The sequence below is a fragment of the Sphingomonas baiyangensis genome, from assembly GCF_005144715.1.
Lineage (GTDB): Bacteria > Pseudomonadota > Alphaproteobacteria > Sphingomonadales > Sphingomonadaceae > Sphingomonas > Sphingomonas baiyangensis.
The window spans coordinates 1,832,358-1,888,853 of the sequence record NZ_SWKR01000002.1; the positions used below are offsets into that span (position 1 = coordinate 1,832,358).

Consider the following 56,496-nt stretch of genomic DNA (forward strand, 5'->3'; position numbering starts at 1 on the left):
CCGTTCCCCACGTCTTGCGCCCGTGCGAGGGGCGGAGGAACATCGCGCGTAATGAACAAGGGCAAACGGAGTACCAGCATGAACACCGACCTGGATCAGGCGCTCGCGCGCTTGGCGGACATCGACGAACATCCCGGCCTCGCGACTATCGACGCCTCCGTGTTTAACGGCATCCGTGCCAACCGCACCAGCGTCGGCACGGGCCTCGGCGCGACCGCGCTGGCCGCGGTGGGCGCGATTGCGCTGGGGGCGGCATCCGCCGGGCCGCTGTCGACCCCGGCGGCGGCCGCTCCGCTGGACCCGTTCGGTATCGCCAATCCGTTGGCGCCTTCTACGCTCCTGCTGGCCGACCGGTGACGCGCGCGCGCTGGACCACGCTGGTCGCCTTCATCGCCTTCCTGGCCGCCATCGCCGGGGTGTTCGTCGGGCGCGTCCTCATCCCGTCACACGCGCCGCAGCAATCCGAACTGCACGCCCTTCTCCATCACGAGCTGAACCTGGACAACGGACAGGAAGCGCGTCTGGAACAGCTCGAGCAGCAGTTCGCCGGGCGGCGGCGAGCGCTCGAAGCGGAACTTCGCGCGGACAACGCCCGCCTCGCCGAGGCGATCGAGGCGGAGCACGGGAATGGACCGCGCGTCGCCGCGGCGGTTGACGCCTCGCACCGCGCGATGGGCGAGTTGCAGAAGGAGACGCTCGCCCACGTCTTCGCGATGCGGCAGATCCTTCGGCCCGAGCAGCGGGCGGCCTTCGACCGCGCGGTGACGAAGTCGCTTACCGCCGACGCGCGGTGAAGCCGGACCTAAGTCTGCTTAGCGACGGCGACCTTGCCGGCCGATCGGTCGCGGGGGACGACGACGCGTTCGCGGAAATCATGCGCCGACATCGCCAGCGGCTCTACCGGCTGATCCGCGCCAGCGTGTCCGATGCAGACGAGGCGCTCGACCTCGTGCAGGAGACCTTCATCTCGGCGCATGCGGCGCTCAAGCGCTTCGATCGCGACCGACCCATGGCCGCCTGGCTGGCTCGCATCGCGATCAACAAGTGCCGCGACTGGGGACGCCGGCGCGCCGTGAGGCGGCTGTTCGGGCTGCTCACGCCCGTCGAGGACATCGCCGACATTCATGCCGACGATCGCCCACTGCAGGATGCCGAGGTGGCCGACCGGGCCGAACTGACCCGCCTTAGTCGGGCAATTGCCGCGCTGCCCGCATCGCAGCGCGAGCCGCTGCTTCTCTGCTCGATCGACGGCCTCAGTCAGGCCGAAGCGGCGGGCATTCTCTCGATCAGCGAGAAGGCGGTCGAGACGCGCATCCGCCGTGCCCGCATCCGACTTGCCGAACTTCTTGGCTGAACGAACGGCGCGACTGCCGCTCGTTCGAAATTACATCCGCCCAGGGCTTGACCCTGACACGGTGTCAAACCCCATCTGTTCTCGGGCGGCGAGGGGTACCCCGCGTCGCGGCGTATAACCGGGGACAAGTTCCTCCAATCTGGAAGACGAATACACATGACCGCTCCCATCGACCGCCGCAGGCTTCTGCGCGGCGCAGCGCTCACCGGCGGCGGCCTCGCGATCACCGCGTGGATGCCCGCCTGGGCGCAGCGGACATCGGCCGGCACCGTGAAGCCGCTGCCGAGCGTGTCGGGTGAGGACATCACCCTGCGCATCGCGCATCAGATGATGTCCATCGATGGGCGGGAGAGCCACGCCATCGGCATCAACGGTACCGTCCCCGCACCGCTAATCCGTCTGCGTGAGGGCCAGAACGTCCGCCTGCATGTCGAGAACGCCCTCGACGAGGACAGCTCGATCCACTGGCACGGACTGATCCTGCCGTTCCACATGGACGGCGTGCCCGGCATCAGCTTCCCCGGCATCAAGCCGCGCACCACGTTCACCTACGAGTTCCCGATCGTGCAGTCCGGCACCTATTGGTATCACAGCCATTCGGGGCTGCAGGAGCAGCTCGGACACTACGGCCCGATCGTCATCGACCCGAAGGGCGTCGATCCGATCCAATCCGACCGCGAGCATGTGATCGTGCTGTCCGACCACAGTCAGATGCACCCCCACATCATCTTCAAGAAACTCAAGCAGCAGGGCGGCTACTTCAACTACCAGAAGCAGACGCTGGCCGGCCTGCTCGCCGGTAAGGACCAGTCCGCCAAGCAGCGGCTGGAATGGGGCGCCATGCGGATGGACCCCACCGACGTTTCCGACGTGACCGGCAGCACCTACACCTACCTCGTCAACGGCCATGGCCCGCGTGACAACTGGACCGGGCTGTTCCGCCCGGGCGAGCGCCTGCGCCTGCGGATCATCAATGCCTCGGCCATGACGACGTTCAACTTCCGCATCCCCGGCCTAAAGATGACCGTCGTCCAAGCGGATGGCCTCCCGGTTCGGCCGGTCGCCATCGACGAGATGCAGATCGCGGTCGCCGAGACATACGACGTGATCGTCCAGCCTTCAGACGAGCGCGCCTACACGATCGTAGGCGAGAGCGTCGACAGGTCGGGCATGGCGCGCGCGACCCTCGCGCCGCGCGAGGGGATGGCGGCCGCCATCCCGCCGCTTCGCCGTCGTCCGCTCGCCGACATGAAGGACATGGGCATGGGCGGCATGGATCACGGTTCCGGCGGGTCGATGGCGGGCATGGACCACGCCGCCATGGGCGATGCCAAGCCGGCTGCGTCGGCACCGGCCGCCTGTCCACCAGAACACGCCGCCATGGGTCACTGCACGCCGGCTGCCAGCGATGGCGCAGCCGGCGGCCAGCAGGCGGGCATGGACCACGGGTCGGGCGGCATGAACCATTCCATGCGGGACTTCTCGGTGGCGCCCGAAGTCAAGAAGACGCCCACCGTGCAGACGATCTCGCCGATGCCCCTCGACCGGATGGGCGAACCCGGCCAAGGCCTTGATGACGTCGGCCACAAGGTGCTGGTCTACACCGATCTCATGGCGGTCGACCGCAATCCCGACGTGCGTGCACCGGATCGCGCGATGCGCATCCATCTCACCGGCAACATGGAACGCTACATGTGGGCGTTCGATGGCGAGAAGCTAAGCGAAGTGAACAAGCCCATCCCGTTCCTCAAGGACGAGCGGGTGCGCATCACCCTGGTCAACGACACCATGATGGGTCACCCGATCCACCTGCACGGGCATTTCTTCGAGCTCGTCACGGGCCATGGCGAGTTCGCACCGCGCAAGCACACGATCCAGGTGCAACCCGGGGGGACCGCGACGTTCGATGTCACCACCGACGCGGTCGGTGACTGGGCGTTTCACTGCCACATGCTCTACCACATGCACGCGGGAATGATGCAGGTCGTGTCGGTCCGGCCGCGCGAGGGAGACACGAAATGAGCCTCGTCCTCGGCGCCATCCTCCTCGCTTCCTCCAGCCAGTGCACACCGGAGCACGCGGCGATGGGCCACTGCACGATGCCCGCAGCCGCCAAGCCGAAGGCGGCGATGCTCAAGGCAGCGCCGAAGCCGAAGGCGGCAAAGCCCAGGCCTGCGGCCAAGCCGAAGCGCAAGCCTGCGGCAAAGACGCCGACGCGTTCGGCACCCGCGCCAAGCCCGACTGCGGCACCGGTAGCCGCACCCGCCGACCCGTCGTGCCCGCCCGAACATGCGGCTATGGGGCACTGCGCGCCCAAGACCCCGGCTCCCGCCGCGCAATCCGTCGTGCCCCCGCCGGCTGCTACATCCGCAGCGGCAGCCGTGAACGATCCGGACTGTCCACCCGAGCATGCCGCCATGGGTCACTGCACGCCGAAGGCATCCCCGCCGGCCGGCACCCCGGCGTCGATGGGCACGGGGGGTACAGCGCTGCCGGCCGGGAACGCACCTGCGCCTGCGGCGCCCGAGGCGAATTACGCAGACCGGGTCTGGGGTCGCGAGGCCATGGCCCCCGCGCGCACGGCCATGCATCGGGAGCATGGCGGCATGTCCTTCTCCCAGCTCATGCTGAACCTCGCGGAGGTGCAGTTCCGAAACGGGCGGGACGGCTACAGGTGGGACGGCGAGTTCTGGTACGGCGGCGACATCAACCGGCTGACCATCAAGAGCGAGGGCGAGGGCACGTTCCGCGAGGATGCGGAAGGCGAGGTCCAGGCGCTCTATAGCCGCGCCATCGGACCCTATTTCAACCTGCAGGCCGGTGTACGCCAGGACTTCGCGCCCGGCCCGGACCGCACCTATGCCACGATCGGGTTCGAAGGCCTCGCGCCATATTGGTTCGACGTCGAGGGTGCGCTGTTCCTGTCCGACAAGGGCGACGTGTTCGGGCGGCTCGAAGGCTATTACGATCAGCGCATCACCCAGCGGCTGGTGCTGCAGCCGCGCGTCGAGTTCAACCTGTCGGCGCAGAACGTGCCGCTCAGCGGGTTGGGCTCGGGACTGACCGACGCCGAGGCCGGGCTTCGCCTGCGCTACGAGATCAAGCGCGAGTTCGCGCCCTATGTGGGCGTATCATGGGAACGCCAGTTCGGCGACACGGCGCGGTTCAGCCGGGCACGTGGCGAGGGCACCGGCGGGTTCAGCTTCGTGGCGGGCGTCAGGACCTGGTTCTGACGACGGCCGCGAGGGATGGCGGCAATGACTGCGTATCAAGACCGTGGCGGGGGCGATCACCAAGGAGCTTGACCATGAAAAAGGTTTTCACCGCCGCCGTCGCCATTGGCGTCATGGCGACCGCCGCAACGGCCCAGCAGCAGGACCATTCGGCCCACGCGAAGATGATGAAGCCTACGGCTGCCAACCCATACGGGCCTGCCGAGATGAAAATGCATGAGCGCATGATGGGCGCGGCGGGTGCGGATGCGACCGAGACCTGGGTACGCAAGATGATCGAGCACCACCGTGGCGGCGTCGAGACGTCCCAGATCGTCCTTCGAGAATCTCGCGATCCCAAGGTGCGCCAGATGGCGACGAAGACCGTCACCGACCAGAACCGCGAGATCGGCGAGCTTCAGGCGTGGCTGCGCAGCCACGGCAAGCGCGCCCAGTGACCCTCAATGCCTCTCCGTCCGGCTTTGGGGGCGGAGGGGCGAACCGTCAGGACATGCCCATGAACCGTCTTCGCTTGATCGCCGCCGCCTTCGCTTTCGCCATGCCCGCTGCGGCGATCGCTGCCGACCCGGTGCTGATGCACCGCGATCCAGGCTGCCCGTGCTGCGAGAAATGGGCGCAGCAGGTGAAGGCGCAGTTCGGCCGAGCGGTGCGCATCGTCGATGATGCGAAGCGCCAGGCATTCATGAAGCAGCGCGGCGTGCCTGCGGATCTCGCCTCCTGTCATACCGCGATCATCGACGGCATGACCTTCGAGGGACATGTGCCGATCGCGGACATGAAACGCGCCCTGGCAACCCGGCCGAAAGGCGTGAGCGGCCTCGCGGTCGCAGGGATGCCGATGGGTTCGCCGGGGATGGAGGTGCCCGGGATAAAGGCCGACCATTTCGAAGTGGTGGCGTTCGGGCCTGGTGGTCGGCGCGTCTTCGCGCGTCACTGAAACAAGAAGGGGAGCGCCTCGCGCTCCCCTTCCCTGCTTACTTCTTCGGCGCGCCCGACATGTCGTGGCCGGTGTGATCGCCGCCCTTCTTCATATCGTCGCAGCAGCAGGACTTCTTCCCGTCCTTCTCCTTGCAGCAGTCCTTCCCTTCCTTGCAGCATTCCGCGCCGGCCTTGCAGCAGTCGGCCGCAGCGAACGCGGATGTGGAGAGGGTGAGCGCGAACGCCGCGGCAATGAACTTGAACGTCTTCATGTGATTGGGTCCTCTTGATTGAGCTTGGTCGATTCAGGCGACCAGCTCTCGAGGCGGAGGCGGTGCCGGGCGCCCCCCCCAACCAACGAGCCGCTTGGCTCTGGCCTCGTGCGTGCTTTCTCGATCAGGCGCGCGGGATGCGCATGGCGTGGCCGCTGACGGCACTACGACGCAGCCGGTGGCGCAGACGACCTGATGATTCTGATGCGGTGCCCTGTCATCTGCCGGCCTTGCTGGCGGCGCGTCATGGCAGTCCATCGAAGCTGCAGCTTGCACACCTTGCATCGGCATCGGGGCGGGGGCGGCGGCAACACCGCATGCCGACATGATCTGAACCAAGGCGAACAAGCCGACCAGAAGCGGCATCAATGCTGGCTTAGAACGGAGGAGCGGCATTGCCGCTGCGATACGCCACAGATGGCGGATAAACAATGGAGCCTATCGAGCCCGGGCTATGATCGCGGCGAGGGCGCGGCTCTCACCAAGGCAGTTCCTCGATAAACAGGATCATCTCCTGGAAGCCGCCGGGCTCGAATATCACCCCGTCATCGCTCTCGCTGAGGGGAAAGCGCGACGCCGCCTCGATCACGGATTCTGCATCGGACTGGCGGGTGTGGATCGTGGGCGGCCGTCCACCTGACGAGCGCCACGATACGGGCATGCAGCGCAGCCGCGGCGTCATTCTCGGCGGACGCCTCCTCTGCGGCGAACGCCTGAAGCGCCAGCGCCTGGGCTACCGGCTTGTCACGGAGATCACCGCGGAGCAACGCCAAGCGCTCCAGCGCGCCTTGAAGCTGCGCAGCACTGACCGTCACGGCGTTGAGGCGCTCCATCGGACCAGCGATCAGCGTGACCGTAGCGATCTGCGATTGAAACGGAATCATGCCGGATCCTTCAGAATGCCAGCTCTGCCTGCCGGAGCTCAGGTTGACGCGGGGGGATCTCCTCGATCGCGAAGCTGCGCGGGGGCAGCGCCACGAGCAGTTCGTCCTGCGGTACGCTAAGGTCGAGCCACGCCATGTTCTGGCGGCGCAGCAGCACCGCGCCCTGACGCTCCTGGTAGAAGAACACGTCGGGATTGGCCTCGATCGTGATGACGGCGAAGCTCGTCGGCCGGCCATCGATGGGCGGTTGCCACACGCCGGCGAGATAGAAGAAGTTGCCGTCCTCGAGCGTGACGCGGAACCGCCGGTCGCCATTCTTGACCTGGAACTCGCTCGCTGGGACGAGGCAACGATGGGTCCGGAATTGCTTCCCCTCCGAGCGGAGGAACTTGAAGGGCTTTGCGCCGTCCTCACCGAGATGCATGCCCCACGCCGCCTCGATCATCTCGATCTCTTGCACGTTGTCCGGGTTTCGCCGGATGATGGCGCGACGGCTGCCGAGAGGCGCTTCCGACTCGAAGGGACTCGCTTTCATGGTGAGAACATAATGCGAACGAACCCGCGGCGCAAATCGGAGTATATCGATGTGCAATGACTACCGGCTCGAGGTCGACATTGCCTGGATCATGGAGGACTTCGACGACCTCAAGATCAAGATCGACCTGCCCGAGGGTACACCGAACGTGGCTGCCCGCGAGGACATCAAGATCACCGATGTGGCGCCGATCGTGCGCAGCGGCGCCAATGGTGGCGAACTCGTCAACCGACGCTGGAGCTGGCCCGGCCCGGGCGGCAAGCCGGTCTACAATTTCCGTGCCGAGGGCCGGCAGTTCGGTTCGAATCGCTGCCTGATCCTCGCCGACGGCTTCTACGAGTTCACCAAGCCCGAGGATCCCAAGCAGAAGCGCCAGGACAAATGGCTGTTCACCCTCGCCGGCCATCGCTGGTTCTGCATTGCCGGCATCTGGAGGGAGAGCCCGGTCGGCGAGGCCTTCACCATGCTGACGATCGAACCCGGCGAGGATGTAGCGCCTTACCACTCCCGCCAGATCGTGCCGCTTCCCCGCGATCGCTGGGCGGCGTGGCTCGACCCCCAGGTTCCCGCCGACAACGTGCTGGTTGCCCTGCCAAAGGGAAGCCTGGACGTGGTGCGCGTCTTTCCGCCGGCGCCCGCGCAGGCCGCGCTGCTGTGACCTTAGCCGACGATCTGTCGCTCGAGCGCTTCGTCGAAGCCCAGGAGCCGATCTATGCGACCGCGCTCGCCGAGATCCGCCGCGGCGCCAAGCGCTCGCACTGGATGTGGTTCATTTTCCCCCAGCTCGCCGGGCTCGGGCGCAGCGAAACGGCACGCTTCTTCGGCATCCGCTCACTGGCGGAGGCACAGGCCTATCTGGATCACCCCGTGCTCGGCCGCCGGTACATCGAGTGTGTCGGAGGACTTCAGGACCTCGGCATCAGCAATCCTGTCGCGGTCTTCGGAGCGGTCGATGCGATGAAATTGCGCTCGTCGCTGACATTGTTCGAGGCGGCGGGGCCAACGCCGCTGTTCGCGGCCGCGCTTGATCGCTGGTTTGGTGGCGAGCGCGATCCTTCAACATTGCAGCTAATTGCTCGACCGTAATTCGAAAGACTGGGCTTCGCCCGATTGCGGCGGCGCGTCTCCGCGCTCGGACTGAGCGTGCCTCAAAGGTCGTAGATCACCCCAATGACCGGTCGCGCGAATAGCATAACTGGCAGATCCGGACCCTCATCGACGGCCTCAGTAGCAATGACTGCAGAATCCCCGAGTCCGCCAATTGTCTCGAACTGTCGAAGGTGGGCTAGCCTACCGGATAGTCGCCGACCCACACGCTTGAAAATGCTGGTTCCATCATCCAGCGTCACTGCGATCAGCTCGCCTTCACGACCGTCGAGTTCCGCAGCCGTCAATCTAGCGCCACCCAAAATCGTCTGCCTGGGCAGCGCCAACGGCACCGCGCTGTCTTCCCGTACCCGGTAGGCGACCTCAATGCGGGCCAAAGCAGGGACGCTCTCGATAAGTGTCGCCTCATCGCGGCCCTCAGGCGGCGGCAGGTTCACGAAAAGCGCGCCGACGACGCGGTGAATTTTCATCGCGTGGCCATCGAACGTCAAGGTCGCCCGGCTTTGCTGGGGATCGGGCGCTTCCGCTGCGAGTGACAGGCCATCCCCGTTCGCCGGTCGCAGAAGTCGGCGCGCATAGGTTTGCTTTCCGCGACGCGCGACCACCAAATTATGATCCCTGCCCGGAGCAGGTTCGGACTCAACTATTGCAACGGCACCGGCGGGGATCGCGAATCCCATCGTGTTGTGCCGGACATAATAGAAGGTTTTGTCGGCAAACCAGGTGCTCGAGAACAGCTCACAAGCATCGTCTTGGCTGCCGCCGCTGGGCACCTGGCCGGTAAAGGCTGCGATATCCTGGCAAACTTCTATCTCGAACGCCGGGACGGCGGCGGGGCGCAGCGCTACGACGTTGCTAGGCTGCGCCTCCGTCAGTTTCTCGCGCAGCCGAAAACGTCGAAACTCCTCATGAACTTCCTCGACGCCGGTGCGAAGTCTCTTCAGGTCGGCATCGACGCGCTGGACATCCGCATAGCTGATGCTCGCCTTGTTGTGGTGCGATTCGTTGAGCACTCGGCGAGGTTCTGCCCCTGACGCCAACGCCGCATCCGCGCAAAACCGGGCGAGAACGGGACTCTGAAAAAGCTCGTTTGCCTTACCGTTCACTAGGCCCTTCAGGCGGTCGAACAGAGGGTTCAGCGTTGGCGCCTTGGTCGTGGTCGTATAAGCAGGATAGGTCGGGTCGTCGAACAGGTCGCCGAGCCGAGTCTCGAGATAGATTCGCGCCTCGTTCGCGTAATCCTGCGCATGCGGCGCACTATCGACATTCTTGGTGAACCCCTCGCGCTTCTTATCGAGTTCCTCCTTGGCGAGCGATGTTTCCATGGTCCGGCGCGACGCATGCACGGGATGGATCGCACGATGTTCGATCAGATCCTTGCCGCGGGCTTCCGCGACCAAGGTGCGGGCGAACGCGCGATCGTGTGTTGTCGCGATGACTTGGGCGTCCTTCTGCGCGAGCTTCGTCACTGCACCGGCCAGCCGCTGCCGGTTTTCCGCATCGAGCAGTTCCTGAGGGTCGTCCAGGACAAGCAGACTAAGACCACCACTGGTTTTAAGAACGTGCTCGCGGAACGCGAGAAAGAAGCCGAACAAGCCCGCGCGGAGGGCCGATGCGTTGGAGATATGCTGCGCTGGCGCCTGCACACCCTCGCGACCCACGTGAATATCGATCACACCCTTCGCGTCCATACTCGTCTGCTGCGGCGCGGGCGCGAAGGTGGTCGCGTTGCGATAGACCTGATCCCGCCAATAGTCTGCGCGATCGTGGAGAAGCTCGCGCAGTCCGTCGACCTGCGCCTGTGCGAGCGCTCCGATCGGGACGATCTCCGCAAGGGCGGCTGCCGTATCGGCGCCCGCCTTGATCCGGTCGGCCTTCCGCCGATGGCTGACCAAGCTTTTTGCCAATCGACCGGTTAGATCGATCGCCGCCGTCATCGGGGCGACGCCCTTGACGATGAATGCGAGCTTCTCGAGCTTGGCGCCGATTGCTTCACCGGCCCCGGCTTCATCGGAGGCACCGGCTCGCACGGAATTGAGGACCGCGAGGAGCGCTTCGCGGTGTGTCTCCATCCAGTCGATAAAAGCGAAAGCGCGGCCAATGCGCCCGAGCTTCACTTTCAGCGCGCTGGTACTATCCTCGAGGATCGCGGGAAGCGGCTGGACGGCGGGTTCTTCGAAAGCTGGCAGTGCGTCGATCGACGCGCTCACCAAAGATTCCGCGGCCGGTCGGAGCGCGCCGAGCGTTCCGGTGAACGCGTCAGTGGCGAACAGGTCATCGATCAGCCCGCTACGCAGCAGTTCGGCTGGGGTTTCGGGAAGATCTCGTTCGAGCTCGTTGCGCAGCACCGCTGGAAGATCGCGGGCCAACAGCCCGGTCCAATGCTCAACCCACTGCCGGATGGTCTTCGAGACTAGGGCGCTGTCCTTGCGAACCTGTTCGAGGTGATCGGAAACGCCGATGCCCGTGTCCGGATCGGTCACGCCGGCGAGTGACCCGCGACATACGGCACAGCTGTCGTCGCAATCGTCAGCGTGTTCCGTCTTCCATGCGGACACGCGCGCATACAATTGCGTCCGTCGCGCAAGCGTCGGGTTGTTCGCCAGTTCCGCCAGCTTTTCCGACTCCGTTCCCAGGTCCGCAAGCAGTTTGCGAGCGGCCTCACGGTCGCCGGAATCGAGCTTCAACCTTGCAAGGCGCTCGATACTGGGAAGCTGAGTGATCTTCTTGAGCTGCTCGATCGCCGGAGCGATGCCGTTTTCGAGGTCGGCGCGCTGCCCGGCATCTTCCGCGTCGAAACCGTCACCGAGGACGTCCTTGGCGGCGGCAAGCCCTTCCGCCTTGAGCGTTTCGAAGTGCCGGGTCAGCGCGTCGATCGCTTCGGCCGCTTTCTCGTTGGTGAGAAGCGGCAACGCGCCGTCGGGCGCCATCTCCGGAAAGGCGGCGATACGCTCCGCGAGGTCTTTGCGCTCCTGCAGGAACTGGGCCTCGATCCGCGTGAGCTCTTCATTGCGCTCGTTCGTGATCGGTCCACCGATGCGCACCGATGCCTTGCTTGCATGCTTGGCGAGATCGACCAGATCAGCGAGTCCGGTCAACTTGGCTACGGCTTGGCCTAGTTCGGATGCGCTGCCGACTTGAAGGAAGGGAAGCATCCCAGGCATCGTTGTGCCCATTCGAAACGCAATCGGATCGACGCCGAGTTCAGCGGGCAAAGGGGCGGTTTCGAGCAGCTTGCCGTTTTGCTTGCGTGACTGAGTTCGCCGTATCGACGGCAGGGCGTTTCCGTCTTCATCGACAAAAGTAAGTTCAACCCAGGTGTCGGCAGGAACCACCTTCACATCGGCATCTGGCGTCCACACGCCTCCGTCCGGCAGCGGCGTCACGGGCGTGAGCAGGTGCGCGGTAGCATCCGCGTCCCCGCGGTCGATCGTGCAATTGAACTCTTGGCCACCATCTTCCGGAAGTCGCTGCGCGCGCAGAATCTTCCCCGTGAGGCACCATATGATCGCGTTCGCGATCGAGGTTTTGCCCGAGCCGTTCCAGCCCTCGAACAGCGTGATCGGACGGTCCGGCATGAACACGAAATCTTCCGGCGGGTCCGCAACCTCCCCATAGGCGTGAAGTCCTCCGAAGCGATGGGCTACGACCTTGGCGAGGCGCAGTACCTTGCCGGTTCCGGCGCTCGATGCGGGTGGCGCAGGCATTGTCGGCGGAGACGCCGCGATGCTGTCGATCATCGCCTCGCAATCGGGTAGGCTGAGATTGCTCGCCCATTTAGCTCGACTGTTACGATACCAGTTGAGGACAGAACGCGCATGATCGGTCGATAATAGAAACGACTGCTGCGTCTCGGTCACGATTTGACGACCCGAAATCAAGTCAGCCAGCAGGATGTCGGTCGTCAAGAGGTGCAGTGGGCGCGTTACCTGTGGAATCGGCTCGACGGCGTCTGCCCCCAGATCTTCACCCACCTCTCATCCCCCTACTTCGAATATTGTCTTTCCGGCAGTGTGCGCTGGGACGCGTCGATTCGTCCAGCGAAGGCGGCCACTAAAAATCCGGATAAGACCCGACGGAAGATCTGAAGCTCACGGTTGCCTGATGGCAGCGTGGTGGAAGTTGCAGCCAATCCACGGGTGGAAGGGCGTCGCCGCTAACGAAAATTGGGCGACCGCAACGATCCTAGCCGATTCTAGGTGCTTGACGGCCACGTGGATTCTGGCGGAACATAATGGGAACGAACGAGTCGTTATTCCCTTATGTCAACCGAAGCTGCCTTTGCCGAGACCGATCGCGCGCGCCTGCTTGCTGAGCTGAAGGCGCGCATAGCCGCGCCTGAGGCGAGTGATGCGCGGCTGCTGCCGTTCGGGATCGAGGCGCTCGACTCGAGGCTTGCCCTTGGCGGGATCGATGGCGGCGGATTGCATGAGATCGCCGCGGCATCACCGACGCTTGGGGACGATGCGGCGGCGACCTTGTTCGTCGCGGGCATCGCGGCGCGCTTCGCCGATTCGCCGGCGGCGTCGATCGCCTGGGCGCTGACCCGGTTCGACCTGTATGCGCCCGGGCTTGAGCAGGCCGGCATCCCGCCTTCAAAGCTCCTCTATCTGGAGGCGCGAGACGAGACGATGGCGCTCGCGCTTGCCGAAGACTGTCTGCGCCTTGGCAGCTTCGCTGCGGTTGTCGCCGAGGTGAAAGCCGCCGACCAGACCGCAACGCGCCGCCTCCAGCTTGCTGCCGCCGACGGCCACACCCCGATGCTGCTGTTGCGCCGCTGGGCGCGGGCAGCGCGCGACCCGAACGAAAAACCCTCAGCCGCCTGCACGCGCTGGCGCATCGGCTGCGCGCCCTCGGCCAGACTCGCTTATCCCGGCGTCAGCCGGGGCCGCTGGTCGGTCGAACTCGTCCGCCAGCGTGGCGGCAATCCCTTCTCTCTCATTCTCGAGGCATGCGATGACACGGGTCGCCTCGCTCTACCTGCCGCAGCTCGCGATCGAGCGGCTGCGCCGGTTGCGGCGACCAGCCGCGCCGCCTGAGCGCGCCTGGTCCCCGGCGCCGATCCTGCCGCCTGTCGACGATGACCCGGGTGCCTGTTCGGTGCCGCGCGGCGGCGGCTGGCGTCCCGGCGCACGCTGGGCGCGCGACGGGGCGGCCAAAGGCGCCGATATCGAAGAGCAGATCGCACGCCTTCCCGAGCACCAGCGACCGCCCATGCGCGTGCTCGGCCGGCGATCGGAGCCCGCCGATCCGCCGTTTCGTGCGATGCGGCCGGACGAAGGAGGCCCGGCCGGTGCTGCACGCGCGCCAGTCGCGATGCCTTTATGGGGCCGCCCGACGGTGCTGATCGAGCGGGTCGGACAGCGCGAGATGGTGACCGCCGCCTGCCCGGTCGCGCTGGGGCTGGGCCTCGCGCCCGGCATGGCGGCCGCCCACGCGCGCGCATTGGTCGGCGATCTCGATGTCCAGGATGCCGACCCCGCGGCCGACTGCGCCTGGCTCGATCGTCTCGCGCTCCATGCCGTCACGCACTGGACCCCCACCGCCAGCGTGTCCGGCAGTGACGGCATCTGGCTCGACATGACCGGCGCCAGCCATTTGTTCGGAGGCGAGCCACGCTTCTGTCGTCACGTGCTGCGCTTTCTCGCGCGGCTCGGCTTCTCGGGCGCGATCGCCATCGCCGGCACGCCGGGCGCTGCCCATGCCCTCGCCCGCTATGGCGGTGCGCCGATCACGATCCTGCCGCCATCCACCGAAGCTTCGGCGCTGGCGGGCCTGTCGATCGCCGCGCTTCGCCTCCAGCCCGATGCGCTCGCTGCCGCGGCGCGGTTCGGGCTCGAACGTGTCGGCGATCTCTATCCGATGCCGCGCGGCCCGCTGGCGCGCCGCCTCGGCCTTGCCGCCGTCGAGCGGCTCGACCAGGCGCTGGGACGCGCGGCCGAGCCGATCGTCGCGCTGATCCCGTTCGAGGCGCCCGAAGTCACGCGCCGGCTGCTCGAGCCGATCGGAACCGCCGAAGCGATCGCGCAGGTCATCGCCGATCTGGTCGACGACCTGGTGCTGGTCCTCCAGCAGCGGGGACTCGGGGTTCGCAGCGTCGTGCTGACCGCCGTCCGCGTCGACGGCGCCGACCGGCGGATCGCGATCGGCGCATCGCGCACCACCCGCGACGCCAAGCATCTCGTGCGCATGTTCGGCCTGAAGCTCGATCGCATCGATCCGGGGCTCGGCATCGAGGCGATGCATCTCACCGTCCCGCACAGCGAACCGCTCGGTGCGCGTCTTGGCGACACGCTGCTGCCGGAAAGCGGCGATGCGCCGGATCTCGCCCCCGCGATCGACCAGCTTGCCGGGCGCGCCGGGGAGCAGGCGGTGTTCCGCCTCACCCTCGAGCAAAGCGATGTGCCCGAGCGCGCCGTGCGGCGCGCCGGCCCGCTTGCCGCCGCCTCGGGCTGGCCGGCCTGGAAGCGCCCGGTCCGGCTGCTCCGGCGCCCCGAACAACTCAGCCATGTCGTGGCCCTGCTTCCCGACCATCCGCCGCGCCGCTTCACCTGGCGGGGCAAGCCTTATGCGGTCACTGCCGGCGACGGGCCCGAGCGCATCCATGGCGAATGGTGGCGGACCGATCGCGAGCTCTGGGCGGTGCGTGACTATTTCCGCGTCGAGGTCGAAGGCGGGCAGCGTTTCTGGGTGTTCCGCCGCGGCGACGGCGTCGTGCCGGAGACCGGCGACCTCAGCTGGTATCTGCACGGGTTCTTCGGCTGATGACGACCTATGTCGAACTGCAGGTGACCAGCCATTTCTCTTTTCTGCGGGGCGCCTCCTCGCCCGAGGAATTGTTCGCCGCCGCGCAGTTGCAGGGCCATCGTGCGCTCGGGCTATGCGACTGGGGCAGCGTCGCCGGCGTCGTGCGCGGGTGGGACGGCCAGAAGACGACCGGCGTGCGGATGATCCCCGGCGCGCGCGTCGATCTGACCGACGGGCGCGCGCTCTTGCTCTATCCGACGGATCGCAAGGCCTGGTCGCGGCTCACCCGATTGCTGTCGCGCGGCAAGGCGCGCGGCGGCAAGGGCTTTTGCATCCTCGACTGGAGCGACGTTGCCGATCATGCCGAGGGGCTGGTCGCGATCCTGCTGCCGGACCTCGCCGACGCCGTCACCCGCGGCCATTTGCTCGATCTGGCCGCCTTGTTCGGCGCGCGCGCTCATTGCGCGCTGTCGCTGCGCCGTCGGCCCGACGAGTTCGAGCGGCTCCATGCCCTCGATGCGCTCGCCCGCGAGACGGGCGTGCGCGCGGTCGCGACCGGCGACGTGCTCTATCACACTCCTGAGGCGCGTCCGCTGCAGGACGTGGTGACCGCGATTCGCGAGCGCACCACCGTCGATGCGCTCGGCTTCCGGCGCGAGCGGTTCATGGACCGGCACCTGAAGTCGCCCGCCGAGATGGAACGCCGCTTTGCCGCCGTCCCCGATGCGATTGCGGCGAGCGCCGACATCGCGGCGATGTGCACCTTCGATCTTGGCGAGATCCGCTACCAATATCCCTATGAGCAGGTGATGGCAGGCAAGTCCGCACAGGAGGCGCTGACGATCCTGACCCATGAGGCCGCGGCGGCGAAGTTCCCCGACGGCGTGCCTTCGGCCTATGCCGACCAGATCGCCCACGAGCTCAAATTGATCGGCGAGCTCGGCTACGCGCCTTACTTCCTCACCGTCCGCTCGATCGTCGACGAGAGCCGCCGTCGCGGCATCCTCTGCCAGGGACGCGGCTCGGCCGCGAACAGCTGCGTCTGCTTTCTGCTCAGCATCACGTCGATCGACCCGATCCAGCACGAATTGCTGTTCGAGCGCTTCGTCTCGGGCGAGCGCAAGGAGCCGCCCGATATCGACGTCGATTTCGAGCATGAGCGCCGCGAAGAGATCATCCAGTGGATCTACGAGACCTATGGCCGTCATCGCTCCGCGCTGACCGCGGTGGTGACGCGCTACCGCACCCGCGGCGCGGTTGCCGAGGTCGGCAAGGCATTGGGGCTGCCGCGCGACCTGACCAAGATGCTGAACGGGCTGGTCTGGGGCTGGTCGATGGACGGCATCTCCGACGAGCAGATCGCGAGCCTCAACCTCAATTCGAACGACCATCGCCTCAAGTTGACCTTGCGCCTCGCGCGCCAGCTGATCGGCACCCCGCGCCACCTCTCCCAGCATCCCGGCGGCTTCGTGCTCACCCAAGACCGCTTGGACGATCTCGTGCCGATCGAGCCCGCGCGGATGGAGGACCGCCAGATCATCGAATGGGACAAGGACGATATCGACGCGCTCCGCTTCATGAAGGTCGATGTGCTGGGCCTCGGCATGCTCGGCTGCATGAACCGCGCCTTCAACCTGCTCAAGGCGCATAAGGGCGTGAAAGTCGGCATGGCCGATCTTCAAGACGACGATCCCGACGTCTACAAGATGATCCAGAAGGCGGACACGCTCGGCGTCTTCCAGATCGAGAGCCGCGCGCAGATGTCGATGCTGCCGCGGATGAAGCCGACCAAATTCTACGACCTCGTCATCGAGGTTGCGATCGTCCGGCCCGGCCCCATCCAGGGCGACATGGTCCACCCGTATCTCCGCCGCCGCGAAGGCAAGGAGAAGCCGGAATATCCCAGGCCCGAGCTACGCGCCGTGCTCGAGAAGACGCTTGGCGTGCCGCTGTTTCAGGAGCAGGCGATGAAGGTCGCGATCGTCGGCGCGGGCTTTACCGCCGCCGAGGCCGATCAGCTGCGCCGCGCCATGGCGACCTTCAAGCTGACCGGCGGGGTCAGCCATTTCTACGACAAGCTGGTCGGGGGCATGGTCGCGCGCGGCTATCCCAAGGATTTCGCCGAGCGCACCTTCAAGCAGATCGAGGGATTCGGCAGCTATGGCTTTCCCGAGAGCCACGCCGCTTCCTTCGCCAAGATCGCTTATGCCTCGTGCTGGATGAAGCATCATCATCCCGACGTGTTCTGCGCGGCCTTGCTCAACGCCCAGCCGATGGGCTTCTATGCGCCCGCCCAGATCGTCCGCGATGCGCAGCTGCACGGCGTCGAGGTGCGGCCGGTCTCGATCAACCACAGCCATTGGGACTGCACGCTCGAGGCGCCGACGCCGGGCGGGCGCCATCTCGCCGTGCGGCTCGGCTTTCGTCAGGTGCGCGGGCTCGCCAATGTCCATGCCGCGGCGATCGCGGTGGCGCGGGGCGATGCGGCTTATGAAAGCGTCGAGGAGGTCTGGCGGCGCGCCGGCGTGCCGCGCGCCGCGATCGAACGGCTCGCCGAGGCCGACGCCTTCCATTGCATCGCCGAGGATCGCCGCCAGGGTCTGTGGAAGGTCAAGGGCCTCGGCGAAGCGCCGCTACCGCTGTTCGCCGCGGCCGATGCCCGCGAAGGCGGCTTCTCGCCCGAGGGCCTCGAGCCGCGTGTCACGCTCCAGCCGCTCACCGACGGCCGCGAGGTGGTCGAGGATTATCGCTCGCTGCAGCTGTCGCTGCGCGCGCATCCTTTGTCCTTCCTGCGAGAGCAGCTCGCCGCCGAAAAGATCGTGCGCTGCGGCGATCTCGCCTCGATCCGCGACGGGCGCCAAGTCGAGGTCGCGGGCGTGATCCTCGTCCGCCAGCGTCCCGGGTCGGCACGCGGCGTGCTGTTCATCACCATCGAGGACGAAACCGGCGTCGCCAACGGCATCCTCTGGCCCGACCGGTTCGAGAAGCAGCGCCGCGCGGTGATGTCGGCATCCATGGTGTCACTGCGCGGGCGGCTCCAGAAGGAAGGCCAGGTCATCCATGTCATCGTCGATCGCGTGGTCCCGCGCGACGAGATGCTGCGCTCGATCGGAAGGATGGATATGCCCGTGCCCTTCGGCCGCGGCGATGGCGCGACCCATGCCGGCAGCCCCGACCGCGGCGATCCGGGCTGGAAGCCGCGCGACCTCTATTCGCCGCCTTTCCCGAACGGCGCCGATCCCGAGGATCTGATCAAGGTGCGCAGCCATGACTTCCACTAGTGACACACCTGCCGGGCGGGCCCTTGCCGTGCGAGCGCGTCAGCGTTCACTGTCAAGCTTGCGCATGAGCGCACGGAGCCCTTCGTCGTTGTGCACCACCCGGAACCACCCCTCGTCTGCCGCTCCGAAGCGCTCGAGGCATGCCGCCCCGATCGATCTGCGCGGCCTGCCGTCCTGATAAAGCTCGGCACGGATCTCGCCGCTGTCCGCCGCGACCAGCTCGAGGAGCTTCAGGCTGGTCGTGCGTGCCGTGAGCCCCTCGCCCGATTTGTCGAACTCGACGATGGGCAAGACGCAGTGATCGGCAACGCCCTGGATCACCAGCTGCCAGCCCGCCGCCATGTTCTTCCGCGCTGGGGGCGGGCGCCCCATCTCGCCGAGCTCGACATGCGTCTCGACCGAGCGGAGCTGGGGTTCCTCGTTGAGAATCTGCCGCGCGAAGTCGAAATCGTCGATCGCTGCGTAGAGATAGCGGGCGCTCCGAGCGACCTGCCGGTGATTCCAGCCATCGAGCTCCGCGGCTTCGATCTCGATCGCCTCGCCCGTCCTGAAGCCCTGTCGATAGGCTTCCATGCGCGCGCGTTGGCCGGCTTCCATCTCGGCCTGGTCGATCGCCTCATAACGGCTGACGATGGTCGGGCAGACCAGCGCAACCGCGAGATCGGGAGCGATCGGCAGGCATGCGATAATCCCATGCGCCTGGAGCCCGATATCGCCATAAGGGAAGGCGTTCGCCATCGCGACGGGATCGTCGGACAAGATGAAGTGCTGCCCGGCGGGCGCGGCGAACAGCGTTGGGACGAGCCGCACCATCGATATCGCTATCCGGTCCCGTTGCAGAAACGACCGTACGGCGCCGAGCCGCAGCGCGGCATCGCTCGGCATCGCCATCGCGGGATCCGCGTCGGGGTCGAAGCCCAGACCGCGTACCAGGTCGCGCATCCGGGCTCCGAGGTGGCGCGGCGTAGTGCGGGCGAAGTGCGTGCGCAGAATCTGGGTAGCGAAAAGATCGATCAGTGCGACCCGGTCGCCGGGTTTGAACCAGCCCACCGAGCGCCGATCGACAATCTGTGATACGAGGCGGGCAGAGCGGCTATCGACGTCTTGGAACAGGTCCTCGAAATTCCATTTGCCTGCGTCTAGCTGAACGCTGTTGAAGTCGTTCTCCGAGCCGGCATTTAGGATCGAGCTGACCCATGCTCTGCCGCTGCTCTTGTCGAAAACCCAGATCGATTTTCGCGTGGCATCGCGCGCGAAGTGACGCAGTTGCGCTTGCGGCACGAAGTGATGCTTCTTGGAAGGCCTGGGCGGATTGCTCACCGCCCTAAGATAGGCGCGCGCTCAAACGCGCCAAGGGACGCGTGAGCGCGCCGCCGAATGCGATTAGCCAGCGACGCCAAGCAGCACCTCGAAGTCGGCGCCCTTAGCGATCTCACCGATGAGTCCGTCGAGGCGGCTATCCTTCTGCCGCGCCTGCCGGAAATCTTCCGCTGTGCGTTTGTCGACATAAAGGACATCGCAATAGGCCGCGAGCACCGCAAGATGTGCGTCATTGACATCGCTGGCAGGCAATTTCTCGCGCGGCTGGCCATGCATTCGAAGCGCCTCGCCAATGACACGACTGGGCAGCTCGTCCATCGGCACCTGCTTGAGCGTCTCGAACGGCTGGCCGGTCAGCGACGCGACGGCCTTGAGCTGGCTGCGAAACATCCCCAGCCGGCTGAGGTCGGCGAGCACGCAGTCGTCACGTATCTCTGCCACGTCAACACCTTGGCCGGTGAGCGTCACAACCAGCAGCTCGCGTACGCTGGTTCCAGGTGGGGGCATCATCGCCAGAACCCGCTGCATGAACGCGTCGGCCATCGCTTCAGCCCTGGCCCGGTCTCCGTCCGTCCCCCGCAGCGCCTGCTCAACCGCTGCGGCACGGATCGCGCCGAATTGAACACGCATTCGTTCGGGCGAGGCGATGCTGCCTTTGGCGAGTTCCCCGATTGTCTTGCTCTCGTCGAAGCTTCTAAGCGGCCCGAGCGCCGCCACCATGGCCGAGCTGTCCCGGCGCGCGCGCAACACCGGCCGAATCGCGTCCCAGACCCAGCCATGCTCTCCGACCGCCTGCCTCCCGGTGCCGGTGCGGAGGAGCAGGGTGCGGGCACGATCCCGGATCGCAAACAGTCCGCAATTGCCTTCGCTCGCTGCGATGGCCTCGGCCGCCAGAACCTGGGCGATGGAGCCGAGGCCGGCTTCCTCGCCCGGCAGGCGTAGCCAGCCGATCATGGGCAACTGCTGCAGGGCACTCATTCTAGCGCGAGCGCGTTCAGGATCTTCATGACCGAGCAGCTCTTCGAGGTGATGCCAGCTGAGCAGCGGGATGCGCCCCTGTTCGACGAGCCGCGCGTGCAGGCTGGCCGCGCGGCTTCGACGATCGAGATCCGGCGAACGGGTCGCATCCAGCCAGTTCGCCCAATGCGAGCTGTCGGGAGCAATCAGTCTAGGCGCGAGCAGCGTCATGGGCAGGCGAGCATCTGGCGCGTCAATCGAGCAGGCCGAATTTGAGATCGACCAACAGGTTGTCGAGGGTCGCATCAACCTCCTCGACGAACGCCTTCAGCTGCGACCAGCGGAGATCGATACCGGGCGCCAGGATCGCGAGATGGCAATCCTGCCAGTCGGTGTCGAGCGAGCCAAGCTGATGGCGCGCCAGCGTGTTCCCAAGCTTGTCGATCTTGTAGTCCGACAGACGCGCGCGATTGATGCGAATGGTCTTGAGATCGTCGGTATGGACAGAAATCCCATACTCGTTCTCGCGGCGCCCTCCCAATGCGAGCGCCTTTTCGATGATCGCAACCATTAACTGGCGATCGTCTGAGCGCAGGTGACGCAGCCTTTCCACAAACTCCGCAATCTCCCCGGGCGTATCGCTGTCTATGAACGGCTCTTCGTCCCTGGTTTCCAGGAAGGCGATGTAGCGTGCCAAGGTCGTAGGCAATGTCGAGCCGACCGTCTCGGCGTCGTCGGAGATTTCGTTAAGGTAGGATTTCTGAAGCAGATCGCCGACGGCTTCAAACCGCGCCTCGCGGTCCCGCTTCCATTTGCGCAGCATCGACTTTTTGTACTTTTGCGCATCCTTGTCGACCAGCGTGTGGCAGGTCGGACAGAGCAGCAGCAGATTGTCAAAGGCGCGCCGCGCTTCCGGGCCGAGTTTGGCATCGAAGCGCGGGCCGCCTGGACTCTCGGCGGCGATGTGCGCGACCTCTACGACCAGCTTGCCATCAGCGGACATTAACGTCGTGCCGCAGCCTGGCTTCGCGCATTGATTGCCGGAAAGCGCGAACAAGCGCTTGAGCGTGTCGAGTGCGGGCGCCTTTCGCGCGGCCTTAGGTTGTTTCGCCATCCGTCCTTCACCTCGCCGCGCGCGCTATTGCGCTGTCGCCAGACGCCCGCCGCCCCTATCATTCGTGCGCAATGACCCGTGCCACCCCCATCGATGTCTGGGACATCGCCAGCTATGATCGCGAGTTGCGCGAAGACCTAGATGTGCATGCCGAGGATATTCGCAACTTCATGGACACTTCGCGTCGGCACTGGCTCGAGCGTGAGGCCTCGGACCACACCATGCCTTATTCCGAGAACCCCTATTCCGGAATCTTCATGGCGATCTCCGATCATGTTGGACGGCTCATGGGGGAGCGCACCATCCGGGCGTGGCACTATACGCGGATGACGGACGCTGAGGTCGCCGCCCTGCGCAGGGACGGCGTCCATTTGTCGACCATGGACAGCTTGCGCGCGCGCCTGGCCGCGCAGGTGGCGGCAGGCACATTCGATGCGGCGACCGCGGAGCGGTTGCTGGCGGGCAGCCCCTTCCACCATGACATATTGGGCTCGCGCGCCAACAAGTTCTGGATGGTTTCGCACCCCCATGAGTCCGACGACAGCGGGGTCGAACTTCTCCTCGAAAGCTGGGGCGGCGAAGCGGTCTATTTCTGGCAGCGCGACCCCGAACTCCAGGCGTTGCTGCGCACGATCGGGCGGCCGCGGGTCCTCGAGTTCGCAGTCCCGATGATAAAGACCTGGAGCAGTTCGGCTGCGGGAGCCGCCGTGATCGCCGCCTACGGCCGGTCGCTCGGCTGCCGCTATGACAGCAAGATGTTCGATCTGTATGCCCACCAGCCGCTCGGCGCCGAATGCCGGCTTGCCGTGCATAGCGACGGCGATACGAATTTTGCCGGGCTTGGTCGGACCTACCCAGCAAGCTATCGCTGCAATTATGGCGACAGCTGAATCATGAACGCGCTGCTCGACAACGCGGTGGCCAGCATCCGCATCGGGGTTCAGGACTACCGCTCGCCCGACGATCACCGTCACCTGAGTGCTGTCCGCAACTATTATGCCGGCATCCTGCTCCTCGCCAAGGCTGTGCTGGTCCGCCGCTTCCCCAACGAGGACCCCGACCTGCTCCTCGCGGCGAAGCTGCGACCGCAGGCCGGACCGAACGGGACGGTCGAGATCGTACCCGAAGGCCAGACCACGATCGACTTCCAGACGATCGGGCGCCGCTTTCGCGATCTTGGCATCGCCTTCGATCCCGCGTTGCTCGCCGGTCTCAACAAGATCCGCAACGATATCGAGCACCGATTCTCGCCGCTCGGGCGCGCCGCGATCGTTGAGGCGATCGCCAAGGGCTTCCCTGCCGCCGGGCAGCTGTTTCGGCTGCTCGACGAGGACCCCGCGATTTTGCTGGGCGAGGAGTGGAACGACATGCTCCAGAGCCGCGAGCTGTTCGCTGCGGAGCTGGCAGCTTGCCAGCGGACGCTGGAGGCGATTGACTGGCGGTCGGGCACGATATCGGATGCGAAGCTGGTCTGCTCGGAATGCGAGTCCAACCTCGTCCAGCAAGCCGATCCCGAGAACACGGTCCAGGACGATGCCGAACTGTCGTGCCGGGCGTGCGGCGCGGGGCTCGATGTCGGCGACGTGATCGAGAGGAGCATCGACGACGCGCTCGGCGCCGAAGCCTATCTGCGCGCCAAGGACGCTGGCGAGGACGGGCCCTATTACCCCTGTCCCGATTGCGGGAAGGACACCTTCATCGACTTCGAGGCGTTGTGCGCCAATTGCGGATTCACATATGCCTCAGAAGGCCGGTGTGCGATCTGTCATACTACTATTCCGGTCGCGGACATGCTGGACGACCCGGATCGAACGCTGTGCGCCTATCATCAGCATCTGATGGAAAAGGACGACTGAACTGCCTGCCGGTCAGCGCCTCAAATAGGCCTCCACGGCAGCAGCGCTGTTGCCGGCCGCATCGACGGCTTCCTGCAACCGTTCGCGGCTCACCCCGAACTTGTTCGTCCAGTAGCGCACTTCATAATCCTCGCCCATCGCAATGCGGGAAGCATCCTGGGGCGCACGCAGGCTAGTGTCGTCGCTCATAACTTCTCTCCTCCTGGTGATGAATCGACGAGATTCGCGTCGGTTCCCACCCTGCGCCGGTCAGGAGGGGAAGGCTTTCCCCTGACGGCAAGCCAGGGTCTTGCCGTACCCCTTCTGCGGGGCCGCGCCCCGCAACGCCCCGCCTGAAGAGGGAGAGAGGGGCCGTGCCGGCCGTGACGGGTCAGGGCCGAGAGAGAGTCTCCGGCGCCCGTCGCGGAGAAACCCCATGGCAACCATCATCGATCACCACCCCGCTCCCGCCGCCCGTGCCGCTTCGGGTGCGTACAAGGTCGATATCTCGCGCGGGCAACGCATCGGCCGCGTCTCCTCCGAATGGTTCTCGCGGCCCGACGACGAGCGTTTCCTGTCGCTCACCGAGCTTCATGCGGCGGTCGAGGCGCGGGCCCGGCGCGCCTCGACCAGGACGGTCGAGACCCGCGAAGTTCGGGTGGAGGCGAGCCGCGACGATCCCGAGCGGCTGGCGCTTCTGCTCCCCGGCCGTGACGATGCCGTGGCGCCGACCCACTGGTCGTTTGGTCAGCTCTGCGGCCTGGTCGGCGCGCCGTCCGGCTATCTGCGCCAGCTGCCTGCACCGCTCTCGGGCATCAACTTGCAGCACGGCCTGCTCACCCATCGCGGCGAGCTCATCAAGACGCTCGAGACTGAGGACGGGCGCACCGAGCTGCGCGCCGTGACCGGTCCAGATTATGGCCGGATCTGGGATCACGAGCTGGTCGCGGCGGTGATGCGGATCGCGGGCAACGGCACCGGCGACACGCGTTGGAAGGTACCGGGCACGCTCGACTGGTCGACCATGACCCATAACCCGTTCGTCGAAGTGACGAAGGACACGACCACGCTCTATGCGAGCGACCGCGACGTCTTCCTGTTCCTCGTCGACGATATGCATCCGATCGAAGCCGGCAAGCTGCCTAACGGCGACCCCGACCTCTATTTCCGCGGCTTCTATTGCTGGAACAGCGAGGTCGGCTCGAAGACGCTCGGCATGGCGAGCTTCTATCTGCGCGCGGTCTGCATGAACCGCAACATCTGGGGCGCCGAGGGCTTCGAGGAGATCAGCATCCGCCACTCGAAGTTTGCCGCCAACCGCTTCGCGCATGAGGCGGCACCTGCGCTCGAGACTTTCGCCGACTCCTCGCCTGCGCCCTTCATGTCGGGCATCATGGCCGCGCGCCAGCGGGTGGTCGCGCGCAGCGACGAGGACCGGCAGGACTTCCTGCGCAAGCGCGGCTTCTCCAAAGCGGAGACCGGCAGGATCATCGCCACGGTGCTCGACGAGGAGGGCCATCCGCCCGCGTCCATCTTCGACTTCGTCCAGGGCATCACCGCGGTCGCACGCGACAAGCCCCATCAGGACGCCCGGCTCGAGCTCGAGGGCAAGGCGGCGAAGCTGCTCGCGGGTGCCGCCTGACATCCGCAACCCCTGCCCGCGGGTCCGGCGCGGTCCTCCCCAAAGGGAGAGGGCTGCGCCGTCGCCATGACGGGTTGAGGGTCGAGAGAGAGGCTCCCGGCCGCCCGTCATGGAGAAGACCCATGACCAAGCCGACCAAAATCGCGCTCAGTGCCTCGCGCGACATTCCCTTCAACCAGCTGGTGCTCAGCCAGTCCAATGTCCGGCGCGTGAAGGCGGGCGTCTCGATCGACGCGCTCGCCACCGACATCGCCCGGCGCGGGCTACTCCAGAGTCTGACGGTACGCGCGCAGCGCGACGAGTCCGGCGCCGAGACCGGCAAGTTCGAGGTGCCGGCGGGCGGCCGCCGCTTCCGGGCGCTGCAGCAACTCGTCAAGGCCAAGCGCCTGTCGCGCACGGCGCCGGTGCCGTGCATCGTGCGCGAGGATGACGAGATCTCGGCCGAGGAGGATTCGCTCGCCGAGAACACCCACCGCGAAGCGCTCCACCCGCTCGACCAGTTTCGCGCGATGCAGCAGCTCGCCGGCCAGGGCAGCGATGTCGAGACGATCGCCGCGACCTTCATGACCACGCCCGCGGTGGTCAGGCAGCGTCTCCGCCTCGCCTCGGTCTCGCCCCGGCTGCACGACATCTATGCCGAGGACGGCATGACGCTCGAGCAGCTCATGGCCTTCTCGGTGTCCGAGGACCATGCGCGGCAGGAGCAGGTCTGGGAACTGCTCCAGTCGAGCCACAACAAGCAGCCCTGGATGATCCGGCACAAGCTCACCGAGGAAACGGTGCGCGCATCGGACAAGCGCGTCCGCTTCATCGGTCTCGACGCCTATCAGGCGGCCGGCGGCTACGTGCTGCGCGACCTGTTCGAGGCCGATGACGGCGGCTGGGTCCAGGACGTCGCCCTGCTCGACACCCTTGTCGACGAAAAGCTCAAGGCCGAGGCGGACCGCATCGCCGGTGAGGGGTGGAAGTGGATCGCCGTCGCGGTCGAGTTTCCCTACGACGCCGATGCCGGCATGCGCATGCTCGAAGGCGAGCAGCCGCCGCTCACCGACGAACAGGAAGCCCGGCTCGAGGCGCTGCGCCGCGAAGCCGAGCAGCTTGAGAACGACTGGTCGGGCAAGCCCGAGATCCCCGACGAGATCGACGCGCGTGTGACCGCCATCGACGAGGAGATCGCCGCGATCGTCGAACGCCCCCTGGCCTATGATCCCGAGGGAGTGGCGCGCGCGGGCGTGTTCGTCAGCATCGACCGGATGGGCGGCCTCGACATCGACCGCGGCTATGTCCGCCCCGAGGACGAGCCCGGCGTCGAGATCGTCGACGACGAGGTGCCGGACCCGGATGCCTTGGCCGAGCGCGCCGACGCCGATGAGGAGGCGATGGGCGGTGGCGGTGAGCTGACGGCTCCGGACGCGGGCGAGGACGAGGAAGAACAGGAGGACCCGGGCAAGCCGCTTCCCGACCGGCTGGTGACCGAACTCACGACCTGGCGCACGCTGGCGCTGCGCAACGCCGTCGCGCTCAGCCCCGGGGTGGCGTTCGCCGCCGTGCTCCACGCGCTCGTGCTCGATGGCTTCTACCGCTATGCCGGCACCGAAAGCTGCGTCGAGATTGCGGTGCGCGGCGGGAGCCTCGGCATCCATGCGCCCGGACTCGGCGACAGCCTGTCGGCGCAGGCCATTGAGCAGCGCCACGAGGCTTGGGGTCAGCGCCTGCCCGACGACCCCGAACAGCTTTGGGACACGCTCGCCGCGCACGGTCGCCGGGCGCATCGCCCATTCGCATGTCCTGGCGCGAGCATCCGGGCTCGACCCGGTGGAGGCCGGCTGGACGGCGACGGTCGACAATTATCTCGGCCGGGTGACCAAGGCGCGCATCCTCTCGGCGGTCGAGGAGGCCAAGGGTGCCGAGGTCTCGGCGCGTCTCGCAGGGCTCAAAAAGCCGGACATGGCGCGCGAGGCCGAGACCATGCTCGACGGCAGCGGCTGGCTCGCCGAGCCGCTGCGGACGCCGGCACCGCTCGAACCCGATGCGCCGGATGCACCGGCCATGGCGAATGAGGATGCGACCTTGTTCGCAGCCGATCCGGCCGAACCGGACGCGGATTCGCCGTTCGCCATCGCTGCCGAATGAAGCACGCCCACCTTGGGACCCGCCACCGCGTGGGTCCCATTTTCTTTTCCTGGAGGCCAGTGATGTCGGCAGCGTCGGATCTCTCGCGCCGGCTCGCGCGCAATGCCGAAGCCGTGTGCCGCCACTACCTCCCTGCCGGTCGTCGCGAGGGCCGCTACTGGATCGTGGGCGACGCGCTGGGCTCGGCCGGGCGCAGCCTTTATGTGCGCCTGAAGGGTCCCGACCATGGTCGCGGCGCCGCCGGCAAATGGACCGATGCCGCGACCGGCGGGCACGGCGACCTGCTCGATCTGCTGGCGCTCAACTGCGGGCATTGCCGTCTCGCCGACACGCTCGACGAGGCGCAGCGCTTTCTCGCATTGCCCGGGAGCGAGGTTCCCGAGATGATCGACGACGCGCCCGCGCCTGTCGGTTCGCCGCACGCGGCCCGCAGGCTGTTCGCGGCATCGCGGCCGATCGGGGCGACGCTTGCCGAACGCTACCTGTTCTCCCGAGGCATCACCGGCGTTCGAACCGAGCGGTGGCTGCGCTTTCATGCCGCGTGCTGGTACCGCCCCGACCGCGACGATGTCGCATCCACGCCTGCCGCCATGCCTGCCCTCATCGCCGCCGTTACGGACCTCGACGGCGCGATCATGGGCGTACATCGCACCTGGCTCGACTGCAGCGGCTGCGGCAAGGCGCCGGTGGCGGTTCCGCGCCGCGCCATGGGCAAGTTACTCGGGCATGGTGTCCGCTTTGGTGCCGCGGGCCCGGTCATGGTCGCCGGCGAAGGCATCGAGACCGTCCTGTCGCTGCGCATGGCGATGCCGCGCTTGCCTATGATCGCCGCCCTGTCGGCCGCGCACCTCGCCGCGATCCGCTTTCCCCCGCCTTTGCGCCGTCTCTATGTCGCACGCGAGGAGGATGGCGCCGGCCGCGCTGCCTTTGGCACGCTCGTGACGCGGGCCACTGCGGCAGGCATCGAGCTCCTGCCGCTGGAGTCAGTGCTCGACGACTTCAACGCCGACCTGTGCGCATCCGGAACCGGGAAGCTCGCAGAACGGCTGCGTCCCCAGTTGCGGACCGAGGATTATGCCGCGTTCCTTTGACGGCGCAGTCGTCTCGACCTCACCGCCAAGGCCAGCCTTCGCAGCCGGAGTCCGCGCATTGGCCTTCCGAGAGGGCGACGGGTCGGCAAGCGGCGCGGGCGCGCAACGGCTGCGCTCGGCTATTTTCCGCCGCGGGCTTGAGCGCCCGCTTTGCATCGCGAGCCAAAATAGCCGGGCTTCGCCGTCCTCCGCTACGCTCCGGCCCCCCGGCGCTGCGGCGCCGGACGCTTCGCTGGAGGTGCGCGCCCGCGCCGCCCGCCGCCTCGTGTCGCCGTGAAGGCCGCGAGTGCGCGGTCGACAAGCGGAGACGACCCATGACCCTCGATCGAACCAACGACGCGCCCGAGCAATCGCCGCTGGCAGACATGCTCCAGGAGCTCGAACTCTATGGACGCACGCCCTTTGACGACGAGCTCGATCCGCGGCCTTTGCCCGAAGGACGCCTCGTCGAGGCCGCCGCTGCCGACAGCTTCGACGCGATGGTTGCCTGCCTCGCCGACACCAGGCTCGAGCCCGACATGGAAGACCTGCTCTGGGGGTTCACCAACGTCTTCCACCGCGCGGGCGAGCGGATCGAGCGCGAGCTCGACGCCAACGAGCACGCGCAGCGCCGCCTCCAGCGCGAGCAAGACGGCAGCGAGGTCAAGTCGGTCGAGCTCGAGACGTTGATCGCCGAAGGGCGCACCATGATCGAACGACGCGATGCCATGGAAGCATTCCGCGAAGCCTTTGCCGAGCAGTTCCGCCACTATCTCCGCAAGGCCTGGCTGCCGCGCTCGGGCTCGATGCTCAACCGCCGTGCGATGACCGCCGCAGTGATCGAGAGCCGCGAATTCGTGAACGGCCGCCGCTGGACCGACAGTCAGTTGCTCCTTCCGCCGGGCGAGCGGATCTATGTCAGCGGCGGTGCCGACTACAACGACCATCACGAGATCTGGCGTATCCTCGACGAGGTCCACGCCCGCAATCCGCAGATGGTGCTGCTGCACGGCGCGTCGCGTACCGGTGCCGAACGCATCGCGGCCCTCTGGGCGGCGCAGCGCGATGTCCCGCAAGTCCCCTTCGCTCCGGACTTCACCAAGCACAGCCGGGCTGCCGCGCCGTTCAAGCGCAACGACAAGGTGCTGTCGATCATGCCGCGCGGCATCATCATCTTCCCCGGTGGCGGCATCCAGGACAATCTGTTCGACAAGGCGCGCGCAGCGGGCATCGCCGTCATCGACCGGCGACGGCGCTGATCGCTGCCGCCGATCCCGGCGCGTGAGCGGGCGGGCCAGCCTTTGGACCCGCGCCGCCGGACCGCAACGCGGCATGCTGCCGCGTCCTTCACTTCGTTCCGGCCCGCCGGTGCGGTCCGCCTCGTGGCGCGGGTCCGGCTTGGTCCCTGCCGCCCGCTTCCGGCCGGCAAGAGACGGAGATCGATCATGACATCTGAGCTGATCCGCCTGCGCCGCGCCCTCGACTGCATGCCCGAGGCGGACCGCCGCGTGTTCGAACTCGCCAGGTTCGACGCACTCGATTACCGCCAGATCGCCGACAGGCTCTGCCTGACCGTGCAACAGGTCGAGGACCGCATGGCAAGCGCGATCCGGCATTTGGCCGATTATGATCAGGCGCGTTGAGCATGGCCGCGCCGCCCGCTAGGCTTTGACCATGCGTGTCGACCTCGACCATCTCCCCGAAGCCCAGCAGGCCGAACTGGCGCGCGTGCGCCAGACGCTGATGGACGAGTTCGCCAACGCGATCTCGACCTCCACGCAGCCGTGGAAGAAGAACGGCAAGATCCTCAAGATCATTCTGTTCGGCAGCTATGCGCGCGACGACTGGGTCGACGAGCCCGAGAACGGCTATCAGTCGGACTTCGACCTGCTCGTGATCGTCAGCCACGAGGACCTGACTGACGTCGCTGGCTATTGGTACATCGCCGAGGACAAGATCCAGCACGACCCCGCCGTGCAGAGGCCCGTCAATATCATCGTCCACACGCTCGACGAGGTGAACAAAGCGCTCCAGCGGGGTGAGTATTTCTGGGTCGATATCGTGCGGGATGGGGTGGTGCTGTACGAGCTCCCCAACCACGCGCTTGCAACGCCTAAGCCTCTTACCGCCTTGGACGCCTATTCAATGGCGTCTCGATACTACAACGAACAACTTACGTCGGTCGATGAGTGGATCGAATTGGCTTCCGTCGCGATCGCTAAAGGCGATGTGGGTAGTTGGCGTAAGAAGGCAGCCTTCAATCTTCATCAAGCAACTGAAACCAGCTACGCGTGCTTTCTATTGGTTTGGACGCTGTACTTCCCGCGTTCTCATAATATCAAATTTCTTCGATCCCTCGCCGAGGACAAGGAATCGAGACTTATCGATCCGTGGCCGCGGGAGACCCGCGCTGATCGTCGGCGATTTGAGCTCCTCAAGCGCGCCTATGTCGAAGCCCGCTACTCGCCAAGCTACGAAATTGGTGTGGACGACTTGGATGCGCTTTCATCAGCAGTGACGCGGCTTCGAAATGTCGTTGAGCACCTTTGTATTGAGCGGCTCGAAGGGCTGAAGTTCGATGTGCATCCTCACTGACGTTGCCTCTACCAGTGCGAACCGTGGCAGCTATGCGCCTTAAACCCAGTCATTCCGCAGCCAAATGAGGATGGCCAGAACCTGCCATTTTTCCGGTCACAACAGAATGGCTTCCACAAAAGGGAATGCGGTACTTGAGCTCCGGCCAGCGCGGTGAGAGCGGGAAGTCGTCAGTCTCGCGATTGAGCGGGAAACGCCCGGCGTGGCATCAAGAGCCAAGTACGCTCCGGCAATCCTGCTGGATTTAGTGGACGAGGCCCGCCGTCTTCAGAGCATCGATGGCGATCACGATGATGCGGTCGTCGAACAGCTTCAGCTTCCGCTCGGCCGATGCTTGGCCCCCTGGCCAGCTCGCCAGCGCAGCCCGGATCGGTTCGACATTCGCCTCGACACCCATCTGGCAGAGCCAGTCGACAGTCGCGAGCAACTCCATACCTAGTGGAGACTCGAACCCGTCGATAAGGTCGGAGGTCGCTTGCACAGCCGACCAATGGGTTTTCCCCTCCGTCTTCATGTACAAGGTGACAGCCTCACGGCGCGCTTCGTCGAACCGGATCGCTTCAAACGGACCCGCATCCGCCAGCCGCTTGTCGCTGTGCAGGTAACTTCCGTCCAGCCCGTTCAACATATGACGCATCTTCTCGGAGTAGGGGCCGTAGCGATTGGCCCCAAACTCGAATTCGAAGGGTGGCAGACCAAGCTTGCCGCTGAACCGCTCAAGGAAATATCCGAGCTTCTGTACTTCGAGCAGCGAGCATTCGATGCCCAAGATGGCGTATCGCCGCACCAGCTCCGCGATCGCCGCGCGCGCCGGCGTCAATTTCTCGACGCCGCTTCGCTTTGCGACATTTTGATATTGCCGGGTCGGCTCGTAGATCAGCACCGACACGGCATCGAGCTTGCCGAGCTTCTCGGCCATCAACGCGCGTACCTCATTCCAGTCGAGCCCACCATTGCCGGCACCGAGCGGCGGCAGTGCGATCGAGCGGACCTTATTCTCGGAAATGAACTGGAGAAGGTCTTCCAGCCCTTGCTCAATCCATTCGATCCGTGACGGATATCGCCAATGAGCCTTGGTGGGGAAGTTCACGATCCACTTCGGGCCGATAAAAGCGTCGCGGCGAGTTACGAACATTTTGCCGACATGCAGGCTCTTGGCGCGCGCGGCAGCCTCATACTCCTTGAAGTTCTCCGGGTATGCCTCTTTGAACATAAGCGCGACGCCCTTGCCCATCACGCCAACTGTGTTGACGGTGTTGACCAGCGCCTCAGCCTCGGCATCGAGGAGGTTTCCTTGCGTGAAGGTGATTGTCATAGGTACCAACTGTTCCGAGCGCGGACTTTGACATCGGCATGACGAGCGGCTGCGAGTTCCTCGACCCAGTCGCGCATGGCGGCATCATAGCAGACTATGCCAACAAGGGCATGCACGGGCACGTGCTTGTAGACCAGTGCCTCGGCCTGATATTTCTCGAATTTGTCGATGTCGTCTTTCCTGAAATCTCGTGCCTGCAACACAGGCCAGATAATCCAGTCCAGATCACCGAGGTCGTCGGAAAATTGCGCCGTCTTCAGATATGCGTGTCGATCGCTGAACACGAAATCGACGCTCTGCTTCCGCAGCGTCCTCAGAGATGAAACGAGGATGACGATGTCTCGCAGCGGCTTTTGAGGGACACCGTATCCCGTCTTGATGTTGTACAACATCGGCGAATAAGGCGTGAAGTAGAACGGTACGTAGTCGGCGAGCGTGCCGCCCGGGCCGCAAGGGACCTTCCGCGTCGTTCGCTTGTGAATTAGTTCCTGATTGCCGATTTCAACGTAGCGGGCTCCATCGGTCGTGCTTCGGCAATGACAGCCGTCGCTCAGCACCTTGCCGATATTATCTTTGTGAACGATCCGGAAGATGAGTGCCTTTTCGGGATTGAGTAGGTCGCTTGACATGCAGCACCGCTTAGCGCTGGCCCACCCGCGCCGCAACTGACGTGGCCGCCGCCACGCTGCGGCGGCATGAAGCGGCGCGTGTAGAGAAGAAGTCGGCATTGTGGTCATGACAGCCAGAGATGCCAGATCGCGATTGGGCCGGGGCCAGTGGTGCTACCGAAATAGGCGAAGTTCCGGGTGTGACGAGATCTGGCAAGGTCCGCACCATTTGAGCCGATCGGCTGCGGCATGTCTTCGATCGCGTATTTCGGCTTTTTCAGGCTCTTCGCCTTGGTCAGGAACGGGCTCAACACTCCGGTTGTCGTCGCTCCATCCCGAACGTACGCAAGCATGAACGCTTCGCCACAGCCCCAAGCGTATTCGCCGTCAATGAAGCGTTGGAGGCCCTTGGAACAATAGAGACCAATGGTCTTTTTGGCCGGTGCATCAATGATCTTTGCTTCTACGACTAGCGGGAAATTACGGTTCCGGTTCGTAAGCCAGAGCGAGAGATCGGGACGCTTTTCGATTCTCCCTCCCGAATAGCTCGGTGTCTCGGCTCCACGCGCCGCGCACAGCACCAGCTGCCCCCATAGAGGGTCGTCATCGATCATCGCGTTGAGTCTCGCTTGAAGGAGCGCCGTGACCTCCCCCTCGCTGCCGGACGTCAGTGTCTTCGGCGCCTGAGTCGCCACCGCCGCGAAGGCAATACGCAGGCGTTCGGCGATAATCTCGAGATGTACGCTTTGCAGCGCGGCGAGCGGCAAGGTGACGCCTCTCGTCAGCGCGTCGATCTGATCGGGCCGTGCGTGCAACGCCTGGCTCATCCCTCGACTCTGCCCTGCAGCAGGTCGAGATGGGACCAACCGATCCGCTGGGCGAGCAGTCTGGCCTGGGTTACGCTCCAATAGCGGCGCTGCGCAAGGCGCCCGATGCGCAGCCCCGAGGTTTGCCTCAAGAGTATCTCCGTCGCCGCTGCGTGATCGGCGACCTGCAACAGACCCTCCCAGCCGATGCTGGACTCTTCGTGATCATCGCCGACACTGATTTCCAATGCCTGCCATGGGGATGTCGCCGGCTGCGACACGGCGCGGACTTGGACCGACGTACCGAACCGGTCGGTCCAAGGACGTAATTCGCCGAGCAGGATGTCGCAAAAGAGTGACTGTTCATCGGTCGATGGCGGCCGCTCGGCCTCGCGCCGGTTCGTCGAAAATGGTAAGTTGAACTCGAGCGTGTCGGAGATCACCTGGAGGTCACGCTCGCTCAGCCCGTAAAGCTCGGCGACCCAGTCATCGACCGCGTCCCAGCTGCACAGCCCCGCGCTCAGGTCCGTGTAGAGAGCGCGGACTTCTTCTCGCTGCGTGGACGTAAGGTCACGATATTCAGGCAGTGGCACGTGATCGACGATGACCTTCTCGACGACCTCTCGCTCAAAGCCGAATTCGCCGCTCGTCACTAGCGCGAACCAGGTCACCAACCGGCTACCGAGCACTAGCGCCAGATAGTGGGTGAGCTCCGTCGCATCGGCGCAATCAGGCGGGCTATAGCCGTAGAAGGTCTCGTTGAAGATCGCGTCAGTCGTCGAGATGGCAACGCCTATCCTCCCCGAGCTGACCGGCGGAGACTTGTGGACGACAACCAGTGGGCCGTTGAACAGCTCGCGCGCGCGCAGCCGGTGGACCCGCTGATGCGAGAACGGCTTGAGCTGCTGCGCGTCGATCATAATCGGCGTGAACGTGCCCGCTGTTATTTCCGGCAGCCCGTGAAGCGATGAGGCGTCGTAACCAGGCAGTCCGTCGCCGCCGCGGACCGGCCTACTGCTCGGGCGTAGCCGCTGGTATCCATTGCCACTTCCTCGCAGATTTCGACCATCTACGAGGCCGAAAGTCTCGCGCCAGAATGTCTCCAGCGTCCTGTGACCCTGGCTGCGGATGCGCCGCAGAATACCGAGGTCGGCCTTGCTGCCGCGGAACAGGATTTTCAGCACCTCGGGTGTCTCGGCGAGCTCGTGGACGGAGACGATTTCCGCATTAATGGCGTCGACCCTCATCACGCCGCTGGCGTTAAGCGACCGTTCCACCCTCGGGCTGATGAGGCGGAAGCCCCCGCTCGACGATGGTAGGCGGTTGGTCGCGATCAGGAGGCAGAAAGGCGCCGCGATCTCTGGCCAGACCTTCGTCTGGCGCAAATCGGTACCATTAATGATCGAAGTGACATCAAGTGCTTGAAACAGCGCCAGCCGCGCCTCATCCATCCCATCACCCTGCTGAAAGAGCAGGCGGGCGTGAAGCGCGAAAGAAATCTGCCCACCGGGCTTCGCCCATTCCATCGCCCGCCAGACGAACGGGAGATCGAGGACTTCGTTGGGGACAGGGGCCGACCCGATGACCTCTCGCGATTTTGCGATCTGCGAGACGGTCGTGGTAACGAGGTTCCAATCGCGGAGGCCGGTGCCGCTCGACCAAGGGGGGTTACCCACGACGAGATCGTAGGCGCTGTTATGTTCGTTGCCGACGAGGGGGCCTAAACTGCCCAAGTCTCCGCCGATCCCCTCATGCGTGTTGAGCAGCCGCAGCACGGTTCCGCGCAACTCCTTAAACCGGAGTTTCTCTGCAGGGCGGGGATCGGGATCGAGTTCAATCGAGATCAGATACAGTCCGAGTTCCGCGAACCGCAGCGCGGCCTCGTCAATGTCGAACCCGCATACTTGATGATAAAGGATATTGCGCAGCGTCGCGGTATCCGGGCGCACGCCGGTCATTCGCCAATGCGCTGCGACCAGCTCTCGGAAAGCCGTCAGCAGGAAGACTCCAGCACCGGCCGCCGGGTCGAGGATTCGGGACGCACGCACCGGCTCCTGCCGGTTCAGCGCGCGAAACGAGGCGCGCACGAGCAGGTCGGCGATTGGACGCGGCGTATAGAAGCCGCCTTGACGGCGCTGCCGTGCCGGAGCGTGATTGCGCAGATAAAGCTCATAAGCTTGGCTGAGCACGCCGACGGGAATGTGCGCGAAATCAAGATTGTCCCAGCGCTCTTCCCAGCCGAGGAACAACTGATCGCCATTTGCTCGCCGCAGCACGTTACCAAGCACATGGCAGCTTGCCCTGTCCAAGCGTGCGAATAGACCTTCGCTGAGCGGAAGTAGGTCGCCGTTGAACGTGTCGTCGAGCCAAGTCGATGTAGCTTTGGCGCGGTCGGCATCATCGAAAAGGGAGGCGGCTGCGCTTGCCATCCTCGAGGGCAACAGACCTCGATCCGCCATGAAGCGCGTGAACAGGGCCCGTCCCACCAACGAAATCGCATCTTCATCCGCGATGCGGTGCTTCGAAATCAGGGTGTCTATCGAGCCCGTCAGAAGATTAAGGACGACGTCAGAGATCCAATCGGTCTTCTTCCGCTCGGCGTCGGGACGCTTATTGGCCAATTGCGCGAAGGTGGTGCCGCGGGCCTGCGTGGACGGGTCGAGTTCGACACGCGCTTGTTCCGGCGCCTTGCTGTCGAGTGCCAGATGATACACGAGCAGTTGGCCCGGTCCGACGAGGCCCACATAGGGCGCATCGCCGCGCATGGCGAGGAGGCGCCGGATGCGATGCAATTGCTCGTCATTTGCCACGTCGTCGGCATCGATGAGGAAGATCAGTGGGGCGTCCTGCCACTCGTAAACAGCCGCGATATTCGCCAGCACGTCATCACCTGCCGCGCGCGCCGAGAGCAACGTCGCATAAGGTAGCAAGCCAGGTCCATCGGCGTCGAACAAGCGCAGATCGTCGGCCTGCGCGCCGAACGGCAGGAGATTGTCGACAAGCGCGGGCCGGCCACCGGGGGAGCTCACTGGCGCAAGTCCATGCTGGTCTGGCGATCGCCCCCGAAATGCCCCCGGCGCGCACCGCCCCGTGGCTTCTTCATCGTCAGCGCCACCTTCGAAAGCACCTGCCGAAAGTCTCCGCCGAGCTCGCTCACACCGACCATCAGCACAACGATAAGTGCCAGATGCGAGGGCAGTTCGCCCGTGCGCGCATAGTTGGAGATCGAATTGGGATTCATCCCGATCAGCTCGGCGAACGCTCGCACGCTCAAGCCGATTTTCGACAGCTCTGCCATAAATTCTGCGTACGGCATGCTCGTCTGCTCACAGGATTTTATGTGCCATATCACATAGATTTATGTAGGTAAATGATAACGCGTAGGTCGCCTTCAACGCGAAGGCGCTGGTCCTGTGTCGCGCGGCATTGGTTAAGCGCTTCATCGGGCACACCAGCGTTCGGCTTCGACGGAGCCTCTCAATTCGAGCGGCTGCGTCGACGAACCTCCGATGTCGCTAATAGCGGCCAGTCCGAAAGTAGCCCATCGGCCCTAGCTGATCCTTCGGGCCGTCCTGCGCGAGATCCACCCACGCTCTTTGAGGCACTTCCTTGGTCCGGCCCGCGGCCTGACGCCATCAACCCGTAAAGGGTCCGCTTACGCTTCGCGTGCGGCCGCTTGGCTGCACCTGCGCGGTGATTGCGGCCGTGCGCCGAACACTTCGGGCGCCTGTCGAGCGGGGGCGGTCCCCGCTCCCGGACAGGAGCATCGAAATGCCGCTCATCCTCGCTCAGAAGAACGCCTGGAACCTCGCGCATACGCTCATGAAGATCGTCGTGGTATTCCGCACCGAAGGTCGCGATTTCGGCGTCGCCGAGGCAGAGGAATATGATGGCGATCCTGCATCGATCGTCCGCGAATATGATCCGTTCGCGCGCTGATCGCGCGCGGAGCAGCTTCGCCGCCGTGCGCCTCCGCGAGGGTCCGCCTTCTTGGATGATGAAGTGACCGGGCGGCGCGGATGTGACCAATATAGGCCCGGGTAGCACGGGTTCTCAGCTCAGATCGGGCATCACGCGGCGCAGCGCACTTGGCAATCTCACAGGCGACCTCGGCTAAACGTTGATGATGAAGCGGAACGCGGGGATCATTGGAGCGCACACTGGCGGCGCCTGCGGAGCCGCCAGAGGTCGCGCGCCTTGGTTTGCCGCGTCGCACACTCGCACGGCCGGGGGTCAGGTCGGCGGCTGGCCCACAGGCCCGCGCGCACGCCGCCCTGCCGGCCGGCCGTCGGCGAGAGTGCCTATTTGTTGGGCGCTGCACGGCGGCTGCCCGCCTGCGACGGTGAACATCGCCGATCGGACGCGCCCGGCGCTCCGCGATCGGCGGCGCACCGGGTTCGGGTCGGGATTCTGCCGGATGCATGCGCGTTCAAGCTGCGGCCGGTTCCCGCTTCCCGTTAGGGCGGCGGTGCCGGGAAGCGGATGCTGAGGGATCGGCAGACGCGAAGTTGACGCTGCTTTCGGCGGTTGTAGCCCGCGTCCCGGGTCCGGTGCCGGGATCGATGAGGCAGCGCATCTCCCATGGCGATATCCGGATGCGGCGTGCCCGGCATGGCGCTGATCGGTCAGGTCGCCTGAGCACCTCTTTGCCTTCATGCTGATCCTTTCGCCGGTCCGTCCTTTGATCCGAGCCGCGCGGGGTCTCGGTACATGGCGGTCTGGCCGGATGACGGCTGCGCCTCGAATGCCTTGCCGCAACTGCTGCCTTCGAACTTTCTTCCCCTGGGCTGGCGCCCATTCCTCGCGAGGCAAGAAACTCCGCTTCGCAGTCCTCCGCTTTGCTGCGGGCTGACGCTGCGGCGGCATCGCAACCGGCCGTTCGACGCCATCGAGACCGCATCGGGCGGCTCGAGAAATCGAAGGATAGGAACATGGCGAACATCGGCAGCTTCAAGAAGGTCGGCGAGGAATTCCAGGGCTCGATCGTGACTCTCAGCGTCCAGGCCAAGGGCGTCCGGATCGTTCCGGAAGACAATCGCCCGAACGAGAATGCGCCCACCCACCGGGTCTATGTCGGCCGCGCGGAGATCGGCGCCGCCTGGGCCAAGACCTCCGCCGAGCAGCGCGACTATCTCGCGGTCAAGCTCGACGATCCCAGCTTCACCGCTCCCATTTACGCCAACCTCTTCGCCGACGAAGGCGGCGACACCCACAGCCTGATCTGGTCGCGCCCGCGCCGCGCCAGCAACGACTGATCCGAACCAAGGCGCCCCGCCGACCGGCGGGGCGCCTTTCGCATGCTCTGTCCGATCGGCTCCGCTGTCCCCTCGCGCGCGCAAGGGTGCGGCGAGTTCGGGTCTTCGAGGCTGCCCCGCGGTTGGCGAGCCTCGCGCCGGGAATTGTCCCGGTCCGGAGCGCTTACCGTCGCCATCTGCCCGCCTTTACCGGCGCAATCCGCCGGCGTCGCGAAGCACGATCGCGCCGATTTCGCGCAGGAGTTCCTGCGGCGGAATGCGGCCTATCGCGCCGGCTGGGCACGGCTGGGCGCGGCGGGGGCGAATGCGGGAGTGCGCGACGACGCGCGCCGCTGGGGCCTCTGCACGTTGTTCGATCCCGCGCGTTCGGCGCGCGCGGCCCCTGCGATCTGGCGCGCGGAGGCGGCCTCGCAAATCGTCTCGCTCGCGCCGGCGCCGCACCTTTCAGATGCCGCGCCGCTTCCTGATATGCGGCCCTGCGCGGAATTCGGCGACGACCATGCGCGCAACATTGTCGTCGATCGCGACGGCGTGCGTCATCGTTTGCGCCTGTTGGCGCCCGAGCCGGACGCGCGCTTGGCGATCCTCCTGCCGCCGCTCGGCGATGCGCTTCGCGCCGCTGCGTGCGATGCGGCACGGCGGATGATCGCAGGCCTGGCGGTTGCCGAGCCCGCCTCGGCGCTTCGCCCAAGCGTGCTTCAGCGCCAGCGATTGGCGCTGCTCCTGCGCGTCCTCGACGCATCGCTCGCGGGTGCCGGCAATCGCGAGATCGGCACTGGGATCGTCTATCCTTGGCTGGCGGGAACCGACGCGGCCGCATGGAAGTCGACAGGCGAGCGGCGGCGCGTCCAGCGCCTGCTCGCCGAGGCCCGGCATCTCGCCGCCGGCGGCTATCGCGGCCTGCTCAAACCCTGAGGGCGACATAATCGGGGGACCGGGTTCGGCCGCTCCCTTGGCCCCGCCTGCGACCGCCATTGCAGGCCCGTGATTGGAACGGGCCCGCCGCGCTTGCCGGGCCATCGCCCGGAGAGCCTCGATGACCGCCGAACCCGCCCAGCGACTGCTGCGCACACCCGATGCCGCACTGCTGCTCGGCCTCTCCGCGCGCACGCTCGAGAAGCATCGCTGCTATGGCACCGGCCCCGTCTACCGCAAGCTCGGCGCGCGGGTCGTCTATGCCGTCGAGGATCTGGTCAGCTGGGCCGAGCAGGGCGTTCGCCGCTCGACTTCGGATCGCGGTGTGGGAACCGTCCATCCGGCCAAGCCAATCGATCCCGCCTTGCTCGAGCGCAAAGGCGCGGTGCGGCGATGAGCGGCGGTTCCGGCCTTGCTGCTGCGCGCGGCGTTGTCCCCGCACCGGTACAACGCTCTCCCGCGACGGGGACAACCACGGTCGAGCTGACCTGGATCGAGCAGGCGACCGAGCGCTGGATTCGCTTCGGAACGCCGATCCTCGACCAGGTTCTGGATCGTCGGCGCCGCCTGCTCACCTTCGCGCCGAACAGCGTGTTCGCCTTCGTGCGCTGGGCTTCGAACGATTACGGCACGACGCTGTCGCGGCTCGACATCGTGCGCGCCGTCGGTCCCGACGAGGGCTATTCGACGCTGCCCTGCGTCACCCCCGGCGGCGAGTTGCTGCTGCATCTTGGCGGCTGGCCGCGCGTGCGCGCCGGCCTCGCGACGATCGATGCCGTCGAGGATCTCGGCATCGATCCAGCCGCTGTGTCGCACGATTATTGGCGCCATGCGCACAACCGCCTGATCGCCGGCCATCGCCCCCGCGCCTATTCGCGCGACCGGCATCGCGCCTGGCTGCTGCGCCGGGAACTCGGCGCATGAAACGCTTCACGATCCTCGTCGCCGGCTATTGCGCCATTGGCGCCGTCGTCGCGCCGGCCCTGGTCCGTCCCGCGCCGCGACTCGTCTGGAATGCGAGCGCCAGCGTGCCGATTGGGCTCTACGCGGCGCGCTCGCCGGACGGCATGCGCCGGGGCGACCTTGTCGCCGCGCATGCGCCCGCGGCGGTCGCACGGCTGATGGCGGAACGGGGCTATTTGCCGCTCCGCGTGCCCATGCTGAAGCACGTCGCGGCGACGGCGGGACAGACGGTCTGCCGATCCGGCGCGCGCGTCTCGATCGACGGGACGCCGGTCGCGGAGGCGCGCTCGCAGGACCGGATCGGCCGCCCTTTGCCCGTCTGGTCCGGCTGCTGGACGCTGCTGGGCGGCGAGGTACTGCTCCTTAATTCTGCATCCGCCGACAGCTTCGACGGGCGCTATTTCGGGCCGGTTCCCGCCCGCTCGATCACCGCGATCCTGACGCCTTTGTGGCTCCCCGGCACCGCCGGCGAAGCGCCCGAAGCTGCGCGGACCAGCGGGCAACCCGCTCCCAATCCGGAGACGAAAGGACCTTCGAGATGATCAAGATCGGTGAATTTCATGTGCGCGGCGACGGCTTTTCCGGGCGGCTGGTGACGCTTGGAATCGATGTGGCATTGACCCTCGTTCCCGCGGCGCCGAGCGAGAGCAGGAACGCGCCCGACTACCGGGTGCATGCCGACGAGGATGCCGACGGACCAGAGGTCGGCGCGGCATGGAAGCGCACCGGCGAACGCGCCGGCGCCTATGTTGCGGTCGTCATCGACGACCCGCAATTCCCGCGTCCGATCCGTGCCAATCTCTTCCGCCCGGGCACCGAGGGACAGCCGCATCTGCTCTTCTGGCAACGCCCCCAGCGCCGCCGCGACAGCAGCGAAGCGTGATGCGGCGCACGCTGGCCTGCGGATTCGCGCTCGCCTGCGCGGTCGCCGCGGGCGGATTCGCACGCGACGCGTCTGCGCAGTCCCGGCCGCTCGCTGCGCACTGCGGGCCGGCCATTACGCTCGCCGATGCGATCGCGCGCGCCTCCGCCCGCTTCGCGATTTCCCAAGGCCTGATCCACTCGGTGATCGCCGCCGAAAGCAACTTCATGGTGCGCGCGGTGTCGCCCAAAGGCGCGATGGGGCTGATGCAATTGATGCCGGGCACCTGGGCGGAACTGCGCCTTCGCTATGCGCTGGGCGCCGACCCTTTCGATCCTTGCGACAACATCACCGCCGGCACCGCTTATCTCCGCGAACTGCTCGATCGCTACGGCGATCCGGGCTTCCTTGCCGCCTATAATGCAGGTCCCGGCCGCTACGAAGCGTATCTCCGGGGCGCGCGGCGGCTGCCGGCAGAGACGCTCGCCTATGTCGCCAGACTGTCCTCGGCGCCGCTCGGCGACGTGGCCGTTCAATCGCCGGTTGCACCCGATCCCGATGCGTGGATGCGCGGCGACTTGTTCGTGGGGCGTGTCGAGTCGGCGTCCGAGCCCGTGGGCCACGCGCCATCAGCACCGCCAGCCGCGCCGAATGAAAAGAGCGAAGCGCGACCATCGCGATCGCCGGCGGACGCGATCTTCGTGGCCCGGACCGGCGCTCGGCAATGACCTGGCTTCGCGCGTCATTGCCCTGGCGCCTGGGTCCTCCGATCGGGGCGGATCGGCAGGCTTGGGAAGGAAAGAGGCGATGGCGAGATAAAAGCGCCGCCGTCGGTCGGCGGGCAAATGGTTGTGGCGATTGGCGAATTTGCGCCGTCGCCGTAGGTGCCCTGCCGTCGCTCTCCCGAATTTCCCCAACGATTTCAACACATCCGGCGCTGGCTCCCACCTGCGGAGCGGGTTGGTGACCCGGGACGATGACTCGTTCCGCGTCCGGCCTGGCAAGCCCCGGAGCCGCGGCTCGGGCAAGCTCCGGGCGCAGAGCCTTGCGGCCCAGGTCCGGCGCGCCGCAGCACGTGCCGGCTTCGCACGGCGCAGTCCGAGAGGCGGCTGCGGCACTGGGTGGCTTGGCCGCGGTCGTGCGGCGGCGCTGACCGGGCGGCGCCCGTCCGCTTCGCGGCGCGTCGTGATCAAGGCCCGGATCGTGCGCCATCACGGCGCCCGCTTCCGCGCCGCGCCGCTCGCCCGCCACATCGCCTATCTCGAGCGCGACGGCGTCACCCGCGACGGGCGCGACGCCTCGCTGTTCGATGCGCGTTCGGATCAGGCTGACGGCAATGCGTTTGCGACACGCTGCGGCGATGACCGCCATCACTTCCGCTTCATCGTCTCGCCCGAAGATGGCGCCGAGCTCGCCGATCTTCGGGCGTTCACGCGCGAGCTGATGGACGACGCCGCGCGTGACCTCGGCACGCGTCTTGACTGGCTCGCGGCCGATCATTGGAATACCGACAATCCGCGTGTCCATGTCCTGGTCCGCGGCGTCGCGGCCGACGGGGCCGATCTGGTGATCGATCGCGGCTACATAGCGCACGGGCTCCGCGATCGCGCCGAGGCTCGTGCCACCCTCGAACTGGGTCCGCGCTCGGCGCGCGAGATCGACCAGTCGCTTGCGCGCGAGGTCGAGGCCGAGCGATGGACCAGTCTCGACCGCGGTCTCGTCGCACGCGCCGACCACGATGGCGCGGTCGACCTGCGGCACCAGGGAGTTGCCGCGCCCGGCCGGCGCGACCTGCTGCTGACCGGCCGCGCGCAGACGCTCGAGCGGCTCGGGCTGGCGACGCCCGCCGGTCCGGCGCGCTGGATCCTCAGGCCCGCGCTGGAACAGACCCTCCGCGAGCTCGGTGATCGTGGCGACATCATCAGGACGATCCACCGCGCGATGCGCGACGCCGGCCACGCCATCCAGGAAAGCGGGCTGGCGATCCACGGTTCGCACGCATCCGAGCCGGTCGTCGGCCGCCTTGTCGCGCGCGGGCTGCACGACGAACTCGCCGGCACTGCTTATGCCATCGTCGACGGGATCGATGGCCGCCACCATCATCTCCGCTTCGCCGACCTCGAACTGACCGGCGACGCGAGCCCTGGCGCGATCGTCGAGCTGCGGCGATGGCGGGACGCGCGCGGCGCCGACCGATCGGTGCTTGCGGTGCGGAGCGATCTGCCGCTGGATCGACAGGTTCGGGCACGCGGCGCCACCTGGCTCGACCGGCAATTGCTCGGCGGGCCGTCCGGCCTCGCCGATCAGGGATTCGGCGGCGAGGTTCGCGACGCAATCGCCGCCCGCAAGGAGCATCTGATCGGTCAGGGGCTCGCCACCCGCCGGGCCGGGCGCATCGTCCTCGCGCCCAACCTCATCGAGACCCTCCGCTCGGCAGACCTGCGCGAAGCGGCGGCGCGCATCGCCGAGCGGACCGGGCTCGTCGCCCATGAGGCGCAGCCGGGATCGCGGATCGCCGGCACCTATCGCGAGCGGGTGACACTCGCCTCCGGCCGGTTCGCGATGATCGACGACGGGCTCGGCTTCCAGCTCGTGCCCTGGCGGCCGGCACTCGATCGCCAGCTCGGGAGCACGGTCGCCGGCACGCTGACCCCCGGCGGCATGGACTGGACCATCGGCCGCAGCCGCGGCCTGGGCATTTAGGAGAGCCCCCATGCAATCCTCCCGGATCCTCTGGGGCCAGGTGACGATCGTGCTGCTCATCGTGCTCGGCACGGTCTGGGGCGCGACCCAGTGGACGGCCCATGCGCTCGGCTATCAGGCAGCGCTCGGGCCACCCTGGTTCTTCGTGCGCGACTATCCCCTCTATCCGCCGCCGGCCTTTTTCTGGTGGTGGTTCAGCTACGATGCCTATGCGCCCGAGATCTTCACCCGCGGCGCGTTCATCGCCGCTTCGGGCGGGATCGCCGCAGTGGTGGTCGCGATCGCCATGTCGGTCTGGCGCGCCCGCGAGTTGAAAGTGGCCGAGACCTATGGATCGGCGCGCTGGGCAAGCCCGAGTGAAGTCGCTGCCGCGGGGCTGCTCGGGCAGGACGGCGTCGTGCTCGGCGAGTTGCGGGGCGACTATCTCCGCCACGATGGTCCCGAGCACATCCTCTGCTTCGCGCCGACCCGCTCGGGTAAGGGCGTCGGCCTGGTCATCCCGTCGCTGCTGACCTGGGCGGGCTCGGCGATTGTCCATGACATCAAAGGCGAGAACTGGACGCTGACTGCCGGCTTCCGCGCGCGGGTCGGCAAGGTCTTGCTGTTCGACCCGACCAACGCCGCCTCGGCGGCCTACAATCCGCTGCTCGAGGTGCGCCGCGGCGAATGGGAGGTCCGCGACGTGCAGAATGTCGCCGATGTGCTGGTCGATCCGGAAGGGTCGCTCGAGCGGCGCAACCACTGGGAAAAGACCAGCCACGCGCTGCTCGTCGGCGCGATCCTCCACGTCCTCTATGCCGAGCCCGACAAGACGCTCGCGGGAGTCGCCGCCTTCCTCTCCGATCCGCGGCGCCCGATCGAGGCAACCCTGGCGGCGATGATGTCGACCCGGCATCTCGGCGAAGCCGGCGTCCATCCGGTCGTCGCCTCGGCCGCGCGCGAGCTGCTCAACAAATCGGAGAATGAGCGCTCCGGCGTGCTGTCGACCGCCATGTCCTTTCTGGGGCTCTACCGCGATCCGGTAGTGGCCAAGGTGACGAGCGCGTCGAGCTGGGGGATCGCCGACCTGGTCGATGCCGAGGAACCGGTCACCTTGTACCTCGTCGTGCCGCCGTCGGACATCAGCCGGACCAAGCCGCTAATCCGGTTGCTACTCAATCAGATCGGCCGGCGGCTGACCGAGGAACTGCGTCCCGCTGCCAGGCGGCACCGGGTGCTGCTGATGCTCGACGAATTTCCTGCGCTTGGCCGTCTCGACTTCTTCGAGTCCGCGCTGGCCTTCATGGCCGGCTACGGTCTCAAGGCCTTCCTCATCGCCCAATCGCTCAACCAGATCGAGAAGGCCTACGGCGCCAACAATGCGATCCTCGACAATTGCCATGTGCGCGTGAGCTTCGCGACCAATGACGAGCGCACCGCCAAGCGTATCTCCGACGCGCTCGGCACCGCGACCGAGATGCGCGCGATGAAGAACTATGCCGGACATCGCCTCTCGCCATGGCTCGGGCACCTGATGGTATCGCGCACCGAAACCGCTCGCGCGCTGCTCACGCCGGGCGAGATCATGCAGTTGCCGCCCGACGACGAGATCGTGATGATCGCCGGCGTGCATCCGATCCGCGCACGAAAGGTCCGCTATTATCGCGATCGGCGCCTTGCCTCGCGCATCCAGGATCCGCCGAAGGACATGCCCGCATCGGAGCCGCGCGCGAATGACTGGACGAACCTGCCGATACCAGCCCGGTCCCACGCGCCAGTTGGTGGCGTCGACGAAGACGGCGATCCGGCAAATGGCGGCATCCGCCGCGAACCCGAACTGCCGGAAGAGCAGGAGATCGTCGCGCGCCCCCCGCCGCCGGCTGGGGAGTTCGAGTTTGACGATGGCTCAAGCGACGATGCCGCCGCTGCCCGGCGTCTGCAGGATCGGATGCGGGGCAACGCGCGACAGGCGTCGCTCGACCCCGGCGACGGGATCGTGCTGTGACCGGCCTGCGCATCAAGCACACCTTTCGGCTGCCCCCGGCGCTGTCTTCCGAGTTGGCCGACTATGCCGCGCGCAAACGTGTCACGCAGGCACTGGTGGTCGAGACCGCACTTGCCTCCTTCCTGTCGGGCGACAGCGCCGAGCATCTCGAGGCCGTGCTGAGCCGGCGGCTGGACCGGCTCTCGCGCCAGGCGGAAAAGCTCGCCTGGCATGTCGAGCTGACCAACGAGACGCTGGCGCTCTTCATACGCTTCTGGCTGGTCAACAATCCGCCGCTACCGGACACCGCGCTTCCGGCGGCACAGGCGATGGGCAAGGAGCGCTGGGAGCGCTTCGTCGAGACGCTCAATCGCCGCATGGAGTTCGGGCCGAGGCTGAAGAACGAGATCGTAGAAGATGTCGAACCCCCTCCGGGTGAAGGCCGCGACTGAAAAACCTACCGGCGCTTGCTGGCGCCGAGGTCCGTCACCGACGCGAGAACAGTGTTCTCCCAGATCGTGTTGCATTGGATCTCGCCGTCCTGCTCGAACCAATGGGTCGCGCCGGGGATGAGGTCGAACGGTATGGGATTGCTCGCGAGCGGATTGTGAAAGAATTCGAGTTCCTGACACCATGCTTCGCCAAACGGCCAGAGCGCTTCATAGTCTGGGCTGGAGATCGACAAAGCGAACGGGATCGCGTCGACCGCACCGGGCGTTCGATCGAACAGGATCCCCTGCCGAACCATGTCGAGGCCGGGCGGTTGCCAGCCGGCGAGAAACCCCATCCGGTTGAACTTGGACAGGGTGGCGGCATTGCTGAACAACACACCCGACAGATGGGCGTTGGCCGGATCGCGAAAGAGGCCTGCCGGAATTCGGTTCTTTCCTGTCAGATGCGAAATCGACGCGCCTGCGGCACGGCGATCGGCACCTTCGCCTTCCACGTAGGCCTTGAAGCCATACAGATAGGTTGGCAGCGCTTCGCGGCTCCAGACCATTGAGCCGGACTCGTGGAAGTCCGCGATGGCAATCGCGAATGGCTGGCCCCGTACGTGCGCCATGTGCTCATAGTTGCGCTGGAGCTTCCCCCTGAGCGTCTTGGCGAAGCGCTCGGCGGTATCGCCCGTCAATCGCTCGTCCCGATCCTCCGGCGCGTGCACCCATGGACCGATGCCACCGGATCGCGGCTCGGCGGAATTGGCGGTCACGGCCTCGATCCAGCAATTGGCCCCGCCCAGTTCGATCTCGAAGTCCGGGGACACATGGTCCTGCCGCACCCGAATACCCTGCTCCCGGAAGCACGCCAGCAGGTAGAGCTCGAACAGTCGTGAGGCGAAGTTGTTCGTCTGGAAGTCGCTGACGAAATTCGGGTCCGGGTTTGGCAACGCCAGATAGCATTCGCCCACCGCCATCAATGCGGGGAGATGATCCAGCGTGGATGACAGAAGCTCAAATTCAGGCGAGGCGCCGGCCGAACCGATCTCGCATAGCGGGCGCCGCCTCCGCTCGCCGGAAGGAAGCGGCTCGGGTGGTTTCCCGATCCGAAAGCTTGTCCGCAGATGGGCCAAGGCCAGGTCCGGGTTTGCGAAGCCGCCGCGCTCATCGGTCCGCACCCATCGGTGGTCCACACGCCGCCTCAGGGTCAAGGTCGAAAAGGTCCAGGTCGCAGGGTCGATCAGAATCGCGCCTGCCGCCTCGGATTTCGCCGTCTTGTAGGCATCGTAGATTTCCCGGTCGCCGAAGTTCGGACCGCGCTCGAGCGAGAGCGCGAAGAGATCAAACTGCCGCGCGTTGATCTGCTTGAGGTCTGCATTCTCGCCAGTCACGTCAGATCAGCCTCGCGGCATTCATTCGCATCGTGCCATCTATGGCGGTTCACGGTGGGTTCTGGCAGTCTATTCGCGCGATTCTCGCGAGGGTTCATGAAGCACTATTTCCTCGACGAGAGCGGCCATGGGGGAGATCTTGCCTCGGCCAACTTGCTCGATTTCTCTGGGCAGCCGGTTTTCGCGCTTGGCTGTGTCGGAATCGACGACGAATCCGCCCTCGCTGCCGAACTCGAACGCCTTCGCGAAAAGCACCAGTGCGGGGCCGGTGAACTCAAATCGAGTTCGCTTGGCGCCAAGCTCCCGGCCTTCGCCTGTGATCTAATGGAATGGCTCGTGGTCCATGAGGCCGCCATCTTTGTGGAGATTGTTGAGAAGCGCTTCTTCATCGCGATTCACGTCGTCAATAACCTGCTCTGCGGGCGCTACAGTCTGGATGATGTTGACCAGGAGAGCAGGAGCCTGTTCGCCGAGTTCCTGAGCAGATCCGAGTTCGAACCGATCCTGCTCGGCTATATCGGAGCCTGCCGCTCCGAGGCCCTCGGCGACGTGACGAATCTCCTGACTCTGCTGTGGGATGCCCTGGATGAGTCGGATGAGGATGTCGCCCGCACTCTGCAGGTGCTCACGATGTATGCACGCGACCATGCCCGGCTCGGGGACGCCAAAGTCGGCAAATTTCTTCCGATCCCCGACCTGAGCGTCACGGGGAAGAAGGTCTGGATGCTGCCGAACCTCTCGTCCCTGACCAATATCTATGGCCGCATCAACCAGTCGCGCCGGCAAGGTTTGGACGGGGTCACGCTCGTTCACGACATCCAGCTCCAGTATGACAAGGTGCTGAGCGACGGAAAGGCGATGCTGGAGAAGCTTGCGGCTGAGAACGCGATGCCGGTCGTGCCGTTTGCCGACTATCAGCTGCGCGGTAACGTCACGATGAGGTTCGCCTCCTCTGCCGATGATAGCTGCCTTCAGGCCGCCGACCTCCTCGCTGGCAGCGCCATGCGGTTTGTCCGCTCAGGCTTTCCGCGACAAAGACGCAGTGATCCGGCGCTGCGCCAGGCTTTTTTCAAGATATACGAAACCGGCAATCCATTCACCGCGACCGGCATCAATCTCGTCGTCACTGACGCGATCCTCGACCGCCTCCAAATCCCGAACATCCCCTCCGCGCCGTTCGTATTCTAATGCCGCGTGGCCGGGAGTGGTCCGAGTCGCCGGTCAGACGGAACCAATCGGGCTTCCAAGGCCGTTCGGGAAAGCCTCCGCGAACACGCGATCTACGCTCGGGCTTCTTCTTCTACGCCATGGCTCTACGACGATAAGTATCTGTTGCGCATCCTGATTTTCGCGCCTCCTTAGTCACCCCTGTCGCCGGTGCAGTGCCGCATCGGCCGTCAAACAGGGTGATCCGCGTGGTCGTAACGCCGTCCCGTTCAGAGGCCTCCCGCCGTGGCGCGAAGATGCTGCGGACCGCGCTCGGGTCCTCGATCGCGGCCTGGCTGGACGATCCCGGAATCGTTGAGATCATGCTCAATCCGGACGGGCGGCTCTGGATCGATCGCTTGGGCAGCGGCCTGGCCGACACGGGTATTGGCGTCGCGGCAGCCGACGGCGAACGCATCATCCGCCTCGTCGCGCATCATGTCGGCAGCGAGGTCCATGCCCGCGCACCGCGCGTCTCTGCCGAACTGCCGGAGACCGGCGAGCGCTTCGAGGGCCTGTTGCCGCCGGTCGTCACCGCCCCCACCTTTGCGATCCGCAAACCTGCCGTCGCGGTGTTCACGCTGGACGATTACGTCGCAGCGGGCATCATCACGCGCCTGCAGCGCGCGGCGTTGCGCAAGGCGATAGCCGGCCGCGAGAATATCCTCGTCGCCGGCGGCACCGGCACGGGCAAGACCACCCTCACCAATGCGCTGCTCGCCGAGATCGCCGGGACCAGCGACCGCATCGTGCTCATCGAGGACACGCGCGAGCTCCAGTGCACCGCGCCCAATCTCGTCGCGATGCGGACCAAGGATGGCGTGGCCACCCTCTCCGACCTCGTCCGCTCCTCGCTGCGGCTCCGGCCCGACCGCATTCCAATCGGCGAGGTTCGCGGTGCCGAGGCGCTCGATCTGCTCAAGGCCTGGGGCACCGGCCATCCCGGCGGCTTCGGGACGATCCACGCCGGCACTGCTCTCGGCGCGCTCCGCCGCCTCGAGCAACTGATCCAGGAAGCCGTAACCACCGTGCCCCGGCCGCTGATCGCCGAGACCATCGGCCTGATCGCGGTGCTGGTCCGCGACGGCACCGGCCGCCGGCTCGCCGAACTCGCCCGCGTCGAAGGTCTCGATGCCTCCGGCGAATACCGACTCCACTCCCTCAGCAACGGAGAAATCCAATGAACGGCTCGCTTGTCCCCCTCCGCGTCCGCGCGGCAGCCTTCGCAACCTGCGCGATCCTCGCGCTCGCCGCCGGTCCGGCGCACGCCTCGGGCTCGTCCATGCCCTGGGAGAGCCCGCTCCAGTCGATCCTCGAAAGCATCGAGGGCCCCGTCGCCAAGATCATCGCGGTGATCATCATCATCGTCACCGGCCTGACGCTTGCCTTTGGTGAGACCTCGGGCGGCTTCCGCCGGCTCATCCAGATCGTGTTCGGGCTGAGCATCGCCTTTGCCGCCAGCTCCTTCTTCCTCAGCTTCTTCAGCTTCGGCGGCGGGGCGCTGGTCTGATGGAGACCCTCGATCCCGGTGCGGCCCTTCCGGGCTATTTCGCGCCCGTCCATCGCGCGCTGACCGAGCAGATCCTGCTCGGCGGCGCTCCCCGTTCGGTCGCGATCGTCAACGGCACGCTCGCCGGAGCGGTCGGGCTCGGCTTACGGCTCTGGGTGGTCGGGCTGCTCCTCTGGGCGGTCGGCCATGCCGCCGCGGTCTGGGCGGCACGGCGCGACGCACAGTTCCTCGAGGTCGGACGGCGCCACATGCGCTACCCCGCCTGGCTGCGCGCGTGAGGCCGCGATGATGTCGCTCCGCGAATATCGCCAGCGCGGCGCCGCGCTCGCCGACTTCCTGCCCTGGGCGGCACTGGTCGCGCCCGGCATCGTCCTCAACAAAGACGGCTCGTTCCAGCGGACCGCCGCAATCCGGGGTCCCGACCTCGATTCGGCGACCCCCGCTGAACTCGTCGCGACCGCGGGGCGGCTCAACAGCGCACTGCGCCGCCTCGGCTCGGGCTGGGCGATCTTCGTTGAGGCGCAGCGCGTGCCGGCGCACGATTATCCCGCGAGCACGTTCCCCGACCCGGCCTCGGCGCTGGTCGACCGCGAGCGCAGCGCGCAGTTCGCCGAGGAAGGCGTGCATTACGAAAGTGCCTATTTCCTCACGCTGCAATGGATGCCGCCGGCCGAAGACGCCGCGCGCGCCGAAGGCTGGCTCTACGAGGGGCGGTCCCGCTCGGGTGTCGACACGCGCGAGCTGCTCGCGGGCTTCGCCGACCGCAGCGCGCGCCTCCTCCAGCTGCTCGAAGGGTTCGTGCCCGAGGCACGCTGGCTCGATGATGCCGAGACGCTCACCTATCTCCATTCGACCGTCTCGACCCGGCGCCAGCGGGTGCGCGTGCCCGAGACGCCGATGCACCTCGACGTGCTTCTGGCGGATCAGCCGCTGGTCGGCGGCCTCGAGCCGCGCCTTGGAAGCCAGCATTTGCGGACGCTGACGGTGATCGGCTTTCCGAGCGCGACCTTTCCCGGGCTGCTCGACGACCTCAACCGGCTCGCCTTTCCCTATCGCTGGGTCACCCGCGCGATCATGCTCGACAAGACCGACGCGACAAGGTTGCTCGCGCGCATCCGCCGCCAATGGTTCGCCAAGCGCAAGTCGATCGCCGCGATCCTCAAGGAGGTGATGACCAACGAGGCCTCGGTGCTCGTCGACAGCGACGCGGCCAACAAGGCCGCCGACGCCGATCTAGCCCTGCAGGAGCTCGGCAGCGATCTCGTCGGGCAGGCTTATGTGACCGCCACGGTCAGCGTCTGGGACGCCGACCCGGGGATCGCGGCCGAAAAGCTTCGGCTGGTCGAGAAGGTCATCCAGGGCCGCGACTTCACCGTCATCGCCGAGGGCATGAACGCGGTCGAGGCATGGCTCGGGAGCCTGCCGGGGCATGTCTACGCCAATGTCCGCCAGCCGCCCATCTCGACGCTTAACCTCGCGCACATGGTGCCGCTATCCGCCGTCTGGGCAGGGCCGGCGCGCGACGAGCATTTCGATGCGCCGCCGCTCTTCTTCGCGCGCACCGAAGGCTCGACGCCTTTCCGCTTCGCGCTCCATGTCGGCGATGTCGGTCATACGCTAATCGTCGGGCCGACCGGGACCGGCAAGTCGGTGCTGCTCGCGCTGATGGCGATGCAGTTCCGCCGCTACGAGCATGCGCAGATCTTCGCCTTCGACTTTGGCGGCTCGATCCGCGCCGCTGCGCTCGCCATGGGCGGCGACTGGCAGGACCTTGGCGCTTCGCGGGAGGACGATGCAGCCGAGGGGGTGCGGCTGCAGCCGCTCGCCCGGATCCACGACCTCGCCGAGCGAAGCTGGGCGGCCGAATGGCTGGCAGCGATCCTCGCCGCCGAAGGTGTCGTCGTCGATCCCCAGGCCAAGGAGCATCTCTGGGCGGCGCTCGGCTCGCTGGCGTCGGCACCGGTCGCCGAACGCACCCTGACCGGCCTGTCGGTGCTGCTCCAGTCGCAGCCGCTCAAGCAGGCGCTCGGGCCCTATTGCGTCGGCGGGCCGCACGGCCAGCTGCTCGACGCCGAGACCGAGCAGCTCGGGCAAGCCCGAGTCCAGGCGTTCGAGACCGAGGGCCTTGTCGGCAGCGCCGCCGCGCCCGCCGTGCTTTCCTATCTGTTCCACCGCATCGAGGCGCATCTCGACGGCGCGCCGACCCTGATCATCATCGACGAAGGCTGGCTGGTGCTCGATAGTCCGGCATTCGCCGCCCAGTTGCGCGAATGGCTCAAGACGCTGCGCAAGAAGAATGCGAGCGTGGTGTTCGCCACCCAGAGCCTTGCCGATATCGAGAGCTCCGCCATTGCCCCGGCAATCGTCGAGAGCTGCCCGACGCGGATCTTCCTCCCCAATGAGCGCGCCTTCGAGCCGCAGATCGCCGCGATCTACCGGCGCTTCGGGTTGAACGAGCGCCAGATCGAGATCCTCGCGCGGGCGACGCCTAAGCGCGACTATTATTGTCAGTCGCGCCGCGGCAACCGCCTGTTCGATCTGGGACTAGGCGAAGTCGCGCTCGCCTTCACGGCGGCCTCGTCGCGCACCGACCAGCGCCGCATCGCAGAACTTGTCGAGGCCCATGGCCGCGCCGGCTTCGCGCCTGCGTGGCTGCGCGCCCGCGGCCTCGACTGGGCCGCGGATCTTCTCTTCCTCATCAACCAGGAGTGACTGTCATGCGTTTATCTCTCCTCCGCCGCCTTACGCTTTCCGGCGCTTCGGCCCTGCTGATTGCCTTTGCCGCCGCCCCGGCGCACGCCCAGCTCGGCGGCATCGTCTACGATCCCAGCAACTATTCGCAGAATGTGCTGACGGCGGCGCGGACGCTCCAGCAGATCAACAATCAGATCCGCTCGCTGCAGAATGAGGCGGAAGGGCTGATCAACGACGCGAAGAATCTCGCGGCGCTGCCCTTCTCGTCGCTCGCCGAACTCCAGTCCCAGGTCCGGCAGACCCAGCAGTTGCTGAGCAACGCCCAGCGCATCGCCTATTCGGTCCAGTCGATCGACCAGGCGTTCGCTGGCCGCTACCGGGCGGACAATCTGTCGGCGAGTGACAAGGCGCTGATCGCCAATGCCCGCGCCCGCTGGGAAGACACCGTCGCCGCCTTCGAGGACGCGCTCAAGGTCCAGGCTGGCGTCGTTGGCAATATCGAAGGCTCGCGCAGCGTCATGGACCGGCTGGTCGGCTCGAGCCAGTCGGCCTCGGGCGCGCTGCAGGCCGCGCAGGCCGGCAATCAGCTGCTCGCGCTCCAGGCGCGCCAGCTGGCCGACCTGACCGCGCTCGTCGCCGCGCAGGGCCGGGCCCAGTCCTTAGAGGCGGCGCAGCGCGCGGCCGCGCAGGACCAGGCGCGCGAGCAATTGCGCCGATTTCTCGCGCCCGGGGCTGGCTACCGGTCGGCCCCGGCCAAGATGTTCCACGACTGAGGCGCGCGGGCGATGAACATCCGGCTCCCGGCGCGCATCGGCGCATTCGCCTGTCTCGGCCTGGCGGTCGCCATGGCCGCGCTGGCGCTACGCGGATCGCCGCAGCCGACCGAGACCGCACGGTCCCGGCCAGAGATTGTGGCGCCGGCCGATCCGCTCGAAGCCCGTCTGCGGCAATGCCAGCAGGCAGGCGAGGCCGCGGGTAACGACCGCGACTGCCTCGCCGCCTGGGCGGAGAACCGCCGGCGCTTCCTCGGGCTCGACCGCGCGCGGCCGGCCGAGCCCGCCTCATCGCCGCTCGCGAACCAGATCGTCCCATCTTCAATCCCGGCTCCCGACACGGGCCCGGCAGCTGCGCAGCTACAGGAGCATTGAGCATGGGCGGCACCGGGGTCATCGACCGCTTCCTCGAGGTCTTCACCCGCTACATCGATTCCGGGTTCGGGCTGCTCCATGGCGAGGTCGCGTTCATCGCGACGACCTTGATCGTCATCGACGTCACGCTCGCCGCTCTGTTCTGGACGCTCGGCGAGGGCGACGACATCATTGCCCGGCTGATCAAGAAGACGCTCTTCGTCGGCATCTTCGCCTATATCATCGGCAACTGGAACGCGCTGGCGCGGATCGTCTTCGAGAGCTTCGCCGGCCTCGGGCTGAAGGCCTCGGGCACCGGCTTCACGGCCGCCGAGCTGCTCCAGCCCGGGCGCGTCGCACAAGTTGGGCTCGATGCCGGCCGGCCCATACTCGAATCCATCTCGGGCCTGATGGGCTACATCAGCTTCTTCGAAAACTTCATCCAGATCGTCGTCCTGCTGTTCGCCTGGGTCGTCGTGCTGCTCGCCTTCTTCGTGCTGGCCGTGCAGCTCTTCGTCACGCTGGTCGAATTCAAGCTGACGGTCCTGTGCGGCTTCGTGCTCATCCCCTTCGGGCTCTTCGGTAAGACCGCCTTCATGGCCGAGCGCGTGCTCGGCCATGTGGTGTCGTCGGGCATCAAGGTGCTGGTGCTCGCCGTCATCGTCGGCATCGGCTCGACCCTCTTCTCCGAGTTCACCGACGCGGTTGGCAATGCCCAGCCGACAATCGAGGATGCCATGGCGATCGTGCTCGGCGCACTGTGCCTGCTGGGTCTCGGAATCTTTGGGCCGGGCATCGCCAGCGGCATCGTATCGGGCGGCCCGCAGCTGGGAGCCGGCGCCGCGGCCGGCACCGCGCTCGCAGCGGGCAGCGTGGTCGCAGCGGGCGCCGCCGCCGGTGGCGCGGCGCTGAGCGCTGCCGGTGGCGCTCTCGCCGGCACCGCGCGCACCGTTGGCTCCGCCGCCAGTGCCTATCGCGTCGGTGCCGAGGGCAAATCGGGGCTCGGCGGTGTTGCCGCCGGACTCGGCAGCGTCGGGCGCGCCGCGGCAGAGCGTGCCCCATCCCCGCTCCGCGGCAGCTCGAACCAGGCCTCGCCCGGATCCGCAGGCTCGGGTGCCGGTCGTTCCTCGAGCGGAGCGGCACCTGACCAGACCGCCTCTGCTCCGATTGCGGTCGGCAGCACGGCAGCCGCTGAGCCGCACGCGGATTCAACTCCGGCCGGATCCGACATGGGCGACGCTCCCGTCGCGCATCCGAGCCCACAGCACGGCGAGACGTCATCCGCTCAGCCCGACACGTCGCCGGAGCCGGTCGCCGATCCTGCCAGTGCTGCCGCTGGCGGTCCGCCTGCCTGGGCACGCGCGATGCGCCGCAACCAGGCCATCGTCCACGGCGCCAGCGTCGCAACCCATACGCTGCGCGGGGGCGACAGCCGCGGACCCGGCGCCTCCGTCAGCATCACCGACAAGGAGTGACACGCATGTTTCGACGATCGACCGTGCGCTACGGCGCGACCCCCGAGCCGCAGACGCCCTATCAGCGCGCCGGTCAGGCATGGGACGAGCGCATCGGGTCGGCGCGGGTGCAGGCGCGCAACTGGCGCTTTGCCTGCTTCGGCGCGCTCGGGCTTTCGACCCTGCTGGCTTCCGGCATCATCTGGCAGGCTTCGCGCGGCACGATCACCCCCTGGGTCGTGCAGGTTGACAAGCTCGGCGAAGCCCAGGCGGTCGCGCCGGCGGATGCG

Annotated in this window: 54 protein-coding genes (1 of these 54 cut by a window edge); 40 read left to right on the forward strand and 14 right to left on the reverse strand. The window is 66.3% G+C overall.

Annotated elements, in window-relative coordinates; translation table 11 throughout:
• Positions 1–78: 78 nt before the first annotated feature.
• The 7 genes from FBR43_RS12130 to FBR43_RS12160 all read left to right on the forward strand — a co-directional run bounded on the left by FBR43_RS12130 (position 79) and on the right by FBR43_RS12160 (position 5,524).
• Positions 79–357 (forward strand): hypothetical protein, encoded by a 279-nt coding sequence (locus FBR43_RS12130; protein ID WP_136943362.1) that lies wholly within the window; start codon positions 79–81, stop codon positions 355–357.
• Entirely contained in the window at positions 354–794 is a 441-nt protein-coding gene (locus FBR43_RS12135) for a Spy/CpxP family protein refolding chaperone (RefSeq protein ID WP_169542597.1), read from the forward strand. The genes FBR43_RS12130 and FBR43_RS12135 overlap by 4 nt, the downstream gene beginning before the upstream one ends.
• Positions 791–1,354: an RNA polymerase sigma factor gene (locus FBR43_RS12140; protein WP_136943363.1), complete on the forward strand. Its 564-nt coding sequence runs from the start codon at positions 791–793 to the stop codon at positions 1,352–1,354. The genes FBR43_RS12135 and FBR43_RS12140 overlap by 4 nt, the downstream gene beginning before the upstream one ends.
• A gap of 156 nt (positions 1,355–1,510) precedes the next feature.
• Positions 1,511–3,376, forward strand: a complete 1,866-nt coding sequence (locus FBR43_RS12145) for a copper resistance system multicopper oxidase (RefSeq protein WP_136943364.1) — start codon at positions 1,511–1,513, stop codon at positions 3,374–3,376.
• Positions 3,373–4,587 (forward strand): copper resistance protein B, encoded by a 1,215-nt coding sequence (locus FBR43_RS12150; RefSeq protein WP_249276571.1) that lies wholly within the window; start codon positions 3,373–3,375, stop codon positions 4,585–4,587. The genes FBR43_RS12145 and FBR43_RS12150 overlap by 4 nt, the downstream gene beginning before the upstream one ends.
• Positions 4,588–4,661: 74 nt before the next feature.
• Entirely contained in the window at positions 4,662–5,024 is a 363-nt protein-coding gene (locus FBR43_RS12155) for a DUF305 domain-containing protein (protein ID WP_136943365.1), read from the forward strand.
• Between the two features lie 53 nt (positions 5,025–5,077).
• On the forward strand, positions 5,078–5,524 hold the full coding sequence (locus tag FBR43_RS12160) for a DUF411 domain-containing protein (protein WP_394344050.1): 447 nt from the start codon (positions 5,078–5,080) through the stop codon (positions 5,522–5,524).
• A 37-nt stretch (positions 5,525–5,561) separates the two neighbouring features.
• Here FBR43_RS12160 and FBR43_RS12165 read toward each other — a convergent pair whose 3' ends face one another.
• The 3 genes from FBR43_RS12165 to FBR43_RS12175 form a co-directional block, all read right to left on the reverse strand.
• The gene (locus FBR43_RS12165; RefSeq protein ID WP_136943366.1) at positions 5,562–5,777 is read right to left on the reverse strand and encodes a hypothetical protein; all 216 of its coding nucleotides are present in this window, start codon (positions 5,775–5,777) and stop codon (positions 5,562–5,564) included.
• A 545-nt stretch (positions 5,778–6,322) separates the two neighbouring features.
• Positions 6,323–6,661: a hypothetical protein gene (locus FBR43_RS12170; RefSeq protein WP_136943367.1), complete on the reverse strand. Its 339-nt coding sequence runs from the start codon at positions 6,659–6,661 to the stop codon at positions 6,323–6,325.
• Between the two features lie 10 nt (positions 6,662–6,671).
• A complete protein-coding gene (locus FBR43_RS12175; RefSeq protein ID WP_249276573.1) occupies positions 6,672–7,121 on the reverse strand; it encodes an SOS response-associated peptidase family protein in 450 nt (149 codons plus the stop codon).
• 124 nt (positions 7,122–7,245) lie between these two features.
• Between FBR43_RS12175 and FBR43_RS16210 the strand changes: the two genes are divergently transcribed.
• Positions 7,246–7,854, forward strand: coding sequence for an SOS response-associated peptidase (locus FBR43_RS16210; RefSeq protein ID WP_169542598.1), 609 nt, complete (start codon positions 7,246–7,248; stop codon positions 7,852–7,854).
• Positions 7,851–8,282: a DUF1810 domain-containing protein gene (locus FBR43_RS16215; RefSeq protein ID WP_169542599.1), complete on the forward strand. Its 432-nt coding sequence runs from the start codon at positions 7,851–7,853 to the stop codon at positions 8,280–8,282. Before FBR43_RS16210 ends, FBR43_RS16215 begins: the two co-directional genes overlap by 4 nt.
• A 62-nt stretch (positions 8,283–8,344) precedes the next feature.
• On the opposite strand, the gene FBR43_RS12185 is transcribed toward FBR43_RS16215, so the two are convergent.
• On the reverse strand, positions 8,345–12,277 hold the full coding sequence (locus tag FBR43_RS12185; protein WP_249276574.1) for an ATP-binding protein: 3,933 nt from the start codon (positions 12,275–12,277) through the stop codon (positions 8,345–8,347).
• Positions 12,278–12,565: 288 nt separating this feature from the next.
• On the opposite strand from FBR43_RS12185, the gene FBR43_RS12190 reads away from it, so the two are divergent.
• Genes FBR43_RS12190 through FBR43_RS12200 form a run of 3 tightly spaced genes read left to right on the forward strand, consistent with a single transcriptional unit; the run spans position 12,566 to position 18,331 of the window.
• Positions 12,566–13,342 carry an ImuA family protein gene (locus FBR43_RS12190; protein WP_249276575.1) on the forward strand — a complete coding sequence of 259 codons (777 nt, stop codon included), beginning with the start codon at positions 12,566–12,568 and terminating at the stop codon, positions 13,340–13,342.
• Positions 13,260–15,068, forward strand: coding sequence for a DUF6504 family protein (locus tag FBR43_RS12195; RefSeq protein WP_136943369.1), 1,809 nt, complete (start codon positions 13,260–13,262; stop codon positions 15,066–15,068). The genes FBR43_RS12190 and FBR43_RS12195 overlap by 83 nt, the downstream gene beginning before the upstream one ends.
• The gene (locus tag FBR43_RS12200) at positions 15,068–18,331 is read left to right on the forward strand and encodes an error-prone DNA polymerase (RefSeq protein WP_136943370.1); all 3,264 of its coding nucleotides are present in this window, start codon (positions 15,068–15,070) and stop codon (positions 18,329–18,331) included. The genes FBR43_RS12195 and FBR43_RS12200 overlap by 1 nt, the downstream gene beginning before the upstream one ends.
• Before the next feature lie 39 nt (positions 18,332–18,370).
• Here FBR43_RS12200 and FBR43_RS12205 read toward each other — a convergent pair whose 3' ends face one another.
• The 3 genes from FBR43_RS12205 to FBR43_RS12215 form a co-directional block, all read right to left on the reverse strand.
• Complete coding sequence (locus tag FBR43_RS12205; protein ID WP_136943371.1) at positions 18,371–19,651, reverse strand: DUF4238 domain-containing protein; 1,281 nt, start codon at positions 19,649–19,651, stop codon at positions 18,371–18,373.
• Positions 19,652–19,714: 63 nt separating this feature from the next.
• Positions 19,715–20,839, reverse strand: coding sequence for a hypothetical protein (locus FBR43_RS12210; protein WP_136943372.1), 1,125 nt, complete (start codon positions 20,837–20,839; stop codon positions 19,715–19,717).
• Between the two features lie 22 nt (positions 20,840–20,861).
• Complete coding sequence (locus FBR43_RS12215) at positions 20,862–21,722, reverse strand: HNH endonuclease signature motif containing protein (protein ID WP_136943373.1); 861 nt, start codon at positions 21,720–21,722, stop codon at positions 20,862–20,864.
• 71 nt (positions 21,723–21,793) lie between these two features.
• Between FBR43_RS12215 and FBR43_RS12220 the strand changes: the two genes are divergently transcribed.
• Entirely contained in the window at positions 21,794–22,612 is an 819-nt protein-coding gene (locus tag FBR43_RS12220; RefSeq protein WP_136943374.1) for a hypothetical protein, read from the forward strand.
• Between the two features lie 3 nt (positions 22,613–22,615).
• Positions 22,616–23,578 (forward strand): hypothetical protein, encoded by a 963-nt coding sequence (locus FBR43_RS12225; RefSeq protein ID WP_136943375.1) that lies wholly within the window; start codon positions 22,616–22,618, stop codon positions 23,576–23,578.
• A 12-nt stretch (positions 23,579–23,590) separates the two neighbouring features.
• On the opposite strand, the gene FBR43_RS12230 is transcribed toward FBR43_RS12225, so the two are convergent.
• The gene (locus FBR43_RS12230) at positions 23,591–23,767 is read right to left on the reverse strand and encodes a DUF3606 domain-containing protein (RefSeq protein WP_136943376.1); all 177 of its coding nucleotides are present in this window, start codon (positions 23,765–23,767) and stop codon (positions 23,591–23,593) included.
• A 226-nt stretch (positions 23,768–23,993) separates the two neighbouring features.
• Here FBR43_RS12230 and FBR43_RS12235 point away from each other — a divergent pair, with 226 nt between their 5' ends.
• From FBR43_RS12235 to FBR43_RS12260, 6 genes are all read left to right on the forward strand, one after another.
• A complete protein-coding gene (locus FBR43_RS12235; RefSeq protein WP_136943377.1) occupies positions 23,994–25,199 on the forward strand; it encodes a DUF932 domain-containing protein in 1,206 nt (401 codons plus the stop codon).
• A 122-nt stretch (positions 25,200–25,321) separates the two neighbouring features.
• Complete coding sequence (locus tag FBR43_RS12240; protein WP_317128327.1) at positions 25,322–27,259, forward strand: ParB/RepB/Spo0J family partition protein; 1,938 nt, start codon at positions 25,322–25,324, stop codon at positions 27,257–27,259.
• A gap of 135 nt (positions 27,260–27,394) precedes the next feature.
• Complete coding sequence (locus FBR43_RS12245) at positions 27,395–28,423, forward strand: DUF7146 domain-containing protein (protein ID WP_136943378.1); 1,029 nt, start codon at positions 27,395–27,397, stop codon at positions 28,421–28,423.
• Positions 28,424–28,737: 314 nt separating this feature from the next.
• Positions 28,738–29,661, forward strand: a complete 924-nt coding sequence (locus FBR43_RS12250) for a DUF2493 domain-containing protein (protein ID WP_136943379.1) — start codon at positions 28,738–28,740, stop codon at positions 29,659–29,661.
• A 186-nt stretch (positions 29,662–29,847) separates the two neighbouring features.
• Positions 29,848–30,045, forward strand: coding sequence for a sigma factor-like helix-turn-helix DNA-binding protein (locus FBR43_RS12255; RefSeq protein WP_136943380.1), 198 nt, complete (start codon positions 29,848–29,850; stop codon positions 30,043–30,045).
• A gap of 31 nt (positions 30,046–30,076) precedes the next feature.
• Positions 30,077–30,997: a HEPN domain-containing protein gene (locus FBR43_RS12260; protein ID WP_136943381.1), complete on the forward strand. Its 921-nt coding sequence runs from the start codon at positions 30,077–30,079 to the stop codon at positions 30,995–30,997.
• A 244-nt stretch (positions 30,998–31,241) separates the two neighbouring features.
• On the opposite strand, the gene darG is transcribed toward FBR43_RS12260, so the two are convergent.
• The 5 genes from darG to FBR43_RS12285 form a co-directional block, all read right to left on the reverse strand.
• Positions 31,242–32,312, reverse strand: coding sequence for a type II toxin-antitoxin system antitoxin DNA ADP-ribosyl glycohydrolase DarG (gene darG, locus FBR43_RS12265; protein ID WP_136943382.1), 1,071 nt, complete (start codon positions 32,310–32,312; stop codon positions 31,242–31,244).
• On the reverse strand, positions 32,309–32,941 hold the full coding sequence (gene darT / locus FBR43_RS12270; RefSeq protein WP_136943383.1) for a type II toxin-antitoxin system toxin DNA ADP-ribosyl transferase DarT: 633 nt from the start codon (positions 32,939–32,941) through the stop codon (positions 32,309–32,311). Before darT ends, darG begins: the two co-directional genes overlap by 4 nt.
• 104 nt (positions 32,942–33,045) lie before the next feature.
• Positions 33,046–33,747 (reverse strand): hypothetical protein, encoded by a 702-nt coding sequence (locus FBR43_RS12275; RefSeq protein WP_249276576.1) that lies wholly within the window; start codon positions 33,745–33,747, stop codon positions 33,046–33,048.
• Positions 33,744–36,755 (reverse strand): HsdM family class I SAM-dependent methyltransferase, encoded by a 3,012-nt coding sequence (locus tag FBR43_RS12280; protein ID WP_249276577.1) that lies wholly within the window; start codon positions 36,753–36,755, stop codon positions 33,744–33,746. Before FBR43_RS12280 ends, FBR43_RS12275 begins: the two co-directional genes overlap by 4 nt.
• Entirely contained in the window at positions 36,752–37,024 is a 273-nt protein-coding gene (locus FBR43_RS12285; protein ID WP_249276578.1) for an XRE family transcriptional regulator, read from the reverse strand. Before FBR43_RS12285 ends, FBR43_RS12280 begins: the two co-directional genes overlap by 4 nt.
• A gap of 473 nt (positions 37,025–37,497) precedes the next feature.
• Here FBR43_RS12285 and FBR43_RS16220 point away from each other — a divergent pair, with 473 nt between their 5' ends.
• The 11 genes from FBR43_RS16220 (at position 37,498) to FBR43_RS12335 (ending at position 46,839) form a co-directional block, all read left to right on the forward strand.
• Positions 37,498–37,665, forward strand: a complete 168-nt coding sequence (locus FBR43_RS16220) for a hypothetical protein (RefSeq protein WP_169542600.1) — start codon at positions 37,498–37,500, stop codon at positions 37,663–37,665.
• A 992-nt stretch (positions 37,666–38,657) separates the two neighbouring features.
• Positions 38,658–38,981, forward strand: coding sequence for a DUF736 domain-containing protein (locus tag FBR43_RS12290; RefSeq protein WP_136943385.1), 324 nt, complete (start codon positions 38,658–38,660; stop codon positions 38,979–38,981).
• A gap of 42 nt (positions 38,982–39,023) precedes the next feature.
• Positions 39,024–39,896, forward strand: a complete 873-nt coding sequence (locus tag FBR43_RS12295) for a DNA -binding domain-containing protein (protein WP_136943386.1) — start codon at positions 39,024–39,026, stop codon at positions 39,894–39,896.
• 121 nt (positions 39,897–40,017) lie between these two features.
• The gene (locus tag FBR43_RS12300) at positions 40,018–40,293 is read left to right on the forward strand and encodes a helix-turn-helix transcriptional regulator (RefSeq protein ID WP_136943387.1); all 276 of its coding nucleotides are present in this window, start codon (positions 40,018–40,020) and stop codon (positions 40,291–40,293) included.
• Positions 40,290–40,820: a DUF2840 domain-containing protein gene (locus FBR43_RS12305; RefSeq protein ID WP_136943388.1), complete on the forward strand. Its 531-nt coding sequence runs from the start codon at positions 40,290–40,292 to the stop codon at positions 40,818–40,820. Before FBR43_RS12300 ends, FBR43_RS12305 begins: the two co-directional genes overlap by 4 nt.
• Positions 40,817–41,401, forward strand: coding sequence for a S26 family signal peptidase (locus FBR43_RS12310; protein ID WP_136943389.1), 585 nt, complete (start codon positions 40,817–40,819; stop codon positions 41,399–41,401). The genes FBR43_RS12305 and FBR43_RS12310 overlap by 4 nt, the downstream gene beginning before the upstream one ends.
• Positions 41,398–41,742 (forward strand): DUF736 domain-containing protein, encoded by a 345-nt coding sequence (locus tag FBR43_RS12315; RefSeq protein WP_136943390.1) that lies wholly within the window; start codon positions 41,398–41,400, stop codon positions 41,740–41,742. The genes FBR43_RS12310 and FBR43_RS12315 overlap by 4 nt, the downstream gene beginning before the upstream one ends.
• A complete protein-coding gene (locus FBR43_RS12320) occupies positions 41,742–42,449 on the forward strand; it encodes a lytic transglycosylase domain-containing protein (protein WP_136943391.1) in 708 nt (235 codons plus the stop codon). The genes FBR43_RS12315 and FBR43_RS12320 overlap by 1 nt, the downstream gene beginning before the upstream one ends.
• Before the next feature lie 235 nt (positions 42,450–42,684).
• Positions 42,685–44,424 carry a relaxase/mobilization nuclease domain-containing protein gene (locus FBR43_RS12325; protein WP_136943392.1) on the forward strand — a complete coding sequence of 580 codons (1,740 nt, stop codon included), beginning with the start codon at positions 42,685–42,687 and terminating at the stop codon, positions 44,422–44,424.
• A gap of 10 nt (positions 44,425–44,434) precedes the next feature.
• Positions 44,435–46,408: a conjugal transfer protein TraG gene (locus tag FBR43_RS12330; RefSeq protein ID WP_136943393.1), complete on the forward strand. Its 1,974-nt coding sequence runs from the start codon at positions 44,435–44,437 to the stop codon at positions 46,406–46,408.
• On the forward strand, positions 46,405–46,839 hold the full coding sequence (locus FBR43_RS12335; protein ID WP_136943394.1) for a CopG family transcriptional regulator: 435 nt from the start codon (positions 46,405–46,407) through the stop codon (positions 46,837–46,839). Before FBR43_RS12330 ends, FBR43_RS12335 begins: the two co-directional genes overlap by 4 nt.
• A gap of 5 nt (positions 46,840–46,844) precedes the next feature.
• Here FBR43_RS12335 and FBR43_RS12340 read toward each other — a convergent pair whose 3' ends face one another.
• Positions 46,845–48,215 (reverse strand): hypothetical protein, encoded by a 1,371-nt coding sequence (locus FBR43_RS12340; protein WP_136943395.1) that lies wholly within the window; start codon positions 48,213–48,215, stop codon positions 46,845–46,847.
• Between the two features lie 96 nt (positions 48,216–48,311).
• On the opposite strand from FBR43_RS12340, the gene FBR43_RS12345 reads away from it, so the two are divergent.
• The 9 genes from FBR43_RS12345 to trbF form a co-directional block, all read left to right on the forward strand.
• Entirely contained in the window at positions 48,312–49,403 is a 1,092-nt protein-coding gene (locus tag FBR43_RS12345) for a DUF3800 domain-containing protein (RefSeq protein WP_136943396.1), read from the forward strand.
• A gap of 275 nt (positions 49,404–49,678) precedes the next feature.
• Entirely contained in the window at positions 49,679–50,605 is a 927-nt protein-coding gene (trbB, locus tag FBR43_RS12350) for a P-type conjugative transfer ATPase TrbB (protein ID WP_136944206.1), read from the forward strand.
• Entirely contained in the window at positions 50,602–50,931 is a 330-nt protein-coding gene (locus FBR43_RS12355) for a TrbC/VirB2 family protein (protein WP_136943397.1), read from the forward strand. The genes trbB and FBR43_RS12355 overlap by 4 nt, the downstream gene beginning before the upstream one ends.
• Positions 50,931–51,209 carry a VirB3 family type IV secretion system protein gene (locus FBR43_RS12360; protein WP_136943398.1) on the forward strand — a complete coding sequence of 93 codons (279 nt, stop codon included), beginning with the start codon at positions 50,931–50,933 and terminating at the stop codon, positions 51,207–51,209. Before FBR43_RS12355 ends, FBR43_RS12360 begins: the two co-directional genes overlap by 1 nt.
• A 7-nt stretch (positions 51,210–51,216) precedes the next feature.
• Positions 51,217–53,643, forward strand: coding sequence for a conjugal transfer protein TrbE (trbE, locus tag FBR43_RS12365; protein WP_136943399.1), 2,427 nt, complete (start codon positions 51,217–51,219; stop codon positions 53,641–53,643).
• A gap of 5 nt (positions 53,644–53,648) precedes the next feature.
• Complete coding sequence (trbJ, locus tag FBR43_RS12370; protein WP_136943400.1) at positions 53,649–54,398, forward strand: P-type conjugative transfer protein TrbJ; 750 nt, start codon at positions 53,649–53,651, stop codon at positions 54,396–54,398.
• A gap of 12 nt (positions 54,399–54,410) precedes the next feature.
• Entirely contained in the window at positions 54,411–54,773 is a 363-nt protein-coding gene (gene trbK-alt / locus FBR43_RS12375; protein WP_136943401.1) for a putative entry exclusion protein TrbK-alt, read from the forward strand.
• Positions 54,774–54,775: 2 nt separating this feature from the next.
• Positions 54,776–56,227: a P-type conjugative transfer protein TrbL gene (gene trbL / locus FBR43_RS12380; RefSeq protein WP_136943402.1), complete on the forward strand. Its 1,452-nt coding sequence runs from the start codon at positions 54,776–54,778 to the stop codon at positions 56,225–56,227.
• Positions 56,228–56,232: 5 nt separating this feature from the next.
• A protein-coding gene (gene trbF / locus FBR43_RS12385; protein ID WP_136943403.1) for a conjugal transfer protein TrbF crosses the window boundary here: on the forward strand, positions 56,233–56,496 show its start. The gene runs 420 nt beyond the window's last position; 264 of the gene's 684 nt are visible here — the first part of the coding sequence; its start codon is at positions 56,233–56,235; the stop codon falls past the right edge of the window.

Excerpts from the sequence above, each read along its gene's own strand:
- FBR43_RS12290 (WP_136943385.1), top strand. The coding sequence starts at position 38,658 with ATGGCGAACATCGGCAGCTTCAAGAAGGTCGGCGAGGAATTCCAGGGC.
- FBR43_RS12330 (WP_136943393.1), top strand. The coding sequence starts at position 44,435 with ATGCAATCCTCCCGGATCCTCTGGGGCCAGGTGACGATCGTGCTGCTC.
- FBR43_RS12315 (WP_136943390.1), top strand. The coding sequence starts at position 41,398 with ATGATCAAGATCGGTGAATTTCATGTGCGCGGCGACGGCTTTTCCGGG.
- FBR43_RS12285 (WP_249276578.1), bottom strand. The coding sequence starts at position 37,024 with ATGGCAGAGCTGTCGAAAATCGGCTTGAGCGTGCGAGCGTTCGCCGAG.
- FBR43_RS16220 (WP_169542600.1), top strand. The coding sequence starts at position 37,498 with ATGCCGCTCATCCTCGCTCAGAAGAACGCCTGGAACCTCGCGCATACG.
- FBR43_RS12210 (WP_136943372.1), bottom strand. The coding sequence starts at position 20,839 with ATGACGCTGCTCGCGCCTAGACTGATTGCTCCCGACAGCTCGCATTGG.
- FBR43_RS12320 (WP_136943391.1), top strand. The coding sequence starts at position 41,742 with ATGCGGCGCACGCTGGCCTGCGGATTCGCGCTCGCCTGCGCGGTCGCC.
- FBR43_RS12155 (WP_136943365.1), top strand. The coding sequence starts at position 4,662 with ATGAAAAAGGTTTTCACCGCCGCCGTCGCCATTGGCGTCATGGCGACC.
- FBR43_RS12345 (WP_136943396.1), top strand. The coding sequence starts at position 48,312 with ATGAAGCACTATTTCCTCGACGAGAGCGGCCATGGGGGAGATCTTGCC.
- FBR43_RS12160 (WP_394344050.1), top strand. The coding sequence starts at position 5,078 with ATGCCCATGAACCGTCTTCGCTTGATCGCCGCCGCCTTCGCTTTCGCC.
- FBR43_RS12305 (WP_136943388.1), top strand. The coding sequence starts at position 40,290 with ATGAGCGGCGGTTCCGGCCTTGCTGCTGCGCGCGGCGTTGTCCCCGCA.
- FBR43_RS12190 (WP_249276575.1), top strand. The coding sequence starts at position 12,566 with ATGTCAACCGAAGCTGCCTTTGCCGAGACCGATCGCGCGCGCCTGCTT.
- FBR43_RS12215 (WP_136943373.1), bottom strand. The coding sequence starts at position 21,722 with ATGGCGAAACAACCTAAGGCCGCGCGAAAGGCGCCCGCACTCGACACG.
- FBR43_RS12200 (WP_136943370.1), top strand. The coding sequence starts at position 15,068 with ATGACGACCTATGTCGAACTGCAGGTGACCAGCCATTTCTCTTTTCTG.
- FBR43_RS12300 (WP_136943387.1), top strand. The coding sequence starts at position 40,018 with ATGACCGCCGAACCCGCCCAGCGACTGCTGCGCACACCCGATGCCGCA.
- darG (WP_136943382.1), bottom strand. The coding sequence starts at position 32,312 with ATGACAATCACCTTCACGCAAGGAAACCTCCTCGATGCCGAGGCTGAG.
- FBR43_RS12360 (WP_136943398.1), top strand. The coding sequence starts at position 50,931 with ATGGAGACCCTCGATCCCGGTGCGGCCCTTCCGGGCTATTTCGCGCCC.
- FBR43_RS12145 (WP_136943364.1), top strand. The coding sequence starts at position 1,511 with ATGACCGCTCCCATCGACCGCCGCAGGCTTCTGCGCGGCGCAGCGCTC.
- FBR43_RS12255 (WP_136943380.1), top strand. The coding sequence starts at position 29,848 with ATGACATCTGAGCTGATCCGCCTGCGCCGCGCCCTCGACTGCATGCCC.
- trbK-alt (WP_136943401.1), top strand. The coding sequence starts at position 54,411 with ATGAACATCCGGCTCCCGGCGCGCATCGGCGCATTCGCCTGTCTCGGC.
- FBR43_RS12170 (WP_136943367.1), bottom strand. The coding sequence starts at position 6,661 with ATGATTCCGTTTCAATCGCAGATCGCTACGGTCACGCTGATCGCTGGT.
- FBR43_RS12225 (WP_136943375.1), top strand. The coding sequence starts at position 22,616 with ATGAACGCGCTGCTCGACAACGCGGTGGCCAGCATCCGCATCGGGGTT.
- FBR43_RS12260 (WP_136943381.1), top strand. The coding sequence starts at position 30,077 with ATGCGTGTCGACCTCGACCATCTCCCCGAAGCCCAGCAGGCCGAACTG.
- FBR43_RS12295 (WP_136943386.1), top strand. The coding sequence starts at position 39,024 with ATGCTCTGTCCGATCGGCTCCGCTGTCCCCTCGCGCGCGCAAGGGTGC.
- trbL (WP_136943402.1), top strand. The coding sequence starts at position 54,776 with ATGGGCGGCACCGGGGTCATCGACCGCTTCCTCGAGGTCTTCACCCGC.
- trbJ (WP_136943400.1), top strand. The coding sequence starts at position 53,649 with ATGCGTTTATCTCTCCTCCGCCGCCTTACGCTTTCCGGCGCTTCGGCC.
- FBR43_RS12240 (WP_317128327.1), top strand. The coding sequence starts at position 25,322 with ATGACCAAGCCGACCAAAATCGCGCTCAGTGCCTCGCGCGACATTCCC.
- FBR43_RS12220 (WP_136943374.1), top strand. The coding sequence starts at position 21,794 with ATGACCCGTGCCACCCCCATCGATGTCTGGGACATCGCCAGCTATGAT.
- FBR43_RS12235 (WP_136943377.1), top strand. The coding sequence starts at position 23,994 with ATGGCAACCATCATCGATCACCACCCCGCTCCCGCCGCCCGTGCCGCT.
- FBR43_RS12230 (WP_136943376.1), bottom strand. The coding sequence starts at position 23,767 with ATGAGCGACGACACTAGCCTGCGTGCGCCCCAGGATGCTTCCCGCATT.
- FBR43_RS12355 (WP_136943397.1), top strand. The coding sequence starts at position 50,602 with ATGAACGGCTCGCTTGTCCCCCTCCGCGTCCGCGCGGCAGCCTTCGCA.
- FBR43_RS12310 (WP_136943389.1), top strand. The coding sequence starts at position 40,817 with ATGAAACGCTTCACGATCCTCGTCGCCGGCTATTGCGCCATTGGCGCC.
- FBR43_RS12245 (WP_136943378.1), top strand. The coding sequence starts at position 27,395 with ATGTCGGCAGCGTCGGATCTCTCGCGCCGGCTCGCGCGCAATGCCGAA.
- darT (WP_136943383.1), bottom strand. The coding sequence starts at position 32,941 with ATGTCAAGCGACCTACTCAATCCCGAAAAGGCACTCATCTTCCGGATC.
- trbB (WP_136944206.1), top strand. The coding sequence starts at position 49,679 with ATGCTGCGGACCGCGCTCGGGTCCTCGATCGCGGCCTGGCTGGACGAT.
- FBR43_RS12150 (WP_249276571.1), top strand. The coding sequence starts at position 3,373 with ATGAGCCTCGTCCTCGGCGCCATCCTCCTCGCTTCCTCCAGCCAGTGC.
- FBR43_RS12195 (WP_136943369.1), top strand. The coding sequence starts at position 13,260 with ATGACACGGGTCGCCTCGCTCTACCTGCCGCAGCTCGCGATCGAGCGG.
- FBR43_RS16210 (WP_169542598.1), top strand. The coding sequence starts at position 7,246 with ATGTGCAATGACTACCGGCTCGAGGTCGACATTGCCTGGATCATGGAG.
- FBR43_RS12250 (WP_136943379.1), top strand. The coding sequence starts at position 28,738 with ATGACCCTCGATCGAACCAACGACGCGCCCGAGCAATCGCCGCTGGCA.
- FBR43_RS12165 (WP_136943366.1), bottom strand. The coding sequence starts at position 5,777 with ATGAAGACGTTCAAGTTCATTGCCGCGGCGTTCGCGCTCACCCTCTCC.
- FBR43_RS12275 (WP_249276576.1), bottom strand. The coding sequence starts at position 33,747 with ATGAGCCAGGCGTTGCACGCACGGCCCGATCAGATCGACGCGCTGACG.
- FBR43_RS12130 (WP_136943362.1), top strand. The coding sequence starts at position 79 with ATGAACACCGACCTGGATCAGGCGCTCGCGCGCTTGGCGGACATCGAC.
- trbE (WP_136943399.1), top strand. The coding sequence starts at position 51,217 with ATGATGTCGCTCCGCGAATATCGCCAGCGCGGCGCCGCGCTCGCCGAC.